This is a genomic window from Lelliottia sp. RWM.1, assembly GCF_016859735.1.
GTDB lineage: Bacteria > Pseudomonadota > Gammaproteobacteria > Enterobacterales > Enterobacteriaceae > Enterobacter.
Genome location: NZ_WLVC01000026.1, coordinates 1 through 57671, shown reverse-complemented (window position 1 = coordinate 57671; position 57671 = coordinate 1). Strand labels below are relative to the sequence as shown.

Below are 57671 nucleotides of genomic sequence, written 5' to 3'. Positions count from 1 at the left end.
GCGTGAGGAGAAACGGATCATTGTTCAAGTACTCGAACAGCAACAAGGCAACCGCACCCACAGCGCATTGATGCTGGGGATCAGTAGACGCGCCCTAATGTATAAGCTACAGGAATACGGGATCGACCCCGCAGATGGCTGATAGCCAAAATTGCTATGCAGAATTTTTCACAGTGCGCAAAATTCTGCATAGTCTCCCCCAAGAAACCCGTCACAACATAATAAAAATAAATCATTTATTTCAATTAGTTAATATAAAAACACTATCTTAATCAATCCTGGCATATCGCTTGCTATTCCCCAAACGTACCCAACATGGAGTATGCAAAAGGGAAACATAATGAAAACCAAACTGATTAACTTACAAGATGCCACCACTTTCTTTCGTGATGGCATGACTATTATGGTCGGAGGCTTTATGGGCGTAGGAACCCCGCCACGCCTCGTTGATGCCTTGCTACAATCTGGCGTTCGCGATCTGACGTTGATTGCCAATGATACCGCCTTTATCGATACCGGTATCGGCCCACTAATCGTCAATGGCCGGGTAAGCAAAGTCATCGCCTCGCACATTGGCACCAACCCTGAAACAGGCCGTCGCATGATTGCGGGTGAGATGGAGGTCCATCTGGTTCCGCAGGGCACGCTCATTGAGCAAATTCGCTGCGGTGGTTCAGGCCTTGGTGGTTTTCTGACCCCGACAGGCGTTGGCACCGTGGTGGCCGATGGCAAGCAAACCCTGCAACTTGAGGGGAAAACCTGGCTGCTCGAGCACCCGTTACGTGCAGATCTGGCACTGATCCGTGCGCACCGCAGTGACCGTTCAGGCAACCTTACCTATCAACTCAGCGCCCGCAATTTTAACCCGCTAATCGCCCTCGCTGCTGACATCACTTTAGCTGAACCTGATGAGCTGGTGGAAACAGGCGCACTTCAGCCTGACCACATTATCACCCCAGGCGCCGTTATCGACCATATCGTCATTCCACAGGAGAGCTAATCATGGATGCTAAACAACGTATTGCGCGCCGCGTAGCCCTCGAGCTTCGTGATGGCGATGTGGTCAATCTGGGGATTGGGCTGCCGACGATGGTCGCCAATTACTTACCGGAAGATATTCACATTATGCTGCAGTCCGAGAACGGTTTTTTGGGGCTAGGGCCGGTCACAACCACGCATCCCGATCTGGTGAATGCCGGTGGACAACCGTGCGGTATTTTACCCGGTGCAGCTATATTCGACAGCGCCATGTCCTTCGCGCTGATCCGTGGTGGCCACATTGATGCCTGTGTGCTCGGTGGCTTGCAGGTGGATGAGCAAGCTAACCTCGCCAACTGGGTTGTTCCAGGGAAAATGGTTCCTGGCATGGGAGGCGCGATGGATCTGGTGACCGGTGCCCGTAAAGTGATTATTGCCATGGAGCATTGCGCCAAAGACGGTTCGGCAAAAATCCTTCGTCACTGCACCATGCCGCTCACAGCGCAGCACGCAGTCCACCTGCTGGTCACTGAACTGGCCGTATTCCGCTTTATCGACGGAAAAATGTGGCTGACGGAAATCGTGGAAAACTGCGACATTGCCAGCCTACGCGAAAAAACCGAAGCCCAATTTGACATCGCGGCTAATCTAATCATCCAGCGGGGTGACCTATGATTGGCCGTATCTCGCGCTTTATGACGCGCTTCGTAAGCCGCTGGCTACCTGATCCGCTGATCTTCGCCATGCTATTGACGCTGATAACTTTTGGCGTTGCTCTCTGGCTAACCCCGCAAACGCCAGTCCGCATGGTGAGATTCTGGGGCGATGGTTTCTGGAATCTGCTGGCATTCGGGATGCAAATGGCACTAATCATCGTGACGGGGCATGCGTTGGCCAGTTCCGGTCCGGTGAAAAGTCTACTGCGTACCGCCGCCTCTGTCGCCAAAACACCGGCACAGGGCGTAATGCTGGTGACCTTCTTTGGTTCGGTAGCCTGTGTCATCAACTGGGGTTTTGGTCTGGTAGTTGGGGCCATGTTTGCCCGCGAAGTGGCACGACGGATCCCTGGTTCTGACTATCCACTGCTGATTGCCTGTGCCTATATCGGTTTCCTCACCTGGGGCGGCGGCTTCTCTGGTTCGATGCCGTTGTTGGCGGCGACACCAGGCAACCCGGTGGAACATATCGCAGGACTAATTCCTGTCGGCGATACCCTGTTTACCGGCTTCAATATCTTTATCACTCTGGCACTGATTGCGGTTATGCCGTTTATCACACGCCTGATGACGCCAAAACCCGCCGATGTGGTCTGCATTGACCCGAAATTGTTACTTGAAGAGGCCGATTTTCAGAAGCAACTTCCTGCTGACGCACCACCGTCTGAACGCCTTGAAGAGAGCAGGATCCTGACGCTCATCATTGGCGCTCTGGGCATTGCTTACCTGGGCATCTACTTCACGGAGAAAGGCTTCAATATCACCATCAATACCGTCAACCTGATGTTTATGATTGCCGGTCTTCTGCTACACAAAACACCCATGGCTTACATGCGCGCCATCAGCGCCGCAGCTCGAAGTACCTCTGGGATCCTGGTGCAATTCCCTTTCTACGCAGGGATCCAGTTGATGATGGAGCATTCCGGCCTTGGCGGACTCATCACTGAATTCTTCATTAATGTTGCCAACAAAGACACCTTCCCGTTGATGACCTTTTTTAGTTCCGCGCTGATCAACTTTGCCGTGCCGTCAGGCGGTGGTCATTGGGTGATTCAGGGGCCGTTCGTTCTGCCTGCCGCGCAGGCGCTCGGTGCCGACATTGGTAAATCCGTGATGGCTATCGCCTATGGCGAACAGTGGATGAACATGGCACAACCGTTCTGGGCGCTGCCTGCGCTGGCCATTGCCGGGCTTGGGGTACGTGACATCATGGGTTACTGCATCACCGCTTTGCTCTTCTCCGGCGTCATTTTTGTCATTGGATTGACCTTGTTCTGACAGCAATCACTTATTTTAAGGAACAGAAAAAATGAAAAACTGTGTCATTGTCAGCGCGACCCGCACCGCCATCGGCAACTTTAATGGCTCCCTGGCGTCTGTTAGTGCCGTCGATCTCGGCGCGACAGTCATCAGCGCCGCCCTGGAACGGGCGTGCCTCGATCCGAACCTGGTGGATGAAGTCATTATGGGTAACGTATTGCAGGCTGGGCTCGGGCAAAATCCGGCTCGCCAGGCTCTGTTAAAAAGCGGCATTGCCGAGACGGTCAGCGCCTTTACCGTCAACAAGGTTTGCGGCTCCGGTCTTAAAAGCGTGGCCCTGGCTGCGCAGGCCATCCAGGCAGGCGTGGCACAAGCCATCGTGGCTGGGGGCATGGAAAACATGAGCCAGGCACCGTATTTACTAGACGCCAAAGCCCGCTGGGGGTATCGTCTTGGAGATTCGAAACTCTCCGATGTTATCCTGCGCGATGGCCTGATCTGCGCCACCCACGGCTATCATATGGGGATCACGGCCGAAAACGTCGCCCGCGAATATGGTATAAGCCGGGAGATGCAGGACGAACTGGCCCTGCAGTCTCAACACAAAGCAGCAGCAGCCATCGCCTCAGGGGCCTTCCAGGCGGAAATTACCCCGGTTAACGTTACCACTCGCAAAAAGACTGTCCTCTTTGACCGTGATGAGTTTCCTAAAGTGGATTCAACTGCACAGGCTCTGGCAACACTGCGTCCGGCTTTTGACAAAGCCGGCACGGTCACCGCCGGAAATGCCTCCGGCATTAACGATGGGGCTGCGGCCCTTGTGGTTATGCTGGAGTCTGCAGCGCTGGCTGCCGGTTTACAGCCTCTCGCGCGGATCAAAGCTTATGCCAGCAGTGGTGTAGCCCCCTCACTGATGGGCATAGGACCAGTCCCTGCGACGCAAAAAGCCCTGCAGATGAGCGGGTTGCAACTGTCTGATATCGATCTGATCGAAGCCAACGAGGCTTTTGCCGCACAGTTTCTGGCTGTAGGCAAAAAGCTCGGTTTTGAGCCGCATAAGGTGAACGTCAACGGCGGGGCTATTGCGCTCGGGCATCCCGTAGGTGCCAGTGGAGCCCGTATCCTGGTAACGCTTCTGCATGCATTACAGGCACAGGACAAAACCCTGGGGCTGGCAACGTTATGCATTGGCGGCGGCCAGGGGATCGCCATGGTGGTAGAGAGAATGCGCTAAAAGAAAAGGGCCGGAAACCGGCCCTTTTTATGTCAGGAGACATTACTCGTCGGCATCATCTGCCGCATCATCGTCAGTATCGGCTTCCGGCACGATCTCATCATCGCCTTCCGCTACGCTACCATCGATGGAATCGAGCTCTTCGTCATCCACAGGTTCCGCAACACGCTGCAGACCCACCACGTTTTCATCTTCCGCTGTGCGGATGAGGATCACGCCCTGGGTGTTACGCCCTACCACGCTGATTTCAGAGACACGAGTACGCACCAGCGTACCGGCATCGGTAATCATCATGATCTGGTCACAATCATCTACCTGTACCGCGCCAACAACGGAACCGTTGCGCTCGGTCACTTTGATAGAGATAACGCCCTGCGTGCCACGAGACTTGGTTGGGTATTCGCCTTCAGCAGTACGTTTACCATAACCATTCTGCGTCACGGTCAGGATTGCACCTTCGCCACGCGGAATAATCAGGGAAACGACCTTGTCTTCACCCGCCAGTTTGATGCCACGTACACCTGTTGCAGTACGGCCCATCGCACGAACAGCGTTCTCTTTGAAGCGCACCACTTTACCGGCCGCAGAGAACAACATGACTTCATCCGTACCGGATGTCAGATCCACGCCAATCAGCTCATCACCGTCGTTCAGGTTGACGGCAATAATACCGGCTGAACGTGGACGGCTGAATTCGGTCAGTGCAGTTTTCTTCACTGTACCGCTGGCTGTCGCCATAAAGACGTTCACGCCTTCTTCGTACTCACGTACCGGCAGGATCGCGGTGATACGTTCGTTTGGTTCAAGCGGCAACAGGTTGACGATTGGACGGCCACGTGCGCCACGACTTGCTTCAGGAAGCTGATAAACCTTCATCCAGTACAGACGACCACGGCTGGAGAAGCAGAGGATCGTGTCATGGGTGTTTGCCACCAACAGGCGGTCAATAAAGTCTTCTTCTTTAATACGTGCTGCTGATTTGCCTTTACCACCACGACGTTGAGCTTCGTAGTCGGTCAGTGGCTGATACTTCACATAGCCCTGATGAGACAGGGTAACCACCACGTCTTCGCGGTTGATCAGATCTTCAATGTTGATATCAGAGCTATTCGCAGTGATTTCAGTGCGACGTTCATCACCAAACTGATCGCGGACCAGCTCCAGCTCTTCACGGATCACTTCCATCAGACGATCGGCACTGCCGAGGATATGCAGCAGTTCAGCAATCTGTTCCAGCAGCTCTTTGTACTCGTCGAGCAGTTTTTCATGCTCAAGGCCGGTCAGTTTCTGCAGACGCAGATCCAGAATGGCCTGGGCCTGCTGTTCAGTCAGGTAGTACTGACCATCACGCACGCCAAACTCTGGCTCCAGCCATTCCGGACGCGCCGCATCGTCGCCCGCACGTTCCAGCATCGCCGCAACGTTACCCAGTTCCCAAGGACGCGCAACGAGTCCAGCTTTCGCTTCTGCTGGCGTCGGTGCACGACGGATCAGCTCGATGATTGGGTCGATGTTTGCCAGTGCGACAGCCAGTGCTTCAAGGATATGAGCACGGTCACGCGCTTTGCGCAGCTCGAAAATAGTACGGCGAGTCACGACTTCGCGGCGGTGACGCACGAATGCACTCAGGATCTCTTTCAGGTTCATGATCTTCGGCTGACCATGGTGCAGTGCAACCATGTTGATACCGAAGGAGACCTGAAGTTGAGTCTGGGAGTACAGGTTGTTCAGTACAACCTCACCCACCGCGTCGCGTTTGATTTCGATGACGACACGCATCCCGTCTTTATCGGACTCATCACGCAGCGCGCTGATACCTTCAACACGTTTCTCTTTGACCAGCTCGGCGATTTTTTCAATCAGACGCGCTTTGTTCACCTGATAAGGGATTTCGTGAACAATGATGGTTTCACGGCCCGTTTTTGCATCGGCTTCCACTTCAGCGCGGGCGCGGATGTAAATTTTGCCGCGACCGGTACGGTAAGCTTCTTCGATGCCACGGCGACCATTAATGATAGCTGCCGTTGGGAAGTCCGGACCCGGAATGTGTTCCATCAGCCCTTCAATGCTGATGTCTTCATCGTCGATATAGGCCAGACAACCGTTGATCACTTCCGTGATGTTATGCGGTGGAATGTTGGTTGCCATACCTACGGCGATACCGGATGAACCGTTCACCAGAAGGTTAGGGATTTTCGTTGGCATAACGTCAGGAATTTTTTCCGTGCCGTCGTAGTTATCAACGAAATCAACCGTCTCTTTTTCCAGATCGGCCATCAGCTCGTGGGCGATTTTCGACATACGGATTTCCGTATAACGCATCGCCGCAGCGGAGTCGCCGTCGACAGAACCAAAGTTACCCTGGCCATCTACCAGCATGTAACGCAGCGAGAAAGGCTGCGCCATACGCACGATCGTGTCATAAACGGCGATATCACCGTGTGGGTGATATTTACCGATTACGTCACCAACGACACGGGCAGATTTTTTATAGGCTTTATTCCAGTCATTGCCCAATACGTTCATGGCGTATAGTACGCGACGGTGTACCGGCTTCAGGCCATCGCGGACGTCCGGCAGCGCACGGCCAACAATGACCGACATCGCATAGTCCAGATAGGAGCTCTTCAGCTCTTCCTCGATGTTAACCGGTGTAATTTCTCTCGCAAGGTCGCTCATCTAACCGCTATCCCTCTACTGTATCCCGGATTCAAAGGTCGCAAATTATAACACAACCGCTCTCAGACAGGTAAACCTGTATGCTTTATTCATGGGGATAGCCTGATATACTCCGAAGTCTTGCTAAATAAGGAGTAAAAGCACCCATGAATGCCGAAAAATCCCCGGTGACTCACAACGTTGATCATGAAGAGATCGCCAAATTTGAGGCGGTAGCGTCCCGTTGGTGGGATCTCGACGGTGAGTTTAAACCTCTGCACCGCATTAACCCACTGCGTCTTGGCTATATTGCGGAACGCTCTGGCGGTCTTTTCGGTAAAAAGATCCTCGACGTAGGCTGCGGTGGTGGCATTCTTGCAGAAAGCATGGCACGTGAAGGGGCGAGCGTTACCGGTCTGGACATGGGATTTGAACCGCTACAGGTGGCAAAACTCCACGCGCTGGAAAGCGGTATTCAGGTTGATTATGTACAAGAAACTGTCGAAGCGCATGCAGCAAAACACGCGCACCAGTATGACGTCGTCACCTGTATGGAAATGCTTGAACACGTACCCGATCCCCAGTCTGTCGTGCGTGCTTGCGCGAAGCTCGTTAAACCGGGTGGACAGGTGTTCTTCTCCACCATTAATCGTAACGGTAAAGCCTGGCTGATGGCCGTAGTCGGTGCAGAATACGTCCTGCGCATGGTCCCCAAAGGAACGCATGACGTGAAAAAATTCATCAAACCTGCTGAATTATTAAGCTGGGTCGACCAAACGTGGCTCAAAGAGCAGCACATCACAGGTCTGCATTACAATCCGTTAACCGATAAATTTAAGCTCGCACCCGGCGTGGATGTTAATTATATGTTGCACACAACTGCAAAAAACGACTAACGTCATCAACTATTCTTATAAAGATTGCGCGACATCATGTTGCGCAATTTTGACCTCTCGTTGAAGAAATCAGCACTCGATCAAATTTTCATTTTTTTTTATCGAATATTGACAATCCGTCCAGGCCTTACGGTACGTGGACTTAGCGTTTATTACGCTTCTGCAACCTCAATTTAACCTCAAAATCAACCCTTGTGCTGAAAAGATTCGATACTAGAATACTCACCATATAGCGTTTTTCTTATCGCAAACCCCCTACATGTAGTATTTATCCACAGAGTTAGTCACAAGACGGACCTGTGGATAAACGGGGGGATATTTTTTTATTTCACGGACAGGTAAAAACCCACATGAATCAGAGTCTGCTGGTGACAAAGCGCGACGGTACAACCGAGCGTATCAATCTGGACAAAATCCATCGAGTTCTCGACTGGGCAGCAGAAGGACTGAACAACGTATCTATTTCCCAGGTTGAACTGCGCTCCCATATCCAGTTTTACGACGGTATCAAAACGTCCGACATCCACGAAACCATCATCAAAGCAGCCGCAGACCTGATTTCTCGCGAAGCGCCAGATTATCAGTATCTCGCTGCGCGTCTGGCGATTTTCCACCTGCGTAAAAAAGCGTACGGTCAGTTCGAACCGCCAGCACTGTACGATCACGTGGTGAAAATGGTTGAGTTGGGCAAATACGACACGCATCTGCTGGAAGACTACACGGAAGAAGAGTTCGAGCAGATGAACGGGTTTATCGATCACTGGCGCGATATGAACTTCTCCTACGCCGCCGTGAAGCAACTCGAAGGCAAATACCTGGTTCAGAACCGTGTGACCGGCGAAATCTACGAGAGCGCACAGTTCCTGTATATTCTGGTTGCCGCCTGCCTGTTCTCTAATTATCCGCGTGAAACACGTCTGGAATACGTAAAACGTTTCTACGACGCAGTCTCTACGTTCAAGATTTCTCTGCCTACGCCAATTATGTCTGGCGTGCGCACACCAACCCGTCAGTTCAGCTCTTGCGTATTGATCGAGTGTGGTGACAGCCTGGATTCCATCAACGCCACCTCCAGCGCCATTGTGAAATATGTCTCTCAGCGTGCCGGTATCGGTATTAACGCGGGCCGTATTCGTGCTCTGGGTAGCCCAATTCGCGGTGGTGAAGCTTTCCACACCGGCTGTATCCCGTTCTACAAGCACTTCCAGACTGCGGTAAAATCCTGCTCTCAGGGCGGCGTGCGTGGTGGTGCTGCTACTCTGTTCTACCCGATGTGGCATCTGGAAGTCGAAAGCCTGCTGGTTCTGAAAAACAACCGTGGCGTTGAAGGTAACCGCGTGCGTCACATGGACTATGGTGTGCAGATCAACAAGCTGATGTACACCCGTCTGCTGAAAGGTGAAGAGATCACCCTGTTCAGCCCATCTGACGTCCCTGGCCTCTACGATGCGTTCTTCGCTGACCAGGATGAATTCGAACGTCTGTACACCAAATATGAGAAAGACGACAGCATCCGCAAGCAGCGCGTGAAAGCGGTAGACCTGTTCTCCCTGATGATGCAGGAACGTGCCTCTACCGGCCGTATCTACATTCAGAACGTTGACCACTGCAACACCCACAGCCCATTTGACCCGGTGGTTGCGCCAGTGCGTCAGTCTAACCTGTGCCTGGAAATCGCCCTGCCAACCAAACCGCTGAACGACGTTAACGACGAAAGCGGTGAAATCGCCCTGTGTACGCTGTCAGCGTTCAACCTGGGAGCGATCAAAAGCCTGGACGAGCTTGAAGAGCTGGCTGTGCTGGCAGTACGTGCACTGGATGCCCTGCTGGACTACCAGGATTACCCAATCCCGGCCGCAAAACGTGGCGCAATGGGCCGTCGTACCCTGGGTATTGGCGTGATCAACTTTGCCTACTGGCTGGCGAAAAACGGCAAGCGTTATTCTGATGGCAGTGCGAACAACCTGACGCACCAGACGTTTGAAGCAATTCAGTACTACCTGATGAAAGCCTCTAATGAGCTGGCAAAAGAGCAAGGCGCGTGTCCGTGGTTCAACGAAACCACCTATGCGAAAGGCATTCTGCCGATCGACACCTACAAAAAAGACCTGGACGCGATTGTCAGCGAACCGCTGCACCTCGACTGGGAAGGTCTGCGTGAGTCCATTAAAACTCACGGCCTGCGTAACTCTACGCTCTCTGCCCTGATGCCGTCCGAGACCTCTTCGCAGATCTCTAACGCCACCAACGGTATCGAGCCACCGCGCGGCCACGTCAGCATTAAAGCGTCAAAAGACGGCGTGTTGCGTCAGGTTGTTCCAGATTACGAAACGCTGGGTAACAACTACGAGTTGCTGTGGGAAATGCCAAACAACGACGGCTACCTGCAACTGGTGGGTATCATGCAGAAGTTTATCGATCAGTCGATCTCTGCTAACACCAACTACGACCCGACACGTTTCCCGTCCGGAAAAGTGCCAATGCAGCAATTGCTGAAAGACTTGCTCACTGCCTATAAATTTGGCGTTAAAACCCTGTACTATCACAACACCCGTGATGGTGCAGAAGATGCGCAAGACGATCTTGCTCCTTCTATCCAGGACGATGGCTGCGAAAGCGGCGCATGTAAGATCTAATGAAGGGCGGGGATATCCCCGCCTTTATTTCGTAAGACAGGACTCCCAACTCATGGCATACACCACCTTTTCACAGACGAAAAACGACCAGCTCAAAGAGCCGATGTTCTTCGGCCAGCCAGTCAACGTGGCACGCTACGATCAGCAAAAATATGACATCTTCGAAAAGCTGATTGAAAAGCAACTCTCCTTCTTCTGGCGTCCGGAAGAAGTGGATGTTTCCCGCGATCGTATTGATTTTCAGGCGTTGCCGGATCATGAAAAACATATTTTCATCAGTAATCTGAAGTATCAGACGCTGCTGGATTCCATTCAGGGTCGTAGCCCGAACGTGGCGTTGCTGCCGCTGATCTCCATCCCAGAGCTGGAAACCTGGGTTGAAACCTGGGCCTTCTCCGAGACGATCCATTCCCGCTCTTACACCCATATCATCCGCAACATCGTTAACGATCCGGCTGTGGTGTTTGACGATATCGTTACCAACGAGCAGATCCAAAAACGTGCCGAAGGGATTGCCCACTACTACGATGAGCTCATCGAGATGACCAGCTACTGGCATCTGCTGGGCGAAGGTACACACAATGTGAACGGCAAAACCGTTACCGTGAATCTGCGTGCGCTGAAAAAACAGCTGTACCTGTGCCTGATGAGCGTGAACGCGCTGGAAGCCATTCGCTTCTACGTGAGCTTCGCCTGCTCCTTCGCCTTTGCTGAACGCAAGCTGATGGAAGGGAATGCCAAAATCATTCGCCTCATCGCCCGCGATGAAGCCCTGCACCTGACTGGCACGCAGCACATACTGAACCTGCTGCGCAGCGGAACGGATGATCCAGAGATGGCGGAAATCGCAGAAGAGTGCAAACAGGACTGTTATGACCTGTTCGTGCTGGCGGCTCAGCAGGAGAAAGAGTGGGCAGATTACCTGTTCCGCGACGGCTCCATGATTGGCCTGAATAAAGACATTCTGTGCCAGTATGTTGAGTACATTACCAACATCCGCATGCAGGCTGTCGGTCTTGATCTGCCGTTCCAGACGCGCTCCAACCCGATTCCATGGATCAACACCTGGCTGGTGTCCGATAACGTGCAGGTTGCGCCGCAGGAAGTGGAAGTGAGTTCTTATCTTGTGGGTCAGATCGACGCGGAAGTTGATACTGACGACCTGAGCAACTTCCAGCTCTGATGACGCGCGTAACCCTTCGCCTTTCTGGCACAGAAGTGCTGTGTCAGGAAGAGCACCCTTCTCTGCTGGTGGCGCTTGAAGCGCATCAGGTTGAGGTAGAGTACCAGTGTCGTGCCGGGTATTGCGGCTCCTGCCGCTGCCGCCTGGTCGCAGGCCAGGTCGACTGGCTGACCGAACCGCTGGCCTTTATCAACGAAGGGGAAATTTTGCCCTGCTGCTGCCGGGCAAAAGGCGATATTGAGATCGAGATGTGATTGCCCTGGTTCCCTCTCCCCGTGGGAGAGGGTTAGCAGTTCGTAGGCCGGGTAAGGCGCAGCCGCCACCCGGCAATTTCAGCGTTTATCCTTCAAAAAACCTACCGCTTTATCCGGGAAATCCGTAAACAATCCGTCCACGCCCGCCTGGTTATACAACACGTCGTACAGTTGGTTCACGTCCGTCGCATACTCCGGTAGCTGGTCTGCACGCACCGTGTAAGGATGCACCTGCATCTTACTGGCATGTGCTTCTTTCACCATATCCGTCAGCTTCACGTGACCCGCCGTTGAGCCTTGTGCCACCAACATATGGTAATCCGGCCCAATACCGTCAGCGTACTGCGCAATCTGCTTCATCGCGCCCGGCGTAAACATCCAGTCGTAGTTGTAGTTCGCCCACTTCCCGTCAGGCTGTTTCTCCTGGGTTTCATTCCAGTCGGTATAGGCAATCAGCTGCACCAGGTTGAGGTTCATCCCCATCTTTGGTTCCAGCTCGGTTTTAATGCGCTTCAGTTCAGCGGCATCAAAACATTGCAGATAGACCTTGTCCTGCTTGCTGGTGTAGCCGTACTGTTTCAGCACTTCCAGCGTTTTCACCGCAATATCTTTCCCTTCCTGATGGTGGAACCACGGCGCTTTAATTTCCGGGTAAATACCGATATTTTTGCCCGTCGAGTGGTTCAGCCCCTGAACAAACTCAATCTCCTCTTCAAAGGTATGAATACGGAAATCAGATTTGCCCATCGGGAAACGTCCCGGATAGACCTGTACCGTCTTGCCGTTCTCAATCCCGAAGCCTTCGGTAAATTTCAGCGAACGGATCTCATCGAGCGTGAAATCAATGGCGTAGTAGCGGCCATCTTTACGGGCGCGGTCCGGGAAACGTTCTGCCACGTCCGTAACACGGTCAAGATAGTGGTCATGCAGGACAACCAGATGGTCGTCCTTCGTCATCACCAGATCCTGCTCCAGGTAATCGGCCCCTTGTGCATAAGCCATCGCTTTGGCCGGGAGCGTATGCTCTGGCAGATAGCCGCTCGCGCCACGATGGGCGATAACAATCTTTTCGGCGGCCAGTGCAGAACCCGTCATTAACCCCACCAGCAGCAGGCTCGTGGCGAATTGAGTTAATTTCATCACACACTCCTTATTGACGACGCGCGAGCATTTCGGCGTGGTGACGTTTCTCACCAAACATCACGATAATTAACAGCAGAACAGCCAGCACGCTGCCGCCAATCATCACCATAAAGCCACCATCCCAGCCGAAGAAGTCCACGGTATAACCCACGATGGCACTCGCCGCGACGGAACCACCGAGGTAGCCGAACAAGCCGGTAAAGCCTGCCGCCGTCCCTGCTGCTTTTTTCGGTGCAAGCTCCAGCGCATGCAGACCAATCAGCATGACCGGACCATAAATCAGGAAGCCGATCACAATCATACAAATCATATCAACGCCAGGGTTACCCGGCGGGTTGAGCCAGTAAACCACCGTCGCAATGGTCACCAGCGTCATAAAGAAGACACCCGTTGCACCACGATTGCCTTTAAACACCTTATCTGACATCCAGCCGCAAAGCAGCGTGCCAGGGATCCCTGCATATTCATACAGGAAGTAAGCCCAGGAGGATTTATCCAGCGCAAAATGCTTCACCTCTTTGAGATAGGTCGGTGACCAGTCGAGGATGCCGTAACGCAGCAGGTAGACAAAGACGTTCGCTATCGCGATATACCACAGCAATTTATTGGGCAGAACGTACTTCATGAAGATCTGCTTCGCCGTCAACTCTTCTTCATGTTGTTCGCTGTAATCGTCCGGGTAATCATTCTTGTACTCTTCAATAGGGGGCAATCCGCAGGACTGTGGCGTATCGCGCATCAGTGCAAAAGCAATAATCGCCACCAGAACCGCGCCAAAGGCAGGCATGTAAAGCGCGGCTTTCCAGTCGTTAAACCACGCCATTCCCAGCAGGAAAAGCAGTGGCGGGATACCGCCGCCCACGTTATGCGCGCAGTTCCACACCGAGACAATGCCACCACGCTCTTTCTGCGACCACCAGTGCACCATCGTACGCCCACACGGCGGCCACCCCATCCCCTGGAACCAGCCACATAAGAACAGCAGAACAAACATGATGGCAATGCTGGAGGTTGCCCACGGCACAAACCCCATAAACAACATGACCGCAGCCGCAAGAATCAACCCTGCCGGTAAAAATACACGCGGGTTCGAGCGGTCTGACACCGACCCCATAATGAATTTGGAAAAGCCATAAGCAATCGAGATCCCGGACAGCGCAAACCCCAGATCGCCGCGCGAAAAGCCCTGCTCAATCAGATAGGGCATAGCCAGGGTAAAGTTTTTGCGTACCAGATAGTAAGCCGCATATCCGAAGAAAATGCCCAGGAAGATTTGCCAGCGCAGGCGACGGTATAGCGGATCAATCTCTGCCTCTGGCAGACGCGCCCGATGCGGCGCAGGTTTGAAGATACTCAGCATGACAGCCTCCGTGGCCATAGATTGAATTTTCGGGGGTTTAACTGCCCCACGACTCCAGAGAGGCGGCGATGTTAAAAAATCACGGTGATTGTTACTGTGAATCAACGCACATATTGTTACAGAAATATGACAAAGTGCGCAAAAAGGCGCACGAAATCACGTTTCACTTTCGTATAACGCTCGATTATGTTCGAAATCAAACAAACCGTGCTATCCATGTGGCTAAATGGTAAAAAAACGAACACGAGGGAAGACAATGACAACTCACGATCCCCGCTATAGCGATGTGATTATCATTGGCGGTGGCGCTACCGGTGCAGGCATTGCACGAGATTGCGCGCTACGAGGCTTAAGCGTTACGCTTCTGGAACGTCACGACATTGCGACTGGCGCAACCGGACGCAATCATGGCCTGCTTCACAGCGGCGCACGATACGCGGTAACGGACAGCGAATCTGCCCGCGAGTGTATTGCTGAAAACCAGATCCTCAAACGCATTGCTCGTCATTGCATCGAACCAACCAACGGTCTGTTCATCACACTCCCGGAAGATAGCCTGGCCTTCCAGCACACGTTTATTACGGCCTGTCTCGCTGCCGGTATTGATGCCGAAGCTATCGATCCCGCTCTCGCCCGCCGCATTGAGCCCGCCGTCAACCCGGCACTCACAGGGGCAGTCAAAGTCCCCGACGGCACAGTTGATCCTTTTCGCCTGACTGCTGCCAATATGCTGGATGCCCGCGAACATGGCGCACGTATTCTCACAGGGCATGAGGTGACCGGGCTTATTCGCCAGGGTGATACTGTGTGTGGCGTTCGGGTCTTTGATCCGCAATACAAGGAACACAGCGAACTGTATGCCAGCGTGGTAGTGAATGCGGCGGGAATTTGGGGGCAACGTATTGCGGAATATGCGGATTTGTCGATCCGAATGTTCCCGGCCAAAGGGTCGCTGCTGATCCTCGACCACCGCATTAATAACCACGTGATCAACCGCTGCCGCAAGCCGTCTGATGCCGATATCCTGGTCCCTGGCGATACGATTTCCTTGATTGGGACCACCTCAACCCACGTTGACTACAGCGAGATCGACGTTAACCGGGTCACCGCCGAAGAGGTTGATATTTTGCTACGAGAAGGGGAAAAATTGGCCCCAATAATGGCGCAAGCCCGCATTCTCCGTGCCTACGCCGGTGTACGCCCACTGGTGGCCAGCGATAACGATCCCAGCGGGCGTAACGTCAGCCGGGGGATTGTGTTGTTAGACCACGCAGAGCGCGACGGGATGGAAGGCTTTATAACTATTACCGGCGGCAAACTGATGACCTACCGGCTGATGGCACAGTGGGCTACGGATGCCGTGTGCCGTAAGCTTGGCAATACTCAGCTGTGTATCACGGCGACGCAATCCCTTCCCGGCTCACAGCAATCCACAGAAAAAACGCTGCATAAAATCATCTCGCTTCCGGCGCCTTTGCGCGGCTCAGCCATCTACCGCCATGGCGACAGAACGCCGTCGTGGCTCGGTGAAGGGCGTCTCAGCCGCAGCCTGGTATGCGAGTGTGAAGCGGTTACCGCAGGCGAGGTGCAATACGCCGTAGAAAATCTGACGGTGAATAACCTGCTTGATTTGCGCCGCCGTACACGCGTGGGCATGGGGACCTGCCAGGGTGAACTGTGCGCATGTCGCGCTGCCGGGTTATTGCAGCGTTTTCATGTCTCCACCTCAACCCAGTCGCTGGATCAGCTCAGCGACTTTTTGAATGAACGCTGGAAAGGCGTGCAGCCCGTCGCCTGGGGAGATGCCCTGCGCGAAAGCGAGTTTACCCGCTGGGTATATCAGGGGCTGTGTGGTCTGGAAAAGGGGCAACACGATGAAATTTGATACTGTAATCATTGGCGGTGGACTGGCAGGTGTACTCTGCGGGCTGAAACTGACACAACACGGCCTGCGCTGCGCCATTATCAGCCGCGGTCAGAGCGCACTGCATTTTTCGTCTGGATCGCTGGATTTGCTGGGAGCCTTACCCGATGGCACGCCGGTACACGCCCCACTGGCGACCCTGAGTCAGCCCGATATTCTGCCATCAGAACATCCTTATAGCCTGATAGGCTCGCAACCTATCGCCCGTCTCGTCCATGAGGCAGAAGCGCTACTGGCAACCTGCGGGGCGCGGTTGCAAGGTAATGCTCACCATAATCATCAGCGCGTTACGCCACTTGGGACTCTGCGTTCAGCCTGGCTAAGCCCTGAGGAAGTCCCTGTTGCCCCTCTCACCGCTCAACGCATACTGGTTGTCGGCATCAGTGGTTTTCTGGATTTCCAGCCTCATCTGGCCACGGCTTCTCTTCGCCATCAGGGGATCAACGCAGATACAGCAGAAATAGAACTTCCTGAGCTTGACGTCCTGCGTGATAACGCCAGTGAGTTTCGGGCAGTGAATATTGCCCGGTTCCTGGATAACGAAGACAAATGGCCACTGCTCTTTGAGGCACTGAAACCGCTCAGCAATACCTGCGACAGCCTGTTTATGCCTGCCTGCTTTGGCTTAACCGATAACCGGCTCTGGCGCTGGCTTTCAGACCGTCTCCCCTGCAACGTGGGGTTACTGCCTACACTGCCGCCGTCTGTGCCCGGTATCCGCCTGCATAACCAGCTCCAGCGCCAGTTTATCGCCCAGGGTGGCATCTGGATGGCAGGTGACGAGGTAAAAAAAATCACCCTTACTGGCGGAGGCGTCAGCGAGGTCTGGACCCGAAATCATGACGATATCCCCTTGCGAACACGCTTTGCGGTGCTGGCGAGCGGCAGTTTCTTTAGCAACGGATTATTGAGCAGCCGCGACGGCATCCGGGAGGCCATTCTCGGGCTGGATGTGAGACAAAGCGCATCGCGCGCAGACTGGTATCAGAGTGACTTTTTCACCCCACAACCCTGGCAACAGTTTGGTGTGATCGTCGATAACAACCTGCACCCACAGTTATCTGGAGTATCGGTCGACAATCTCTACGCCATCGGATCGATTTTGGGTGGCTTTGATCCCATCGCTCAGGGCTGCGGCGGTGGTGTTTGTGCCATGTCGGCGCTGTATGTTGCAGAACAGATTTGCCATCGCGCAGAGGCAGAAAAATGAACGATACCCGCTTCGAAAGCTGCATTAAATGCACGATTTGTACCACTGCTTGCCCGGTGAGCAGCGTGAATCCGCGTTATCCTGGCCCAAAACAGGCTGGCCCCGACGGCGAGCGTCTGCGCCTGAAAGACGGAGCGTTGTACGATGAAGCGCTAAAATACTGCATCAACTGTAAACGTTGTGAAGTGGCCTGCCCTTCGGATGTCAAAATTGGCGACATCATCCAGCGTGCACGCGCACGTTACAGCACGCAAAAACCCACGCTGCGCGATGCCATTCTCAGCCATACCGATCTGATGGGAAGCGTCTCAACGCCCTTTGCACCGCTGGTCAATGCCGCCACGTCGCTCAAACCTGTGCGCCAGTTGCTCGATGTGGCGCTCAAAATCGATCACCATCGTAGTCTACCGAAATATTCCCTCGGTACATTCCGTCGCTGGTACAAATCAGTGGCGGCAGAACAGGCACAATATGCCGATCAGATCGCGTTTTTCCATGGTTGCTACGTGAATTACAACCACCCGCAGTTAGGGAAAGATCTGCTTAAGGTACTGAACGCCATGGGTACGGGCGTACAGTTGCTCAATAAAGAGAAGTGCTGTGGCGTACCGCTGATTGCGAACGGCTTTACAGCAAAAGCACGTAAACAGGCTCAACATAATGTCACATCACTTCGTGAGGCGATCGACGGGAAAGGCCTTCCGGTACTGGCCACATCATCCACCTGCACTTTTACACTGCGCGATGAGTATCCTCATCTGCTTGACGTGGATAACAGCGGCCTGCGCGAACATATCGAACTGGCGACACGCTATCTCTGGCGCAGACTGGATGCAGGAGAGACGCTCCCGCTGGGCCAGTTGCCGCTGAAAGTGGTTTATCACACACCCTGTCACATGGAAAAAATGGGATGGTCGCTGTATACCCTCGAACTACTGAGATTAATTCCTGGACTGGAGCTGACGATACTGGATTCACGCTGCTGTGGCATTGCGGGAACCTACGGCTTCAAAAGTGAAAACTACGCCACATCGCAAGCCATCGGTGCGCCGTTGTTCCGGCAAATTGAGGAGAGTGGCGCTGACCTGGTGGTCACCGATTGTGAAACCTGCAAATGGCAAATTGAGATGTCTACCAGCAAGCGCTGCGAACATCCAATCACGCTGCTGGCTAAGGCGCTGGGCTAATAGCTATTGCCGGGGTGATGCGACCCCGGCAAAGGTGTCATTCGATGAACAGCGACTCGACCACATTGATCCAGCCGTGTTCGCTGGCGACCTCTTTCCCGTTCAGCCAGCGACGCAGAATGTTCAGCGCCATCATGGCACACACTTCCTGACGTACAGCCAAACTGTGGCGGGTAATGCTCATTTTAACCCGCAAGGCATAGGTTCCTTCAGGCGTCGCCAGCGCAAAGTTAAGATGTTCATCATCAAGCCCACCCACAGCCAGCGCCAGGCCAGCAAAATGGTTGACTCTTCGCTCGGCCGCCCAGCGTGCAGTTTGCATCAGCGTCTCTTGCTGGAACGGCACAACTTCACTGGCCAGCAGTGGGGCTACAGCCCGTGAAAGCTGCAACGCCAGCACCCCTCCCGTAAACTGCTCGCTTAAGGTCAGACTCAACTGACGCGCCTGCAAGTGGCGCGAGATCTGCGCAGGCAAACCTTCTGTTCCTTCAAAGATCAGGCTTTCTCCCGCTACGCGTTGTACTTCTGGCCACAGGGCCAGCATAGCGTCTTTTTCGGTTGCCGGGCCTGTCAGTTTCAGCTCGATGATGGGCATTGAAGAGCGATACCCCATCGACACACCAGGCGGCAGCGGCAGAGGGTCAAGGCTTTGCGCCAGGTCGCTTTCGGAACGGCCAAATGTGGTGAGTCGTAAACAAAGAGGTGGTTCAGGCAAAGTAAACCGCTCGCGCAGACGCGGCAGGATCTGCTGCTCAACCATGACTTTAAATTCGGACGGCACGCCGGGGGTGAAAAACATCACACAGCGGTTCAGCGTGACGGCGAATCCGCAGGCCGTACCAACCGGATTATCGATGAACTCAGCACTGGCAGGAATTTCTGCCTGCTTGCGGTTGCTCGGGGCCATCACCCGGCCACGCTCAGCAAAGAACCGTTCCATCTGGGCCAGCCAGGCTTCGTGCAGAACCAGCCCTTCACCTTTCGCCGTCGCCGCAGCCAATGCGCTTAAATCATCACTGGTGGGGCCAAGTCCGCCATTTACGATCAGGACATCAGCATGTTCACTACGCTCACGCAAAATATTGACCAGCGACTCCAGGTTGTCACCCACGGTATTGCGGCGCGTTAACGGTAATCCCTGTTCAAAGAAAAAATCGGCTAACCAGGCGGCATTGGTATCGGTAATTTGTCCATGCAGCACTTCGTCGCCGGTGGATAACATCTCCACGTTAATCATTGTGTTCTCCCGCTTATATGGTCAAAACACTATAGCGCAATTGAATGTGGGGAGAAGAGAGAAACTGGCGCGACAGAACGCCGCGCCGAAGAGATCAGAAACCTGCGCTTACACCAACATACGGACCATCAGCCAGTGCGTTGTCACGATTACCATCTTTACCGGCGAGGTTCAGATAACGGTAACCCGCTTCAACAGTGATAGGACGCATAATCGTCCAGCGTGCTCCTGCGTTAGCTTCTTCATAGCTGTCGATACCGCTGGAGAGCGAATCAGGAGAGTAGTAGTACTCACCGAACAGGCCGAAGCTGTCGCCGATTTTCCATTGCAGACCGCCGCCAACAGCCGCCGCGTAGCCTTCATCACCGTTATTCGGATTGGTATAAATGCCTTTGCCACCAACCGTTGCCAGGAATGGCCCCAGTGGAATATTCAGACCCAGGCCGAGGCTAGCCGCATCACCGTCGTCATCGTTATGCGTCCAGTTACCTGTCATCGCCAGACCGGAGGTTTCCGTCCCCAGTCCAAAACCGAGGTTGGTGTAGTCCTTGCCTGCCTGACCGCTAAAAGAAATGGCGTTAGCCGCCGCTGAAACAAACATCAGGCCACCAAGACCCAGTAATGCCACTTTTTTCATTGTCGTGATCCCACACAATTTAATTAGAGATGCTCCAAAACCGCGAGATTTTAACCCGAGGCTCTCCGGGATCAAGCGCTCTGCGTGCGCCAGACAATAAGTTTGTAACGATTTGATACCACGGAAGATGTTGCTAGCCCTTCAGCGATGCATTCACCCACTGCTGCAATGCACGACGCGAAATCTTAATTCCCCCGTTTTTGAGTTCAGCAGGAAGGATCAACCAGTGAACAGGCTGCTGAAAACGCGCCAGTCTGTCATTTACCCAGACCGGGAATTGCGTAATGTCCGCACCGGGTTCGCACTCCACCACAGCAACGGGACGCTGCCCAAACTCAGCATCGTCCAGCGGGACAATAAACACCTGGCTTATCTGCGGATGCGTGGCAATAACACGCTCCAGTGTTTCTGGCTGGATCCCTTCTCCACCGCTGAAAAAGAGATTATCCATACGACCGAGGATCGTCAGCCGTCCGTCGTGAATTTCACCGCGATCGCGGGTGGCAAACCAGCCCTGCGCATTCACCAGTGGGAGCAGGACGCCATTTCGCCAGTAGCCTGCCGCCATGCTCTGTGCCCTTAGCCAGACTTCCCCTTCGACGACCCGCACATCCCTGCCTGGTAACGCGCAGCCCACATCTGGCTCGCCATCCGCCTCTTTTGCACACACCGTCGAGGCAAACTCAGTCAGACCATAGCCACACCAGGTGAGAATGCCCTGCTCTCGCGCCTTGAGCGTCAGTTCTACCGGGATCGCTGCGCCACCCAACAGCACGGCCTTTAGCACGATGGGGTGCGGCGTATTGAGCAACCGCCAAAGCTGCGTTGGAACCAGCGACGCGTGAGTACAACCCTGCAAAGCCTGCTCCAGCGGCTGCTTTTCGCGCACGGTCAGACGCGCACCGGCCTGCAGCCAGCGCCATAAAATACCCTGACCTGAAACGTGAAAGAGCGGCAGTGACAACAACCAGTCGTCCTCACCGCGATAGGACATCAGCGCCAGAACGCCTTTCGCACTGGCAAGATGGGCTGCACACGTGTGTACAGCGGCTTTTGGCAACCCGGTAGAGCCGGAAGTCAGCGTCATCGAGGCCAGGCGTTCCGGCTGCCATGCCACGCTGTAATGCCCCGGTTCTTCACGCATAACCAGCGCAGGCAGGCCGGCAAACGCCCCGTTCAGTACCAGCGAAAAACGCAATGTCATCTGAGGCAACAACACATCCAGGAGTGGATGCGGCAACTGCGGATTAACCGGTAAAACGCGCGCGCCACATTGCAGCAGAGCAAGCCACGCCAGTAGCGTTTGTGGATGGTTGTGGGCAAGCAGCATCACACCGTCACCCTCATTCACACCCTGCGAATGAAAACCGGTGGCAAGACGATCTACACGCTCACACAACTGCTGCCAGTTAAGCGACTCATCATCCAGGCGCAGCGCTGGCTGAGAGGCAAAATGCGCGCACCAGTGCCGCCACGGCCAGTCGGGAAAACTCATCGCAATGGCTCCAGCGCCTCAATACCCAGACATGGAAGCGAACTCCCCGGCCATTGACGAATGAGCTGCGCCTGCATCAGATTCAGCGTATCCAGCCCTGGTGTGGTATTTGGCGTTAACCAGGCGGCAATGCGCGCCAGCTGCGTCAGGCCAAGACTGGATTCAATGGATGAACTGATGACGGCCGTCAGACCGCAAGCGCGCGCAGAGAGGACCTGTTCGCGGATCTTTTCCAGGCTCCCCGTCAACGTTGGTTTGATGACCACCGCACTGACGCCCGGCTCAGCATCAAACCGGAAATCCGCTTCACGCAGGCTCTCGTCCCAGGCGATAGCAATTCCGGTTTCCTGGGCGAAAGCACGCGAATCATCACGGGTTTTACAGGGTTCTTCCAGAAACGCAATGCGGTTGCGCCAGGCCGGATTGACGTATTTCGCAAATTGCTGTGCTTTCAGCGGGGTCCATGCGCGGTTGGCATCCAGACGCAGGTGAAGATCAGGAGTCGCTTCCAGCAGCAGGTTTACCACCATCCCGTCACGAACGGCCTCATACAACCCGACTTTGATCTTCGCCACTTTCTCACCTGGCATGGCGGAAAGCAGTGCGAAGAGTTCATCCGGATCACCGGTACACAATGGCGCAGCATGATAATTCGCCTCAGCAGGCAAACTGCCGCTCAGTTCTGCCAGAGCGCAGCTGATCCCGAACGCTGCCGACGGGATATCGGGCAACGAAGGGTTGGCCCCATCTCGCCAGGCATCCACCCATGACATCAATGCCGTCTGAGCATCATCCATCGACTCCTGGCTGAACCCCGGAAGTGGCGAAATCTCGCCCCATCCATTCCGTTCGCCTTGCTGCAAATGAACGAAAAGCCCCTCACGGGTTTTTAACCGCCGTTCACGCAGCACCACGCCCGCGTCCATCGGTATCTGCCAGCGGTAAACCTGCGCGCCACGCATTATGGGTTCCGTTTGTATTTGCTGAAGTCTGGCTGGCGTTTTTCGTTAAACGCGTTGCGCCCTTCCTGACCTTCTTCGGTCATGTAGAACAGCATTGTGGCGTTACCGGCCAGCTCTTGCAGACCCGCCTGACCATCGCAGTCGGCATTCAGTGCAGCTTTCAGGCAGCGCAGTGCCATCGGGCTGTTTTGCAGCATTTCGCGACACCAGCGGACGGTCTCTTTTTCGAGGTCGGCAATAGGCACAACGGTGTTGACCAGGCCCATATCCAGCGCTTCTTTGGCATTGTACTGACGGCACAGGAACCAGATTTCGCGCGCTTTTTTCTGGCCGACAATACGCGCCATGTAGGATGCCCCCCAGCCGCCATCGAAGGAGCCGACTTTCGGGCCCGTCTGGCCAAAAATGGCGTTCTCAGCTGCGATAGTCAGGTCACACATCATATGGAGCACATGACCGCCACCGATGGAGAAACCTGCGACCATTGCGACAACCGGTTTCGGACAGGTGCGGATCTGGCGCTGGAAATCGAGCACGTTCAGGTGATGTGTACCCGCATCATCCTGGTATCCGCCGTAGTCGCCGCGGACTTTCTGATCGCCACCGGCGCAGAACGCTTTTTCACCTTCACCAGTCAGCACGATCACACCGATATTGTCGTCATAGCGCGCATCTGCCAGCGCCTGGATCATCTCTTTCACGGTCAGTGGACGGAAAGCGTTACGCACCTGCGGACGGTTGATGGTGATTTTAGCAATGCCGTCAGCGGATTTATGGTAGCGAATGTCGGTGTAACCTTCGGAGCAGTCTTGCCATTCAACCGGTGCATAGAGCATGTGTTCATCAGGATAGATCATTGAGAGTCCTTTATTCGAAGACGCAGTATCTGAGCCAGACTCGCGGCAACCGCGTCCGGGTTTTCCCGGTGGGCGTTGTGTCCGGCATTAGGGATCACATGGCATTCGGTGTTCAGTTCCGCCGCAATGGCTGCGAACTTTTCATCACGTTCACCATATAAATAGTAAAAAGGAAAATTGCGCGCGCTGAGCGGCATACGAAGATCGGGCTGGACAGCAAGCGAAGTGGCCAGGAGCATATCCGCCAGATGCATGCCGTGGTTCTGGCTACGCAGGGCGACCAGACCTGTGCGTTGGGCATCCGTCAGGGAGGCAAAAACGGGCTGGTGATACCAGTCGGTAAAAACCTTATCCAGCGGCTCGGAGCGAAAACGTGTCGCCCAGGCCATATCGGACCGGTATCTCGCCTCACGTTCATCAGGGTTCTGTAGACCAGGATGTCCGCCTTCAACGACCAGTCCGCGCAGCCCTGTTGGTTGCTGGCAGGCATGAAACATCGCAATGCGCCCGCCGAGAGAGTACCCCACCAGCCAGTAATTAAGTATGTTGTAACTAAGAAGGGTTCTGGTCAGCAAATCGTTGACCCCATCGAACCCGTTGACGGAAATACCCGCCGAACCGCCGTGTCCCGGCAGATCAAGATATAAACAGCGGTTATCGCTGAGCGGCTCTCCGACAGTCAGCCATTCGCGACAATCACCGGAAAAACCGTGCAAAAAAACAAGCCAGGGAACGCCTGGTTTTCCGGCCTGTTTCACACCTGCAAGGATCACAGTTGGCTTACCTGTGCCAGCAGATTTTGCAAACGCTGAGCGCCATCAGCGTCGTCCACCACCAGCTCGATAAGCGTTGCGCCCGGCTGTCGCCAGGCCTTGTTCAGCGCCGCGTCCAGTTCATCCCAGTTTTCAGGCCGCTGATACTTAAGGCTGAACATGGCCGCCGCATGCTCAAACTGCACGTTTTGCGGCATCAGATAGAAACGCTCACGTTCGCTTTGTGGCGTTGGCAGTAAGGAGAAGATCTGTCCACCATTGTTATTAACCACAATCAATACAAAAGGCGCGGATACCTGCCGCAATAACGCCAGCGCGTTGAGGTCGTACAGGGCAGATAAATCCCCCACGATCGCCAGCGTGGATTTAGCACTGGCACGTTGTACGCCCGCAGCCGTTGAGATCAATCCATCAATGCCACTTGCCCCCCGGTTACTGTAAACCGGGTATCCCGCAGGCAGCTTCGAGAACGCATCAATCAAACGTACGACCAGGCTGTTACCCACAAACAGCTGGCCCTGCTCAGGCAGATACTGATAAATCCGGTGCGCCAGTTCCGCTTCACCAAATCCTTCACACTGCTGTTGAGTGAGTTCCCATGCCCGGCCTGAAAGCGCGGGGATCGCCGTAGCCCAGGGTTTGCGTTTTTCTGCCGGATGCAATTCCAGCCAGGTTTCAATCTCGCTGACCAGACGACGCCCACGATGATGAGCCGGGTCAAGCCGGCCTTCCAGCGGGTCCACCAGCCAGTACTCTTCGGGTGTGCATGTCGCCTGCCACTGAAGAACCCGTTTCCCCGTCAGACTGGAGCCAATCTGTACCACAATTTGCGCCTGCGCGAGTTCAGTCACGGCTTTTGCATTCCCCAGCCAGAGGTCGGCACAGGGGAGCGGTTGTCCGGTTTGCGAGAGTACATCACCGATCAGCGGCCAGCCGAGCATTTGCGCCCATTCAGCCACGCGTTTACCTTCTGAGGCACTCATTCTCCCGGCAACGACGACACCGCGCTTTTGTCGCCAGAAGAACCAGTCGCGCTGCTTTGCACTTTCCAGATGGGTTTGCGCGCGTAGCCACGGCGTTTCACTGTGCCACCAGTCACCAAGCGACTGCTGCCACTCAAGCCCGGTATCGTCCAGTTCACCGTATAACGGCTCGGCAAACGGGCAATTAATATGTAATGCCCCGCTGCGTTGCGAGGCCATTGCCTGATCGAGAGTCGACACCAGCCAGCTTGCCGGAATATCCTGCGTCGGACGAGGTAAAGAGAGGGTCTTCGACGGATGAGAAGCAAATATTCCCGGCTGGCGAATAGCCTGATTTGCCCCACAGTCGATCAGTTCTGGCGGGCGATCGGCGGTCAACAGAACCAGTTTTTCACCGGTCAACCCGGCTTCAATCAGTGCCGGATAGAGATTCGCCACCGCCGTACCCGACGTAACAATCACTGCGACGGGCGCTTGGCTGACTTTCGCCAGCCCCAGGGCCAGATGGCCTAATCCACGCTCATCAAAATGGGTGTGATGAATAAATGCCCGGTTTTCAGCCGCCGCAAGCGTAAGCGGAGTTGAACGGGAGCCCGGTGCAATACACACGTGCCTGACGCCATGGCGAGTCAGGGCTTCAAGGATCACCGCCGCCCAGCGTCGGTTAAAAGAACTTACTGACATGATATTGTCCGGTATCAATAATGTGACACAGTATAAATAATAGGAAAAGATAGAATTTTGATATGAATCGGGAATGTGCGACTCAGTCTTAATCCCTAAGGAGCAGAGTGCGCAACCCTGCGGCTTTATTTTCTATCTCCAGCCACTCCTGTTCAGGGTCAGAGCCACTGACAATCCCGGCGCCTGCATACAGCCGTAATGAAGCGTCGTTGATACGGGCCGAGCGTAGCGCCACGCAAAACTCACTCTGCTCCAGCGATAAATATCCGGCAGATCCGGCATACCACTCTCTGTCGAACGGTTCATTGTTTTGAATAAAATCGCGGGCGGCCTGTCGCGGCAAACCGGCAACCGCAGCAGTCGGTTGCAACACATGCAGGTATTGAGCATCATCCGCTTGTTTTAGTGCTGCCCAGATACAACGGCGCAAATGCTGCACTTTGCGCAGACGAACAATTTGCGCGGGCAGCACTTCCAGCGTCTGTGTATGGTGCTGCAGGCGCTGACAGATATCCTCGACCACCAGCATATTCTCCCGTTGATTCTTATCATCATTCATCAACCATGAGCCTAACTGCTGCGCCTGTTTATCATCAGTGTGGCTGGCTACCGTACCTGCCAACGCCTCTGTTCGTAAAAGCGTACCGCGCCGACGCCACAGGCGCTCAGGCGTGGAACCGAGAAAGGCATTGTTGGCATCAAATACCATGCAGAAATGATAGCAATGTAGATTCAGTGCCCGGCTGGCCGCCATCAATGAAACGGCATTAACCGATTGATTAAATTGCAGATCAGTCGCTCTGGCAAGAACAACTTTTTCAAATGCGCCACGGGAGATGGTCGCCGTTGCGTGGCGGACAAGACGCAACCATTCTGGCCTTGCAGGCAGTTGCGTCTCGCTGAGTACCTGGGCTGCAAGCGCGTCAATTGGCCTGGCGTCAGACAATGTTTGCAAAAAGTCCTGTGCACGCCGGGCATCATCCTGGAGTGACTGCTCACTCCATAACTGCAGACGTAGCGTGGCGATCCCGGCATGGCGCAGCCATAGCAAACGCGGTAAAAATAAACTGCCCTGCTCTGGATTAAACGCATTCAGTCCGCAAATACGGGTGTCGTCACTCGTACCAGAGATGTGCAAAAACTGCCAGGCAGACGCCAGAGAAGAAAAGTGCATGACAGCACCCAGCGCCGCGAGCTCTTCATCGCCACTACGCTGTTGCCAGTAGAATTGAGGATAGCAAACCTGAGCACCCAGCCAGGCCAGCGGATCGAAAGCATCGTTTAACGGGAAAGAGACGTCGAAATGGCGTAAACCGGGTGTAGCCGGAATATCTTGCGCAAGCTGGTTACGCAGACGTTCCAGCGCAATGGAAATCGAATGCACGCGAACCTCTCCCTGTTAAAACCTCGCATTATACGGGGTACTGACGATAAATAGCAGTACCCACGTATAGGGAGTGGTTAACCGTTTAAAGCAGTGTTAACGACGGGCTAGCAGCAACCCCAGCACCAACCCTACGGCAGCACCCGCGCCAATGCCTTGCCAGGGTTTTTCGTGCACATAGTCATCGGCACGGTAAACCGCTCTTTTTGCACGGTAGTAAGTGGTATCAGAAGCCTGACTGACGCGATTTTTGACTTCATGCAACGCCTTCTCTGCACGTGCTTTCAGTTCAATGTATTTTTGATCGGCGGGATCGCCTGAAGAACGTAACACCTCTTCCAGCGTTTCGCTCAGCAGAGCCAGATCGTCATCAATACGGGTATCCCAGGATTGAAAAGACATATTTTTCTCCATGTTAGTACACCAGTTCGCTAACTATAGACAACGACACCCCATCACGCCTGCTTCACTTCACGCGCCATCCCGATATGTGGAATGCCATCTTCATCGTACACATCGGTTACGGGAGCAAACCCAAAGTGGGCATAGAAGGACTGAAGATGAGCCTGGGCCCCCAGGTATAATGCCTTGTCTGGCCACTGTTTTTCACATGATGCCAGCGTTTGCTCCATCAGCCGATAACCGAGTTTTTCACCACGGACCTGGCCGCTGACAATGACACGCCCAATCACGACCGGCTCAAAATCATCGTCACTTTTCAGAATCCTCGCATACGCCACCAGCTCATCATCCTTCCAGCCGAGGATATGCCTGTTCTCCCTCACCAGATCATCACCATCGATGTCCTGATACGGGCAGGTTTGTTCAACCACAAACACTTCACAGCGTAATTTCAGTAAGGCGTACAGCGAATGAATATTCAGCTCACTATGGTGTAAATCTTGCCACTGGATCATGTCAGACTCCTTATTAGGGTTCATCACGTTATACTAAACACTTTCTCATTCGGCAAAGAGCCAGACTGCGTTATGGAACTGATTTTTCTGGGTACGTCCGCCGGCGTGCCAACACGATCACGAAATGTGACCGCCATTCTGCTGGATTTGCAGCACCCGACCCGTAGTGGGCTGTGGTTGTTTGATTGTGGCGAAGGCACGCAGCACCAGTTGCTCCGTACCGCCTATCATCCCGGCAAACTGGATAAAATTTTTATTACGCATTTGCACGGTGATCATCTGTTTGGCTTGCCCGGCCTGCTGTGCAGCCGTTCGATGGCGGGCATTGCTAACCCTGTCACAATCTACGGCCCGGCGGGTATACGCGAGTTTGTCGAAACCACTCTGCGTTTGAGCGGTTCCTGGACCGATTATCCCCTGGAAGTGGTTGAAATTAACGAAGGGCTGGTGTGTGAAGATGCGCTTTATACCGTCACAGCACAGCAGCTTAACCATCCTGTTGAGTGCTATGGTTATCGCATTGAAGAACAGGATAAGCCAGGCACACTGGATGCTGCTGCATTGATTGCCGATGGCGTGAAACCAGGGCCGCTATTCCAGCGCCTGAAGCAAGGTGAAACCATAACGCTGGAGGATGGCCGTCGCATCAGCGGTCTGGATTATCTGTCTGCCCCTCAGCCAGGCAAAAAACTGGCTATTTTTGGCGACACAGCACCTTGTCCTTCAGCCCTGACGCTGGCACAAGGCGTGGATCTGATGGTACATGAAGCCACGCTCGAAGCCGCGATGGAAGAAAAAGCGAATAGTCGTGGCCACAGCTCTACACGCCAGGCAGCCAGCCTTGCCCGCGAAGCTAACGTCAGGAAACTGATGATCACGCATGTCAGCTCACGCTACGATGCTCAGGGCTGTGCAGGCCTGCTGGCCGAGTGCCGTGAGGTGTTTTCCCAATCAGAGCTCGCCGAAGATTTCACTCAGGTCAGCGTTTAACCCTTCACTTTTCCCTCAGGATGCCGATAACGATTAAAAGGCCAGCATTTCACTTGAGGGTAAAATGGATAATTTCCAGAAAGATATTGATGACAGGGCGAATCTGACCCTGTCGAATCGTTTTGAGCTGTTACTGTTCCGTCTCGGCACGTCACTCAATGAAAACAAATCCGAGCTGTTCGGCATTAACGTTTTTAAGCTGCGCGAAATTGTACCTATGCCAGAGTTCACCAAACCTGCTGGCATGAAGTCGCCGTTGATGGGAATGGTGAATATTCGCGATCAGGTGATCCCGGTCATTGACCTGGCGGCAGTAGCGGGCTGTAAACCAACGACCAGGCTGAACATTCTGTTGATCACTGAATACGCCCGTAGCGTACAGGCATTTGCCGTAGAGTCTGTTGAAAACATCATGCGTCTGGACTGGAAACAGGTTCACGCAGCGGAAACCGCCGTCAGCGGCCGCTACATCACCAGCATTGCCTGCCTTGATGAAAAGACCGATACCAACGATCTGGCGATGGTGCTGGATGTTGAACAAATCCTGTATGACATCACCCCGGCGAACCACGATCTGCACGCCACCAACCTGAAAACGACCAAATTCAATATCAAGTCCGGTGCGGTCGCCATTGTTGCGGAAGACTCTAAAGTCGCCCGCTCGATGCTGGAAAAAGGGTTACAGGCAATGGAAATCCCCGCGCAACTGCATATCACAGGCAAAGAAGCATGGGAGAAAATTGGTGTTCTGGCTGCCCAGGCACAGGCGGAAGGTGTACCAATCACTGACAAGATTGCGCTGGTGTTAACTGACCTGGAAATGCCGGAGATGGATGGTTTTACGCTGACGCGCAAAATCAAGACCGATCCGTTCCTCAAGGATATTCCTGTGGTGATCCACTCCTCACTTTCTGGCAATGCCAACGAAGATCACATTCGTAAGGTAAAAGCAGATGGGTATGTGGCGAAATTCGAGCTGAACGAGCTGTCATCCGTCATTGAGGAAGTGCTGGAGCGTTCGGTGAAGAAAATAGAGGGACCGTTGATTAGCAGGAAGCAGTTGGCTTAGGTTCGGCGTAGGCGGGTGTCATCACCCCCTCTCCTCTCAGGGGAGAGGACGCAAACCATAAAAAAACCCGCCGAGGCGGGTTTTTTGTTTTTAGCTTGCTTACATCAGCGGCATCGCATGCTGCACGATGGTGATAAGCGGCTGTGGGTAAATGCCGAAGATCAGCACCAGCAGCGCGGAAATCAGTACCACAATACCACCCGCACTGTATTGCCAGTTGGTTGGTGCATCACGGTTGAGTTGCTGAGGTGCACTCAGGTACAGACTCACCGCCACACGCAGGTAGTAGTACAAACCAATCGCGGAGCCAATAACCACGCCCGCAGTCAACCACCACAGACCCGCATTCACACCAACGGCCAGCACGTAGAATTTACCGATAAAGCCCAGCGTCATCGGAATACCGGCCAAAGACAGCATCATCACCGTCATCACCGCAGACAGAATCGGACGATGCCAGAACAGGCCACGGTAGGAGAACAGAGAGTCCGCATCCGGACCACGGTAAGGGCTGGACATCAGACTTACCACACCGAACGCACCAAGGCTGCTGAACAGATAACCGGCCAGATAAACGCCCACCGCTTCCATTGACATCTCACCGCTTTGCAGCGCAATCAGTGCCACCAGCAGGTAGCCCAGATGAGAGATAGAGGAGTAGCCCAGCAGACGTTTGATGTTGGTCTGGCTCAGCGCCATCAGGTTACCGAAGATGATGGAAACGAACGCGATAATGCCAAGCACAACACGAACCGCTTCGCTATCGCCCACTGGCGCGTACAGGAACAGACGCATTACCACACCGAAGATAGCAATTTTGCTTGCTGTCGCCAGGAAGGTAGAGACCGGAGCCGGAGCCCCCTGGTATACGTCTGGCGTCCACAGGTGGAACGGAACCAGAGAGAGTTTAAAGCCGAGGCCAACAATCATCATGCCCAGACCAGCCAACAGCAGCGGCTCATGCAGCATACCGTCGCCGAGGCTCTTGCCAAGCGCCACGAAAGAGAGGTTACCGGACTGAGCGTAAATCAGCGCAATACCAAACAGCAGGAACGATGAGGCCGCCGCTGACAGGATGGTGTATTTGATGCTTGCTTCCAGAGAACGCTTCTGACGGAAGGCGTAACCAATCAGGCCGAACAGCGGCAGAGAGATTAGCTCAATACCGAGGAACAGGGCCGCCAGGTGGTTCGCGTTTGCCAACAGAATGCCACCCAGAGCAGCAATCAGAACCAGCAGGTAAAACTCTTCTTTATTGTCGTTGTAACCTTCAAGCCACGGATATGCAAAGGTACAGGTTGACAGGCTCGCCAGCAAAACCAGACCGGTATAAAGCATGGCATAGCCGTCAACACGCATCAGAGGCGTGACATCCATCGCGCCCGCCTGGCCAACAAACCAGAGGGAAACTAGCGCGGCGTTCAAACCCAGAACCGACAGCGTCGCATTCAGGAAGTGATTGCGTCGCCACGCAATGGAGAGCATCACAACCACCACCGTCAATCCGACGATCAGCAGCGGTAGCAGCGCGATCAGTTGTTGTGGAGTTATTGTCATGGCGAATTACGGCCTTGTAGTAGAAACGGAATTAACAAACCACTGCTGGATATTCCCCATCGCGGAGTGCGAGGTATCCAGAATCGGCTGCGGGAAGAAGCCCAACAGCACCAGCAGTACGACCAGCAGCAAGATGATGAACAGCTCACGCAGCGACATCCCCGGCAGTTCTTGTGCAGCAATTTCGCTCTTCGCTTTACCGAAGTAGGCACGGTGCAGCATCGCCAGCGAGTACACTGACGCGAACACCAGACCAAAGGTGGAAATCACGGTAATCACCGGAACCACTTTGAAGCTGCCGAACAGAATCATAAATTCGCCGACGAAGTTACCGGTTCCCGGCATACCTAAAGTCGCCACTGCGAAGAACATGGACAGCGCAGGCAACCATTTCATTTTGCCCCACAGTCCACCCATCATACGCATATCACGGGTGTGCAGACGTTCGTACAGCTGACCACACAGAATAAAGAGACCTGCTGCGGACAGACCGTGCGCAATCATCTGAATCACCGCGCCCTGGTACGCCAGTTGGCTGCCGGTGTAGATCGCAATCAGCACGAAGCCCATATGGGAAACGGAGGTGTACGCAATCAAACGTTTGATGTCGTACTGGGTGAAGGCCATCCATGCACCGTAGAAGATACCGATCACACCGAGCCACATGGCAATCGGCGCAAACTCAGCGGAGGCGTTCGGGAACAACGGCAGTGCGAAGCGCAGCAGACCGTAGGCAGCGGTTTTCAGCAAAATCCCTGCGAGGTCAACAGAACCTGCGGTTGGCGCCTGGGAGTGCGCATCCGGCAGCCAGCCATGCAGCGGAACCACGGGCATTTTCACCGCAAAAGCAATGAAGAAGCCCAGCATCAGCAGATATTCAACACCGTGAGACATCGGCGTTTTCAGCAGTTGTTCGTAGTTGAATGTCCAGACACCGGTCGCATTGTAGTGCACGAACACCAGCGCCAGGATAGCAATCAACATCACCAGACCACTCGCCTGGGTATAGATGAAGAACTTGGTCGCCGCCGTGATACGCGTTTTACCGTCGGATGCTTTATGGCCCCACAGCGCGATCAGGAAGTACATCGGAACCAGCATCATCTCCCAGAAGAAGAAGAACAGGAACATGTCGATGGCCAGGAACACGCCGATGACGCCACCCAGGATCCACATCAGGTTCAGGTGGAAGAAGCCCTGGTATTTTTCGATTTCTCGCCAGGAACACAACACCGCCAGAACGCCGAGAAGACCGGTCAGCACGACCATCAGCAGCGACAGACCATCAATCGCCAGATGGATCGTAATACCAAAGCGTGGGATCCACGGCAGGATAAATTCAGACTGCCACTGAGGGATACCCGCAGATTGGGTCAGAGAATAACCTCCCTGCATCCACAGTTGCAGGCCAAGCGCGAGCGTCAATCCCATAGTAATCAGCGCAATCCAGCGCGGCATCTTCACGCCAAAGCGTTCAGTCTGCCAGCACAGGAAGCCGCCGATGAAGGGAATTAATATTAGCCAGGGTAGTAACATGGCGATTTACATTCCTTTTTAAGGCCCCCAGCAGGGGCCTGATTTTCAACGAATTCGAATAAAATTCACTTTACGATCAACGCAAGACCATCAGCAGCGCCAGCACGACAACCGCACCGATGCTCATGGAGGCCACATACCAGCGCAGATACCCATTCTCACTCAGCAACAGGCCTTTACCTGCAAAGCGAGAAAGGATGGCCGGGATGTTCATCATCGCGTTCATCGGATCGCGTTTCAGCAGCCACGCAATGCCCAGGAACGGTTTAACGAAGACTTTGTCGTACAGCCAGTCGAAGCCCCACGCGTTGTACCACCATGTGCCCAGCAAGCGGCCTGGCGCACTGTTGGCAACCGCGGTGACCAGAGTACGTTTGCCCAGCCACAGCCATGCTGCAATCAGAATGCCCGCGATAGCGACCACACCAGAGGTGATTTCAAGCGTCAGAACGCGACCGTGCTCAAGCTCGGTTGTTGCCGGCAGTACGCCCTGCAACGGTGGCACAATCATCGCGCCAACGAAGGTAGACAGTACCAGCAGCACAATCAGCGGCAGATGGTGAGTAATCCCCTTCCCTGCATGAGCGTGAATTTGTTCTTTACCGTGGAATACAATGAAAATCATACGGAAGGTATACAGAGAGGTCATGAATGCACCGACCAGACCTGCAACCATCAGATTGATATGACCATTCGCCATGGCCCCTGCAAGGATTTCGTCCTTACTGAAGAAGCCTGCCGTGATCAGCGGCAGTGCCGCCAGCGCTGCGCCCCCCACCAGGAAGCAGAGATAAACCAGCGGAATGGACTTACGCAGACCGCCCATTTTGAAGATATTCTGCTCGTGGTGACAGGCCAGAATCACGGAACCCGATGACAGGAACAGCAGCGCTTTAAAGAACGCATGCGTCATCAGGTGGAAAATCGCCGCATCCCATGCCTGAACACCCAGCGCCAGGAACATATAACCAATCTGGCTCATGGTGGAGTAAGCGAGAACACGTTTGATGTCGGTCTGAACCAGCGCAGCGAAGCCCGCCAACACCAGCGTGACCGCACCCACGATGCCGACCAGATGCAGAATTTCCGGGGTCATCAGGAACAGACCATGGGTACGGGCAATCAGATAGACACCCGCAGTAACCATGGTGGCTGCGTGGATCAGCGCCGAGACAGGTGTTGGACCAGCCATTGCATCAGCAAGCCATGTCTGCAATGGCAGCTGCGCGGATTTACCGACAGCACCACCCAGCAGCATCAGCGTTGCCCACATGAGCATATTATTGCCTGCTTCGAAGTGCGCCGGAGCCAGTTCCACCATTTCGCGGAAGTTCAGCGTACCCAGTTCGTTGTAGAGAATGAACAGTGCGAAGGCGAGGAAGACGTCACCCACGCGGGTCACGACGAACGCTTTCATCGCCGCTGCGCCATTCTTCGGATCGGTGTAGTAGAAACCGATCAGCAGGTAAGAGCAGAGACCCACGCCTTCCCAGCCGAGATACATCAGCAGCAGGTTATCAGCCAGCACCAGAACAACCATGCTGGCGATAAACAGGTTGGTATAAGCGAAGAAGCGGGAGTACCCCTCTTCACCGCGCATATACCAGGACGCGAACATGTGGATCAGGAAGCCAACACCGGTAACCACGGAGAGCATGGTCAGAGACAGACCATCCAGCACCAGGTTGAAACCGATGTTGAAATCGCCGACCGACATCCAGGTCCACAGCGGCACGCTGAACGCCTGCCTGCCGTTGTTAAAGAAGTCGATACCCGCGTACGCTGTCACCAGCGCCGCCAAACCGATAGAGCCAATACCAACAGTTGCGGACAGATTCTCAGACCAACGGCCACGAGAAAATGCCAACAGCACGAAGCCAATCAGCGGAAAAATAATGGTTAAGGCAAGCATGTTCATCCACGCAACTCACTTACTGAATCGATGTTCAGGTTCTGGCGGCGACGATGGAGCTGTAGCAACAGCGCCAGGCCAATACTCGCTTCCGCAGCCGCAAGGCTGATGGCGAGGATATACATCACCTGACCATCGGTCTGGCCCCAGTAGCTACCCGCGACCACAAAGGCCAGCGCGGAGGCGTTGATCATGATTTCCAGCCCAATCAGCATAAACAGCAGGTTGCGACGGATAACCAGACCGGTCAGACCCAGAACGAATAAAATCGCAGCGAGGATCAGTCCATGTGTTAAGGGGATCATGCGCGCTCCTCCGTTTTTCTTTTCGCGCGGTCATCTGTGCGGTTGCTCAGCACTTCGCCCACACGCTCTTCACGGCCCACGTGGAAGGCAACAACCAAGCCTGCCAGCAGCAGCATCGAGGCCAGCTCAACCGCCAGGACGTATGGACCAAACAGTGAGATACCCACTTCTTTGGCGCTGATTGGTGTGCCATCGATACCCTGGTCGTTTACCCCCAAAATGGCGTAAACAATCACGACCAGCATGATTGCCGACAGAATCGCCGGTCCAATCCAGACTTGCGGCTTCAGCCACTGACGTTCCTGCTCAATTTCGGAGCCGCCCAGATTCAGCATCATGACCACGAAGACGAACAGAACCATAATGGCGCCAGCGTAGACGATAATTTCCAGTGCACCCGCGAAGTGTGCGCCCAGCGCAAAGAACACCCCGGAAATGGCCAGCAGCGAAATGATTAAGTAAAGCAACGCGTGCACCGGATTGGTGTGCGTAATCACTCGCAACGTAGCCAGGATGGCGATAAGGCCACAGATATAAAAAGCGAATTCCATTGCCCTCTCCTTACGGTAACAGGCTCTTGACGTCGATAGGCTTAGCTTCGTTCTCTGCTTCGCCTTTATCTTTGCCGTCGATTGCCATACCCGCCATCCGGTAGAAGTTATATTCCGGGTATTTGCCCGGACCGGAAATCAGCAGATCCTCTTTTTCGTACACCAGATCCTGACGCTTATACTCACCCAGTTCGAAGTCTGGAGTCAGCTGAATCGCCGTGGTTGGGCACGCTTCTTCACACAGGCCGCAGAAAATGCAGCGCGAGAAGTTGATGCGGAAGAATTCCGGATACCAGCGGCCATCTACCGTCTCTGCTTTTTGCAGAGAGATACAGCCTACCGGGCACGCTACCGCACACAGGTTACAGGCAACGCAGCGCTCCGCACCGTCCGGATCGCGCGTCAGCACAATACGGCCACGGTAGCGCGGCGGAAGATATACCGGTTCTTCCGGGTACATCTGGGTTTCGCGTTTGGCAAACGCGTGTAGGCCGATCATCCAGATACTGCGGATCTGGGTCCCGGCGCCTACCAATAGTTCTTTTAAGGTCATGGTCTATAGCCCCTTATGGCTGCTGCCAGAGAATGACAGCCGCCGTTACCAGCAAGTTGACGAGCGTTAACGGCAGGCAAACTTTCCAGCCGAAGGACATTACCTGGTCATAACGTGGACGGGGTAATGACGCGCGAATCAAAATAAACATCATCATGAAGAACGCGGTTTTCAGCGCGAACCAGATGAACGGCGGTAAGAACGGGCCATGCCAGCCACCAAAGAACAGCGTTACCATCAACGCGGAAATGGTGACAATACCAATGTACTCGCCCACGAAGAACAGACCGAATTTCATCCCGGAGTATTCAATGTGGTAACCGTCGGCCAGTTCCTGTTCGGCTTCTGGCTGGTCAAACGGGTGACGGTGACACACTGCCACCCCCGCAATTGCAAAGGTTACAAAACCAAAGAACTGCGGGATAACGTTCCAGATGTCGGCCTGGTTGTTGACGATGTCAGTCATGTTAAATGAACCGGCCTGCGCCACTACGCCCATCAGGGAAAGACCCAGGAACACTTCGTAGCTGAGCGTCTGCGCGGAAGCACGCATCGCACCCAGCAGGGAGTATTTGTTGTTACTGGACCAACCGGCAAACAGTACCGCGTAGACCGCGAGGCCTGCCATCATCAGGAAGAACAGAATGCCGATGTTCAGGTCAGCCACAACCCAGGTCGGGCTGACAGGAACGATAGCAAACGCCAGCAGCAGCGAGGTGAAGGCGATCATTGGAGCAAGCGTAAAGATGACGCGATCCGAGAAACGTGGGATCCAGTCCTCTTTAAAGAACATCTTGATCATGTCCGCAACCAGCTGGAGTGAACCACCCCAGCCCACGCGGTTAGGTCCGTAACGGTTCTGGAACAGACCGAGCAGACGACGTTCGCCAAAGCTCATGAACGCGCCACAGGTGACAACCACCAGCAGAATGACCACCGCCTTGAGAATGCTAATCAGAATGTCGATGAGATCCGGCGTTAACCAACTCATGCTTGTGCCTCCTGCAGATTATCCAGACGTGCGCCCGCCAGCACCGGAGCGATGCCCGGCATACCCATCGGCAGACCCACCTGACCCGCACTCAGAGCATCAGAAATGATCAGCGGCAAGCTGATTGTCTGACCTTCAACACTAAAGGAGATGTTCGATCCCGCATTCACGCCAAGCTTCGCGGCATCTGCCGCATTAAGCTTGATATAAGGCTTCGGCATACGCTGCTGGAAGACTGGAGAACGCTGGGACATCTCGTCACTACCAAACAGATGGTAGTACGGCGCGATACGCCAGTTGCCTTCCTGCGCTTCGAAGCTCGCCGGAACAGCAGTGAAATACTCCAACCCGGCGTCGGTCGCTTCGATCAGGCGGACACCCGGATCGCCATGACGTAAGGAGCCACCCACCTCAGCCTGGAATTTGTTCCATGCCTGCGGGGAGTTCCAGCCCGGAGCCCATGCAAATGGAACCTGTGAGCGAGGTGCTGACGGCTGGTTGTTCCCTTCCATCGAGAAGGCGAACATCGTGTCTTTATCCTGCGGCTGACGAGGTTCATGCACGCTGATGTTCGCACGCATTGCGGTACGACCACTGTAACGATGCGGTTCACGCGCCAGTTTCTGACCGCGAATGCGGAAGGTTGCGTCAGGCGCAGCATCTTTAATGCCAGCCAGTTGAGGCAGTTTCTCTACCACCGCGTCGATAACGTGGTCGAGTTGTGTCCAGTCCACCTCACGGCTCTGCACAGTGCTGTGCAGGGAGTGAAGCCAGCGCCAGCTTTCAAGCATCACGGTGTTGCTGTCGTAGTACGCTGGGTCATAAACCTGGAAGAAACGCTGGGCGCGGCCTTCGTTGTTGATAACCGTACCGTCGCTTTCTGCAAAACTTGCCGCAGAGAGCACCAGATGCGCTTTATCCATGATGGCCGTACGCTGATGGTCGATAACCATCACCAATGGTGCTTTAGAGAGCGCGGCGTCAACGCGTGCTGCAGAAGCATGACGATGCAGGTCGTTTTCCAGCACCACAACGGCGTCAGCAGAACCGGATTCCAGTTCACTTAACGCAGCTTCCAGAGAACCACCGCCAATCATACCCAGACCGATGCTGTTCACCGCGCGGGCAATCATGGTTACGCCAACATCCGCACCGCGACCTTTCAGGGCTTTAGCAACGTTTGCTGCCGCCTGAACGATCTCAGTGCTTCCTGCGTTTGTACCGGAAACGATCAGAGGTTTCTTCGCACCCGCCAGAGCCTGCACGATCACGTCGATCTTATTTTGCAAGTCACGATCCAGTCCTTCAACGGCTGGCGCGCTGTTATCCAGCGCATGTGCTATCGCAAAACCAAGGCGCGCCTGATCTTCAACCGGTGCGCAGTAAGTCCACGCAGCGATATCGTCCAGACGGGTGTTGTCGACGTTGGTCACAAACAGGGGATGCTTCGCGCGCTGGCCGATATTGAGGATCGCCGCAATCTGCCAGTCAGCTACTTTCTGTGCTGCTGCCATTTCACGGGCTTTCCCTTTCACTGCCTGACGAACTGCCAGAGCCGCGCGAGCGCCGGTCTGAGTCAGATCTTCACCCAGCACCAGGACCGCATCATAAGATTCAATTTCGCGCAGTGCTGGGGTATGAATACCGCCTTCACGCAGCACTTTCAGTACCAGTTGCAGACGTTCCTGCTCGCCCTGAGCGATACCGGTATAGAAGTTTTCTGCCCCAACCAGTTCACGCAGCGCGAAGTTGCTTTCGATGCTGGCGCGCGGGGAGCCAATACCGATCACCTTCTTAGACTGGCGCAGAATGTCTGCCGCGCCTTGCATCGCCTGTTCAGCGTTCAGGGTGATCAGGTCATCGCCACGGCGTTGAACCGGCTGACGCGGACGGTCTTTCAGGTTCACATAGCCATAGCCGAAACGGCCGCGGTCACACAGGAAGTAGTGGTTAACCGTACCGTTATACCGGTTTTCAATACGACGCAGTTCGCCGTAACGCTCACCGGGACTGGTGTTACAGCCAAGGGAACACTGCTGGCAGATGCTTGGTGCAAACTGCATGTCCCATTTACGGTTGTAACGCTCGGAGTGCGTTTTATCGGTGAATACGCCGGTCGGGCAGATTTCTACCAGGTTACCGGAGAATTCGCTTTCAAGCACTCCGTCTTCCGGACGACCGAAGTAGACGTTGTCATGTGCGCCATACACGCCCAGATCCTGACCGTCTGCATAATCTTTGTAGTAACGCACGCAGCGGTAGCAGGCGATGCAGCGGTTCATTTCGTGAGAGATGAACGGCCCCAGATCCTGGTTACGGTGAGTACGCTTGGTAAAGCGATAGCGACGGAAGCTGTGACCTGTCATCACGGTCATATCCTGAAGATGGCAGTTACCGCCCTCTTCACAGACCGGACAATCGTGTGGGTGGTTAGTCATTAACCATTCCACAACGCTTTCACGGAACTGTTTTGCTTCTTCGTCATCAATAGAGATAAACGTGCCTTCGGTGGCTGGTGTCATACAGGACATGACCAGGCGACCACGCGTGTCTTCCGCGTTTTGATATTGCTTCACCGCACACTGGCGGCAAGCACCGACGCTGCCCAGCGCCGGATGCCAGCAAAAATACGGAATATCGAGGCCAAGAGACAGACAAGCTTCTAGCAGGTTGTCCGCCCCGTTGACTTCGTATTCTTTGCCGTCTACATGAATCGTAGCCATTAGCATGCTTCCAGTTGGCTCAGATTAGCTCTGAGCGTTAATCAAAATTCTGTCTTTACCAGCGCGCTTTCAGCAGGTTCGGCTGAATACCATTGATAGAATGGGTATTGCTGAACGGCTGCTTGATGCCTGCTTCGAATTCGTCGCGGAAATATTTAATCGCGCTTTGCAGCGGCTCAACTGCACCGGGTGCGTGGGCACAGAAGGTTTTGCCTGGACCTAAGAATCGACACAGTTGCTCAAGTGTCTCGATATCGCCAGGCTGACCTTCGCCACGTTCGATAGCACGCAGGATCTTCACGCTCCACGGCAGACCATCACGGCACGGTGTACACCAGCCGCAGGACTCACGGGCGAAGAACTCTTCCAGGTTACGCACCAGCGATACCATGCCAATCTCGTGGTCGACGGCCATCGCCAGCGCCGTACCCAAACGGCTCCCTGCTTTACCAATGCTTTCGAATTCCATTGGCAGATCAAGGTGGGCTTCGGTCAGGAAGTCAGTTCCCGCCCCACCCGGTTGCCAGGCTTTGAATTTCAGCCCATCACGCATGCCCCCAGCATAATCTTCAAGAATCTCACGTGCGGTTGTACCGAACGGCAGTTCCCAGACGCCAGGGTTCTTCACACGACCGGAGAAGCCCATCAGTTTGGTTCCGGCATCTTTGCTTGAAGAGATGCCCTGATACCACTCCACGCCATTTGCGAGAATGGCCGGAACGTTACACAGGGTTTCGACGTTGTTTACACAGGTCGGTTTACCCCATACGCCGGAACTTGCCGGGAACGGTGGCTTGGAACGTGGGTTCGCACGGCGACCTTCGAGGGAGTTAATCAGCGCGGTTTCTTCACCGCAGATGTAACGCCCAGCCCCGGTGTGCACAAACAGTTCAAAGTCAAAACCCGTACCCAGAATATTTTTACCTAACAGACCGGCTTCGGTGGCTTCGGCAATGGCACGACGCAGATTTTCTGCGGCTTCGATATACTCACCGCGCAGGAAAATGTAGCCACGATACGCTTTCAACGCGAACGCAGAGATCAGCATGCCTTCAACCAACAGGTATGGCAGTTGCTCCATTAACAGACGGTCTTTATAGGTTCCCGGCTCCATTTCATCGGCGTTACACAGCAGGTAACGGATGTTCATGGATTCGTCTTTCGGCATCAGGCTCCACTTCAAACCGGTGGAGAAGCCCGCACCGCCTCGCCCTTTCAGGCCAGCGTCTTTAACGACGTTAACGATCTCATCAGGCGCCATCCCGGAGAGAGCTTTACGCGCACCGGCATAACCATTTTTGCTCTGATATTCATCAAGCCATACTGGCTGCTTGTCATCACGCAGACGCCAGGTCAGCGGATGAGTCTCAGCAGTACGAATTACCGTTTTCATTTGTACTGCTCCAGCAGGTCAGGAATGGCTTCCGGCGTCAGATGGCTGTGAGTGTCCTCATCAATCATCATGGTCGGCCCCTTGTCGCAGTTACCCAGGCAGCAGGTTGGCAGCAGAGTAAAACGACCGTCAAACGTGGTTTGGCCAGGTTTGATATCGAGTTTCTTCTCAATCGCAGCCTGAATGCCCTGATAACCGGTGATGTGGCAAACAACGCTGTCACAATAGCGGATCACATGGCGACCAACCGGTTGGCGGAAAATTTGGCTGTAGAACGTGGCGACACCTTCCACATCGCTTGCCGGGATACCCAGCACGCTGGCAATCTCATAGATTGCGCCATCCGGAACCCAACCACGCTGTTTCTGAACGATTTTCAGCGCCTCAATGGACGCTGCACGCGGGTCTTCGTAGTGATGCATTTCGTGCTCAATGGCTGCACGTTCTGCCGCACTCAGCTCAAAAGCCTCGGTTTGTGGTTGTTGATTTTCGTGCATAATTAGCGGTCCACATCTGACATAACAAAATCGATACTACCCAGATACACAATCAGGTCGGAGACCAGACTGCCGCGGATAGCGGCCGGGATCTGCTGCAGGTGCGCATAGCTCGGAGTACGGATACGCGTACGGTAGCTCATGGTGCTGCCATCACTGGTCAGGTAGTAACTGTTAATACCCTTCGTCGCTTCAATCATCTGGAAGGATTCGTTGGCCGGCATAACCGGACCCCATGAAACCTGCAGGAAGTGTGTGATCAGGGTTTCGATATGTTGCAGCGTGCGCTCTTTCGGTGGCGGCGTCGTCAGCGGATGATCGGCTTTGAACGGGCCTTCCGGCATGTTGTTGAGGCACTGCTCAAGGATGCGCAGACTCTGGCGCAACTCTTCCACTTTCAGCATCACGCGGGTATAGCAGTCGGAAACACCGCCGCCAACCGGGACTTCAAAGTCGAAGTTTTCGTAGCCAGAGTAAGGACGGGCTTTACGCACGTCGAAATCAATACCCGTCGCACGCAGGCCAGCACCCGTTGTCCCCCACTCCAGCGCCTCTTTCGCGCCGTAAGCGGCAACCCCCTGAGAACGGCCTTTCAGAATGGTGTTACGCAGTGCTGCTTTTTCGTAAGAGGCCAGACGTTTTGGCATCCAGTCAAGGAACTCACGCAGCAGACGATCCCAGCCGCGTGGCAGGTCATGCGCAACACCACCGATACGGAACCAGGCCGGGTGCATACGGAAACCGGTAATTGCTTCAACCAGATCGTAGATTTTCTGACGATCGGTAAAAGCGAAGAAGACCGGGGTCATTGCACCAACGTCCTGAATGAACGTGGAGATGTAGAGAAGGTGACTGTTGATACGGAACAGTTCAGACAGCATCACGCGAATCACGTTAACGCGATCCGGTGTCACGATACCGGCCAGTTTCTCGACGGCCAGCACGTATGGCATTTCGTTTACGCAACCGCCCAGGTACTCAATACGGTCGGTGTACGGAATGTAACTGTGCCAGGATTGACGCTCACCCATCTTCTCAGCACCACGGTGGTGGTAACCAATATCAGGCACGCAGTCGACAATCTCTTCACCATCAAGCTGGAGAATAATACGGAATGCACCGTGTGCAGATGGGTGGTTCGGGCCGAGGTTAAGGAACATGAAGTCCTCGTTTTCGGTCCCACGTTTCATGCCCCAGTCTTCCGGCTTAAAGGTCAGCGCTTCCATCTCCAGATCCTGTTTGGCTTTAGTCAGCTCAAACGGATCGAATTCGGTAGCGCGCGCCGGGTAATCTTTGCGCAGCGGGTGGCCGGTCCAGGTCTGCGGCATCATGATGCGCGTCAGATGTGGGTGGCCGTCGAAGGTCATACCGAACATTTCCCAGGTTTCACGCTCATACCAGTTAGCGTTCGGGAAAAGTTTGGTGATCGTCGGCAGATGCATGTCGTTTTCAGACAATGCCACCTTGAGCATGATATCCGTATTACGGTCTATTGAGATCAGGTGGTAGAAAACGGAAAAGTCCGCAGCAGGGAGACCCTGGCGGTGCGTACGCAGACGTTCATCCATGCCGTGTAAGTCAAACAGCATGACGTAAGGTTTTGGCAATTTCTTTAAGAAATCGACCACTTCCAGTAATTGCTCACGCTTCACCCAAACAACGGGTACACCGGTGCGGGTGGCCTGAACAGTAAAGGCATCCGGCCCAAAACGGTTGCGCAGTTCGCCAATGACGGGGTCATCAAGATGGTCCCGGGTCTGCCATGCGGCTTCTTGCGCGGTTAAGTCGGTCATATTGTTCACCATTGCAAATGGTCTGTGGTGACTGTCGGGCGTAGCTTCGCGCTATTTGAATAGTGATATGCGAAGGTTATCTCCACCGCCCACAGGCGCACATTAAATTTCGTCAGGCGTACGCAGGTTGGTTACTGCTATACGTTCGCCGCGTTTACGCTCACGCTCGGACTGCATGTTGGCGCGATATACACCCTGATCGCCAACCACCCAGGAGAGTGGACGACGTTCTTTACCGATCGACTCCTGCAGCAGCATCAGCGCCTGCATGTAAGCCTCCGGACGCGGCGGGCAGCCTGGGATATAAACGTCCACCGGGATGAATTTATCGACGCCCTGCACGACAGAGTAAATGTCGTACATGCCACCGGAGTTTGCACAAGCGCCCATGGAGATAACCCATTTCGGCTCAAGCATCTGGTCGTAAAGACGTTGAATAACGGGCGCCATTTTGGTGAAACATGTTCCAGCTACCACCATCAGGTCTGCCTGACGCGGTGAAGCACGCAGCACTTCTGCCCCAAAACGCGCAACGTCATGCACCGCAGTGAATGACGTCACCATTTCAACGTAGCAGCAAGAAAGGCCAAAGTTGTAAGGCCAGATGGAGTTCTTACGACCCCAGTTGACCATATCGTGCATGGCGTGTTCGAGCTTACCCATGTACACGCTTTTGTTGACTTCTTGCTCCAGGGGGTCGGTTACGATCTCCTGTTTTTGCAGGGGGTAACGGTCATTCTCACCGTTAGGATCTATGCGGGTGAGCGTATAATCCATCTTATTGCCTCGCTGTTACTGCTGACGATTAGAGATACTGTTTTCCGGGTTGATGTGTTCACGGCGTGAACGCACAGGTGTCCAGTCCAGCGCGCCGATACGCACCAGATAAACCAGACCGGCCAGTAGCACTAAAATGAAAATTGCGGCCTCGACAAAGCCTACCCAACCACTTTCGCGGATGGAGGTTGACCATGCGAAAAGGTAAAGCGCTTCCACGTCAAAGATGACGAAGAACATGGCCACCAGATAGAACTTGGCAGACAGGCGTAAGCGAGCAGAACCCACTGAATCAATACCTGATTCAAAAGGTGTATTTTTGTGCCTTGCGCGGGCACGACCGCCCAGGAACCAGCCGCCGACGAGCATCAGGCAGCACAGACCAATGGCTACAATAAGAAAGATTGCGAATGCCCAGTGATGAGCGATGACTTCTGTGGATGTTGACATACTCATTGCTTACTCATCAAAAGTGATATCTACAACACTGCTCTTGCTGGCAGATGGACATCACATCGATTCATGGGGAGGAACAAAATAACCTTACACTAACTGTCAGAAATGAGACATAGACAGCAAAATGATGTGGTTTTTTACTCCTTTCTATAACCTTTTGTCAACTTTAACAAAGGTTTCTTCACATTAAATTACATCGAGCGATTCTCATTAACATTTCATGCCCTTTAACCCTGGTGGGTTGATGACTTTACGTCAACTGCATGCTGTTGAATCGTGTCCGTTTTGAAGTAAAAGTAATATTACCCTCCTATTTTGACAGGATTTGCCGCTGATTCCTCCCCCCAAATGGGAGTATTTTCTTGATCTGAGACACGCTTTTGTTAATTCAATCAAAAAAACGGCAACATATTTGCTGGTTTTTTAACATGACCGAATCAGTATGAAGATTGAATGTTAAAATGATTATTTTTTAAACAAACAGCCATATTGCATTGATAATTAAAAGATATTCAAATCACCTTCAGGATAAGAGTTACTTTTTTTGTCAAAAAAAAACCACTCCGCAGTAAAATTGCGCGAGTGGTTCTTTTTTACACTTACATTTTGTTACGAGAATTTTAGGTGGTTGATCACTCAAAGTCCCCTTCAACCACCAGCGAATCCCCCCCCTCTTCAGGAGTAACATTCTCGTATTGCCACGGATTATGGTAGTTCTCCATTGCCTCAAACACGACCTTCGCCAGTTCATTGTTACTGGAGGCATTGTGGCAAAGCAGATACTCCGTATCCGGAAGCGCTGGCAGACCGTCTGTTTTACCCAGGACACGGAGATCCGGGCTCATCATCTCTACTGGCCTCGCGGTTACACCAAGACCCGCTTTCACCGCCGCGCGTACGGCAGGCAACGTCGACGCAACGTAAGCCAGACGCCACGGTATATTGGCCTCATTCAGTGCAGCAAGCACCATATCGCGGAACGGGCTTGGATCATCCAGCAAGACCAAAGGAATCGGCTCACCTTTTTGCAACACATATTCGGCTGCGCAATACCAATGCGTTGGCGATGTCCGCAGCGTCAGACAATTAAATTGTCCAGGACGATGCGTTGTTACCACCAAATCAACTTCATTCTCTTTCAGCATATCAACCATAAAGGCATTACGTTTTACACTGACATCCAGAGCAAGCTTCGGATAAACCGAACTAATTCGATTGAGAAGGAACGGTAATATTGTATCGGCTGATTCATCAGATGCCCCTAACGTTAACACTCCCTGAAGATTGCTAAACATTAAGGACATACATGCTTCGTCATTAAAACGAAGTATTTTTCTGGCATAACCCAGAAGCTGAATACCATGTTCCGTTAAGAGTTTATTACGCCCATGGCGCGCAAAAAGCTCTTTGCCAACCAGTTGCTCCAGCCTCTGCATTTGTTGGCTGACGGCGGACTGGGTACGGCAAACGGCAGCAGCAGCTGCTGCAAAAGTGTTGAGATCGGCGACCGCAACAAACGTTCTCAGCAGATCGAGGTCGAGATTCATTATCGGACGATTTGCATTTATCATATCTATTCACTTACAGGTTGCTCGTGCGGAGCTGCCCGGGTTGAAGCTGTGTGTAACAGTTTAGCAATTCCTTCTGAAGGATTTCCCTCGCATCCCGGCCCGGCAGACTGCCTGACAGATAGTTATTGTCCCGCTGTATATCAACAGTCAGAAAGCACGTTTCATGACGTTATTTTTATTATCTTAAAGATTCAGGATATTTAGATGTTTGCAGGCTAATGTAAATTCCATTAAAGAAAAGAACATCCTTCCTGCCATCTTTATCGCAGCGCTGTCAATGTAGCAAGATGTTGCTTCTACACACCAGCCAGAGATAACTCTAACAATAACAATCAACTAATCAAAAAAAGCAGATTAAGATATACAAAAAACAGGTATCTCTCATCTCCCTTCCCGAAAGACATCTTAACCCAAATCCATTTTATTTATAAGTATTATTGCAATATTCAGGATTTAAATGTGTTGATAACTGGATAAACTCACTTTATTAAAATTAACGAAATTTGTGATTTCATCGTTAATAATAAATAAAGTTTAATTTAGATTAAGATTATTCATTAATAATGCTTAACATTATTTTTACATGCGCAACGTTTAGCTCAGGTTATCTATTACAGAGACCGGTTAAACAGAATTCAGATTTTACGAAAAGTCACTGGCAGCAACTGTCGCATTTCAGACCATCACTACAATATCGATTTATTTTTACCAGAGCATAGTTTCTTAAAAATAGAAATATACAGCATAAAATATTAACATTATAAAATTTAGTGACATTTTAAAAAAGCAAATTCGCCTGCAAATAGCAAAATAGATCCCAAAGATTTTCGCGCATTGGACAAAATCTTCTACTGCACACCCTTCAAAATGTGCCGAGGTGGGAGTACATTGTTCCGTGCTGACTTCCACGGCAGGGAGTGGCAATAATAGCGAAAAAGGTTAAAGGTTCATGTCCCCTATCGAAAAATCCAGCAAACTAGATAACGTCTGTTATGACATCCGCGGCCCGGTTCTTAAAGAGGCCAAGCGCCTGGAAGAAGAAGGCAACAAGGTTCTAAAACTCAATATTGGTAACCCCGCGCCGTTTGGTTTTGAAGCGCCGGATGAGATCCTGGTTGACGTGATCCGCAACCTCCCTACCGCGCAGGGGTACTGCGATTCCAAAGGACTCTATTCCGCACGCAAAGCTATTATGCAGCATTATCAGGCTCGTGGAATGCGTGATGTCACCGTCGAAGATATCTATATTGGCAACGGTGTTTCCGAACTTATCGTGCAGGCCATGCAGGCGCTGCTCAACAGCGGCGACGAAATGTTAGTTCCTGCGCCCGACTATCCACTGTGGACCGCTGCCGTGTCGCTTTCCAGCGGGAAAGCCGTGCACTATCTGTGTGACGAGTCATCCGACTGGTTCCCGGATCTCGATGATATTCGAGCAAAAATCACACCGCGCACACGCGGTATCGTGATTATCAACCCGAACAACCCAACCGGCGCGGTTTATTCTAAAGAATTGCTGATGGAGATCGTGGAGATCGCCCGCCAGCACAACCTGATCATCTTTGCCGATGAAATCTACGACAAGATCCTGTATGACGCGGCTCAGCACCACTCTATTGCCGCGCTAGCACCTGATTTGCTGACCATAACCTTCAACGGCCTGTCAAAAACCTATCGTGTTGCTGGTTTCCGTCAGGGATGGATGGTACTAAACGGGCCAAAAAAACATGCCAAAGGGTATATCGAAGGCCTGGAAATGCTCGCCTCTATGCGTCTTTGCGCAAACGTCCCGGCGCAGCATGCTATTCAGACCGCGCTGGGTGGGTATCAGAGCATCAGCGAATTTATCGTCCCCGGTGGTCGTTTGTATGAGCAACGTAACCGTGCATGGGAATTGATTAATGATATTCCTGGTGTCTCCTGCGTGAAGCCAAACGGTGCGCTATATATGTTCCCGAAAATTGACGCGAAACGCTTCAATATTCATGATGATCAGAAAATGGTCCTCGATTTCCTGCTTCAGGAAAAAGTGCTGCTGGTTCAGGGAACTGCATTTAACTGGCCGTGGCCAGATCACGTACGCATTGTCACCCTACCACGGGAAGATGATCTGGAAATGGCGATTAATCGTTTTGGTCGCTTCCTCTCTGGATATCATCAGTAATCTTAATATCAGGCTACTTCGGTAGCCTGATTTGCATCTTGCCTCCCCTCCCCGCACAATGAAGTCTGTCGCAGTGAAGACAAAAGGTAACCTATGAGTCAGAGCCATTTCTTTGCCCATCTATCCCGTCTTAAACTCATCAACCGCTGGCCGCTAATGCGTAACGTGCGTACAGAAAACGTGTCGGAGCACAGTCTTCAGGTGGCTATGGTGGCCCATGCACTGGCCGCAATCAAAAACCGTAAATTTAACGGACAGGTCAACGCAGAACGCATTGCCCTGCTGGCGATGTATCATGATGCTTCTGAAGTACTGACTGGTGATTTACCTACTCCGGTGAAATATTTCAACTCGCAAATTGCCCAGGAATATAAAGCGATTGAAAAAATCGCGCAGCAGAAACTCATCGACATGGTTCCTGAAGAATTACGCGATATTTTTGAACCGCTTATTGATGAACACAGCTATACGGAAGATGAAAAATCACTGGTCAAGCAAGCAGATGCTCTGTGTGCCTACCTGAAATGTCTGGAAGAGCTCTCGGCCGGGAATAACGAATTTTTGCTGGCCAAAAGCCGACTGGAAAAGACTCTGGAAGCACGTCGCAGTGATGAGATGGATTATTTTATGCAGGTCTTTGTGCCAAGCTTTCATTTATCGCTGGATGAGATCAGCCAGGATTCTCCACTTTAGCTTTTCGCCCAGCAGCGCTGCGCTTGCTGGGCCTACAAAACTGAATCGCGGGCCGGGTCAGACGCCGCCGCCCGGGCACATTCTCAGAACGGGAATAGCACCGGAATCAGCACCACGCACACCAGCATGACCAGTATCGTAAAAGGCACGCCTATCTTCACAAAGTCGCTGAATTTATAGTTTCCCGGCCCCAGCACGAGTGTGTTAACCGGTGACGAAACGGGCGTCATAAAGGCCGCCGATGCCGCCATCGCAACCATCATCGCAAACGGATAAGGCGAGACCTCCATCGATTTTGCCATTGCCAGCGCTATCGGGGCCATTAATACGGCAGTCGCGGTATTCGAGATAAATAGCCCAATCGACGCACACATGACAAACAAACACACCATCATCATATATGGTCCATAGCCGCCACCGACATCCATCAATCCTTTGACAACCAGATCAACGCCGCCCGTCTTTTGCAATGCCAGTGCAAAAGGCATCATCCCAACGATGAGAATAATACTCGGCCAGTGAATCGCTTTATAGGCGCTCTCCGCGTCAATACAGCGGAATTTTCCCATCAGCAGGCACGCTATAATTGCCGCTACAGGGTTGGGGATCTCATCAGTTAGCATCAGAGCAACCATCAGCACCAGGCAAAAAATAGCATGAGGAGCCTGACTGTGTGCGGGTGAGGCATCACTCTCTTCAACCGGCATATTGAGCACCACGAAGTCGCGCCCTTTTTGCCCAAGCTGGCTGATCAGCTTCCAGTTTCCTACCACCAGGAAAATATCCCCCAGCAGGAGAGGCTCATCCACTACCGCGCCTTCCATTGCCACGCCATCGCGCTTCAGGCCAACAACATTAAGACCATAACGAGTGCGGAATCCCATTTCACGAACCGTTTTGCCCAGTAGCTCCGATTCCGGAATGAGCGAAACTTCAGCCATCCCTACATCCAGCGCCTGGTCAGAGAAATATTCACCGCGCAGCACCATCGGCTCAAGCAGTTGTTCACTGCAAAACTCGCGCAGGTCAACATCTGCTGTCGACATATCAATCAGAAGGACATCACGCGCCCGAAATTCAGAAACGCCGTTAACATTCACGATCACCCGACGAAACCGACGCCACCGTTCAACGCCAATCACGTTCGCACCGTAACGCTCGCGTAATTTCAGGTCATCCAGCCGCTGGCCTACCATCGGTGAACCCGGTCGAATCGCTAAACGACTTGCCCGCCCCGTCAGGCGGTACTCTTTGATCAGATCGCGGAATGTGCGTCGTTTCCAGCCATCTTTGGACTTGTCCTGCTTTTCCCCCTTCAGGGCAAAGCGGGTCAACAACATATAAAGGACACCCAGAACCAGAATCACCAGCCCAAGCGGCGTTACGCTGAAAAAGCTGAACCCCTGCAAACCTTCTCGCAGGAGTTCACTGTTTACAACGAGGTTTGGCGGTGTTGCCACCAGCGTCATCATGCCGCTGATGAGACCGGCAAAACTCAACGGCATCATCAGGCGTGAAGGCGATGTCTGCATACGCATCGAGACGCTAAGCACCACCGGAATGAAGATGGCAACGACGCCCGTGGAACTCATAAATGCGCCGAGGCCAGCCACGGTCACCATCAGGTAGACCAGCATTTTGGTTTCGCTATTACCCGCAACTTTAACCAGCCAGGCCCCCATAATCGTTGCCACACCAGTGCGCACCAGGCCGTCGCCGATAATAAACAGGGCGGCAATCAGAATGACGTTGGGATCGCTAAAACCAGAAAACGCCTCAGAAAGTGAGAGAGTGCCGCTCAGAACAAACGCGACAATAACAAACAAGGCAACGGCATCCATGCGTACCTTGCCAGTAGCAAAGAGAATGATGGCGATTAACAGCAGGCTTAAGACCCAAATCAGTTCACCGTTCACAACATATCCTTGTCAGAGAGAGGAGAAAGGATTCTGCCATAAAAAGGCCCCATCAGTGTGGGGCTATATCATAGGATTATTTATTCAGCGAGACAGTGACACACCCATCTGCTGACTTAGAAACGGAAAGAACCGTCAATGTGTCGAGCACGAAATCCGCTTCATCCAGACGTGGGGAATCCGCAGGTACGTTCACAGCGATGACATGACTCCCGGCGTTTAACCCTGCCAGAACCCCTGCCGCCGCATCTTCGACTACGACACAGTCCGCGGGTGCAAGCCCCAGCAGTTCTGCTCCCAGTAAAAAGGCATCTGGCTCAGGTTTGCCCCGCGTGACACGCTCCGCAGTGATAAACACTTCTGGCTTCGGTAAGCCCGCCGCTTTATGACGCGCGTGCGCGACAGGAACAGAACCGGAAGTGACGATCGCCCACGGGATCTGCGCTTCATTTAAATGCTCAAGGAGCTCAAGAGCACCCGGCAACGCCGTGATCCCATCAGTGTCCGTGGCTTCAATCTGCTCCAGGTATTTGAACTCAGCCTGAATCTCTTCCTCGGTTTTTCCCGCTAAGAAATGCCGTAAAGACGTAATGGCCTGTTTGCCATGGATAAAATTCAGTACTTCCTGATGGTCGATGCCATGCCTGTCGGCCCAGTGACACCACGAACGCTCAACAACCGGCAGCGAATCCACCAGCGTACCGTCCAGATCAAACAGAAAACCTTTACACTTCACACGCACCTCCCTCAGGCATTAATAATTTGTTGAATTTCGTTGCTGCTCAAATGGTACTGGCGTGGGCAGGAGTGCCATACACTTAACATTCGCTGATATTTCTCCCACATCGGCGTTTGGGCATTAAACCCGTGCGTACCGGCATCAAAGTGGGTATAGCGCCCTTCGGTATTGACCATGAAACGCACATAACTCAGGTAGCGTGCCTCCGTCGCGGCATCAAAGCCGAGGAAAGTCACACGACGCTCATCAATGGTCTGTGCATCTTTAAGATTGGTCCATGACACATGTAGCGCGTGGTACATCTCCATGATGTCGATAACCGTACGGCAGGTTTCTTCTTTCAGTTCACCAAATTCACGGTCCAGCTCGCGCATTTGCAAACCGAAACCGCGTTCGACGATCGTCTGCAAGCGGCTGTAGCGCTCAGCGTTATCGGGATCAAGCATAGTCATCATTTTGTACTGGTTTGACAAAATCAGACGTTGAGCATGGGTCATTTCCATCTTGCGACTCCTGTAGCGCATTGCACTTGAAAAAAAAGACACGGTAACGGTTTGTTACTGTGCCTTCTTTTATTCATCGTTTCGATGATCAATCACAAATCATCGAGGAATGTTTTATCAAGTTGTTTAAATGCTCGCTTGAGGGTATCGGCTAATGCCTGGTAATCCGGCTTACCTTCTACCGGAGCCAATGCCTGCCCTGCCTCCTCAAGTTTTCCACGCACTTCGTAAAACCAGTGTAAAATAGTAGGCGGTAGCGGCGTCACTGAACGTTTACCTAACCACCATAGTCCCTGCATGGGCAAACTGAGCGCAAACAACGCGGTGGCCACAGCGGGACCAAGTTGGCCGCCTAACGCAATTTGCCAGCACAGCGTAAAGACGGCGACCGGTGGCATAAAGCGTATCGCATACCGCGTGGCGCGAATGACGCGGTTTTCAACAAACATAGGCGCAAGGCGCTTTTCCATGGGCCACGTCTTTGCGTAATGCTGGCCCCGACGAAACAGGCTAAAGAAGCTCACGGAGGGGATCTCAGGTGTCGACATGGCTGTACCTCAACTTCACATATAAAAATTAAAATTTTCGTGCAAAACCACAACAAGCTATGACAACGTTCAAAATATTTTGTCATCGCTACCCAGTATCGGGTATTCTGTGCCAGCCTCATAGGCCTTAGACGAGAATCGTTAACTCGTCAAATTATCGCATATTATGCCATTGTCTGAAAATTGTTCAAAATGGCATAAAATCATATGGATTTCTTCCATCATGCCAGAATGTTCTTCTGACATGATGTTAATCATAAATGTCTGAGTCATCTTGCGTTACGCTTCACGACTCACTGACGTTTTTTTAGCCACGTATCAATAATAGGTACTTCCATGTCGAGTAAGTTAGTACTGGTTCTGAACTGCGGTAGCTCCTCACTGAAATTCGCCATCATCGATGCGCTTAACGGTGACGAGTACCTCTCTGGTTTGGCCGAATGTTTCCATCTCCCAGAAGCACGTATCAAGTGGAAAATTGACGGCAGCAAACAAGAAGCGGCTTTAGGTGCAGGCGCCGCTCACAGTGAAGCGCTGAACTTTATCGTTAACACTATTCTGGCACAAAAACCAGAACTGTCTGCTCAGCTGACTGCGATTGGTCACCGTATCGTCCATGGCGGCGAAAAATACACCAGTTCCGTGGTGATCGACGAATCTGTTATTCAGGGCATCAAAGATTCTGCCTCTTTCGCACCGCTGCATAACCCAGCACACCTGATCGGTATCGCTGAAGCGCTGAAATCCTTCCCACAGCTGAAAGACAAAAACGTGGCCGTGTTCGATACCGCGTTCCATCAGACTATGCCGGAAGAATCCTACCTCTACGCCCTGCCGTACAGCCTGTACAAAGAGCATGGCGTACGTCGTTATGGCGCACACGGTACGAGCCACTTCTATGTGACTCAGGAAGCGGCAAAAGTACTGAACAAACCGGTTGAAGAACTGAACATCATTACTTGCCACCTGGGCAACGGTGGTTCTGTTTCTGCTATTCGTAACGGTAAATGTGTTGATACCTCCATGGGTCTGACCCCACTGGAAGGTCTGGTAATGGGTACGCGCTCTGGTGATATCGACCCGGCGATTATCTTCCACCTGCACGACACCCTGGGCATGAGCGTTGATCAAATCAACAAAATGCTGACCAAAGAGTCTGGCCTTCTGGGTCTGACCGAAGTCACCAGCGACTGCCGTTATGTTGAAGACAACTACACCGACAAAGCTGACGCTAAACGTGCAATGGACGTTTACTGCCACCGCCTGGCGAAATACATCGGTTCTTACACTGCACTGATGGAAGGTCGTCTGGATGCAGTAATCTTTACTGGTGGTATCGGTGAGAACGCCGCAATGGTCCGTGAACTGTCCCTGGGTAAACTGGGTGTTCTGGGCTTCGAAGTGGATCACGAACGTAACCTGGCTGCCCGTTTCGGTAAGTCTGGCTTCATCAATAAAGAAGGCACTCGCCCGGCTCTGGTTATTCCAACCAACGAAGAGCTGGTCATCGCGCAAGACGCGAACCGCCTGACTGCCTGATTCCACACCGCCAGCAATGCTGGCGGTGCTGTTTTGTATCCCGCCCAAATCTGGCGGTAACGAAAAAGAGGATAACCCGTGTCCCGTATTATTATGCTGATCCCTACCGGAACCAGCGTCGGTCTGACCAGCGTCAGCCTTGGCGTGATCCGTGCTATGGAACGCAAAGGCGTTCGTCTGAGCGTCTTTAAACCTATCGCCCAGCCTCGTGCCGGTGGCGATGCACCAGACCAGACTACCGCCATTGTACGTGCCAACTCCAATCTGCCAGCGGCTGAACCGTTGAAGATGAGCCACGTTGAGTCTCTGCTGTCCAGCAACCAGAAAGACGTGTTGATGGAAGAGATCATTGCCAACTATCACGCGAATACCCAGGACGCGGAAGTGGTGCTGGTTGAAGGTCTGGTTCCGACGCGCAAACACCAGTTTGCTCAGTCTCTGAACTTCGAAATCGCCAAAACACTGAATGCGGAAATCGTCTTCGTGATGTCCCAGGGTACTGATACTCCGGAACAACTGAAAGAACGCATCGAACTGACCCGCAGCAGCTTTGGTGGCGCGAAAAACAGCAGCATCACTGGCGTTATCGTTAACAAACTGAACGCCCCTGTTGATGAACAAGGCCGTACTCGCCCTGACCTGTCTGAAATCTTCGATGACTCGTCTAAAGCGAAAGTGGTCAAAGTGGATCCGGCTAAACTGCAGGACTCCAGCCCACTGCCAGTACTGGGCGCTGTGCCATGGAGCTTCGACCTGATTGCTACCCGTGCAATCGACATGGCGCGTCACCTGAATGCGACCGTCGTTAACGAAGGCGACATCAACACCCGTCGCGTGAAGTCTGTTACCTTCTGTGCACGTAGCATTCCGCACATGCTGGAACACTTCCGCGCAGGCTCCCTGCTGGTGACCTCTGCTGACCGCCCTGACGTGCTGGTTGCAGCGTGCCTGGCCGCAATGAATGGCGTTGAAATTGGCGCGATCCTGCTGACCGGTGCATACGAGATGGACCCACGCGTGAGCAAGCTGTGTGAACGTGCATTCGCGACTGGCCTGCCGGTATTCATGGTGAACACCAACACCTGGCAGACCTCCCTGAGCCTGCAGAGCTTCAACCTGGAAGTTCCGGTTGATGACCATGAGCGTATCGAGAAAGTTCAGGAATACGTTGCAAGCTACATTAATGCTGACTGGGTTGAATCCCTGACTGCGACCTCCGAGCGTAGCCGTCGCCTGTCTCCGCCAGCCTTCCGTTATCAGCTGACTGAACTGGCGCGCAAAGCGGGCAAACGCGTTGTTCTGCCAGAAGGCGACGAACCACGTACCGTTAAAGCGGCAGCTATCTGTGCAGAGCGTGGCATCGCCACCTGTGTGCTGCTGGGTAATCCAGATGAAATCACCCGTGTTGCTGCATCTCAGGGCGTTGAACTGGGTGCGGGTATCGAGATCGTTGATCCAGAAGTCGTTCGCGAAAGCTATGTTGCGCGTCTGGTTGAGTTGCGTAAGAGCAAGGGCATGACCGAAGCCGTTGCCCGCGAACAGCTGGAAGACAATGTGGTACTGGGTACGCTGATGCTGGAACAGGACGAAGTTGATGGTCTGGTTTCTGGTGCTGTTCACACCACCGCAAACACCATTCGTCCACCGTTGCAGCTGATCAAAACTGCACCGGGTAGCTCTCTCGTTTCTTCCGTGTTCTTCATGCTGTTGCCTGAACAGGTTTACGTTTACGGCGACTGTGCGATTAACCCGGATCCAACAGCAGAGCAGCTGGCCGAAATCGCCATCCAGTCAGCAGATTCCGCGATTGCCTTCGGCATCGAACCGCGCGTGGCAATGCTCTCCTACTCTACCGGCACATCAGGTGCGGGTAGCGATGTAGAGAAAGTCCGCGAAGCGACGCGTCTGGCACAGGAAAAACGTCCTGACCTGATGATCGACGGTCCGTTGCAGTACGACGCCGCGGTTATGGCTGATGTAGCGAAATCTAAAGCGCCGAACTCTCCGGTTGCAGGTCGCGCTACCGTGTTCATCTTCCCGGATCTGAACACTGGTAACACCACCTATAAAGCCGTACAGCGTTCTGCTGACCTGATCTCCATCGGGCCAATGCTGCAAGGTATGCGCAAACCTGTGAACGACCTGTCTCGTGGCGCGCTGGTAGACGATATCGTCTACACCATCGCACTGACTGCGATCCAGTCCTCACAGCAGCAGTAATTTTTGACTGTACGAAAAAGGCGACCTGATGGTTAATGCCGATCAGTTAAGGATCGATTGACCGATCCGGTGGCTGGTGTAAAAAGGGTTCCATGTTCATGATGGAG

The 57671-nt window shown here is 53.3% G+C and carries 49 protein-coding genes (1 of these 49 running past the window's edge); 18 read left to right on the top strand and 31 right to left on the bottom strand.

Annotated elements, in window-relative coordinates; translation table 11 throughout:
* From atoC to GF617_RS17425, 5 genes are all read left to right on the top strand, one after another.
* Positions 1-142: the 3' portion of an acetoacetate metabolism transcriptional regulator AtoC gene (atoC, locus tag GF617_RS17445; RefSeq protein ID WP_203452178.1), read on the top strand. It extends 1244 nt beyond the left edge of the window; 142 of the gene's 1386 nt are visible here — the last part of the coding sequence; the start codon falls outside the window, past its left edge; it ends in the stop codon at positions 140-142.
* Between the two features lie 198 nt (positions 143-340).
* Positions 341-1000 carry an acetate CoA-transferase subunit alpha gene (atoD, locus tag GF617_RS17440; protein ID WP_203452177.1) on the top strand — a complete coding sequence of 220 codons (660 nt, stop codon included), beginning with the start codon at positions 341-343 and terminating at the stop codon, positions 998-1000.
* A 2-nt stretch (positions 1001-1002) separates the two neighbouring features.
* Complete coding sequence (locus GF617_RS17435) at positions 1003-1653, top strand: 3-oxoacid CoA-transferase subunit B (protein WP_181620193.1); 651 nt, start codon at positions 1003-1005, stop codon at positions 1651-1653.
* The gene (locus GF617_RS17430) at positions 1650-2972 is read left to right on the top strand and encodes a TIGR00366 family protein (protein ID WP_203452176.1); all 1323 of its coding nucleotides are present in this window, start codon (positions 1650-1652) and stop codon (positions 2970-2972) included. The genes GF617_RS17435 and GF617_RS17430 overlap by 4 nt, the downstream gene beginning before the upstream one ends.
* Positions 2973-3003: 31 nt before the next feature.
* Complete coding sequence (locus tag GF617_RS17425) at positions 3004-4188, top strand: acetyl-CoA C-acetyltransferase (protein WP_203452175.1); 1185 nt, start codon at positions 3004-3006, stop codon at positions 4186-4188.
* Between the two features lie 42 nt (positions 4189-4230).
* Here GF617_RS17425 and gyrA read toward each other — a convergent pair whose 3' ends face one another.
* A complete protein-coding gene (gene gyrA, locus GF617_RS17420) occupies positions 4231-6867 on the bottom strand; it encodes a DNA topoisomerase (ATP-hydrolyzing) subunit A (RefSeq protein ID WP_203452174.1) in 2637 nt (878 codons plus the stop codon).
* A gap of 146 nt (positions 6868-7013) precedes the next feature.
* On the opposite strand from gyrA, the gene ubiG reads away from it, so the two are divergent.
* From ubiG to yfaE, 4 genes are all read left to right on the top strand, one after another.
* The gene (ubiG, locus tag GF617_RS17415) at positions 7014-7742 is read left to right on the top strand and encodes a bifunctional 2-polyprenyl-6-hydroxyphenol methylase/3-demethylubiquinol 3-O-methyltransferase UbiG (protein WP_181620197.1); all 729 of its coding nucleotides are present in this window, start codon (positions 7014-7016) and stop codon (positions 7740-7742) included.
* 350 nt (positions 7743-8092) lie between these two features.
* Positions 8093-10378 (top strand): class 1a ribonucleoside-diphosphate reductase subunit alpha, encoded by a 2286-nt coding sequence (gene nrdA, locus GF617_RS17410; RefSeq protein ID WP_203452173.1) that lies wholly within the window; start codon positions 8093-8095, stop codon positions 10376-10378.
* A gap of 52 nt (positions 10379-10430) precedes the next feature.
* The gene (nrdB, locus tag GF617_RS17405; RefSeq protein WP_203452172.1) at positions 10431-11561 is read left to right on the top strand and encodes a class Ia ribonucleoside-diphosphate reductase subunit beta; all 1131 of its coding nucleotides are present in this window, start codon (positions 10431-10433) and stop codon (positions 11559-11561) included.
* A complete protein-coding gene (gene yfaE / locus GF617_RS17400; RefSeq protein ID WP_014071081.1) occupies positions 11561-11815 on the top strand; it encodes a class I ribonucleotide reductase maintenance protein YfaE in 255 nt (84 codons plus the stop codon). The genes nrdB and yfaE overlap by 1 nt, the downstream gene beginning before the upstream one ends.
* Before the next feature lie 78 nt (positions 11816-11893).
* Here yfaE and glpQ read toward each other — a convergent pair whose 3' ends face one another.
* Together glpQ and glpT are read right to left on the bottom strand one after the other, a co-directional pair.
* Positions 11894-12955, bottom strand: a complete 1062-nt coding sequence (glpQ, locus tag GF617_RS17395; protein ID WP_203452171.1) for a glycerophosphodiester phosphodiesterase — start codon at positions 12953-12955, stop codon at positions 11894-11896.
* Positions 12956-12965: 10 nt separating this feature from the next.
* Positions 12966-14318: a glycerol-3-phosphate transporter gene (gene glpT / locus GF617_RS17390; protein ID WP_181620201.1), complete on the bottom strand. Its 1353-nt coding sequence runs from the start codon at positions 14316-14318 to the stop codon at positions 12966-12968.
* A gap of 256 nt (positions 14319-14574) precedes the next feature.
* On the opposite strand from glpT, the gene glpA reads away from it, so the two are divergent.
* The 3 genes from glpA to glpC are packed head-to-tail and all read left to right on the top strand — an operon-like array spanning position 14575 to position 18639.
* A complete protein-coding gene (gene glpA, locus GF617_RS17385; protein WP_203452170.1) occupies positions 14575-16203 on the top strand; it encodes an anaerobic glycerol-3-phosphate dehydrogenase subunit A in 1629 nt (542 codons plus the stop codon).
* Complete coding sequence (glpB, locus tag GF617_RS17380) at positions 16193-17452, top strand: glycerol-3-phosphate dehydrogenase subunit GlpB (RefSeq protein ID WP_203452169.1); 1260 nt, start codon at positions 16193-16195, stop codon at positions 17450-17452. Before glpA ends, glpB begins: the two co-directional genes overlap by 11 nt.
* The gene (glpC, locus tag GF617_RS17375; protein WP_203452168.1) at positions 17449-18639 is read left to right on the top strand and encodes an anaerobic glycerol-3-phosphate dehydrogenase subunit GlpC; all 1191 of its coding nucleotides are present in this window, start codon (positions 17449-17451) and stop codon (positions 18637-18639) included. The genes glpB and glpC overlap by 4 nt, the downstream gene beginning before the upstream one ends.
* Before the next feature lie 37 nt (positions 18640-18676).
* Here the strand turns inward: glpC and GF617_RS17370 are convergent, their stop codons facing one another.
* From GF617_RS17370 to GF617_RS17325, 10 genes are all read right to left on the bottom strand, one after another.
* Positions 18677-19876 (bottom strand): nicotinamide mononucleotide deamidase-related protein YfaY, encoded by a 1200-nt coding sequence (locus tag GF617_RS17370; protein ID WP_203452167.1) that lies wholly within the window; start codon positions 19874-19876, stop codon positions 18677-18679.
* Positions 19877-19970: 94 nt separating this feature from the next.
* Entirely contained in the window at positions 19971-20513 is a 543-nt protein-coding gene (locus tag GF617_RS17365) for a YfaZ family outer membrane protein (RefSeq protein WP_181620206.1), read from the bottom strand.
* 133 nt (positions 20514-20646) lie between these two features.
* A complete protein-coding gene (menE, locus tag GF617_RS17360) occupies positions 20647-22008 on the bottom strand; it encodes an o-succinylbenzoate--CoA ligase (RefSeq protein WP_203452166.1) in 1362 nt (453 codons plus the stop codon).
* Complete coding sequence (gene menC, locus GF617_RS17355; RefSeq protein ID WP_203452165.1) at positions 22005-22970, bottom strand: o-succinylbenzoate synthase; 966 nt, start codon at positions 22968-22970, stop codon at positions 22005-22007. The genes menE and menC overlap by 4 nt, the downstream gene beginning before the upstream one ends.
* Positions 22970-23827, bottom strand: coding sequence for a 1,4-dihydroxy-2-naphthoyl-CoA synthase (gene menB, locus GF617_RS17350; RefSeq protein WP_181620209.1), 858 nt, complete (start codon positions 23825-23827; stop codon positions 22970-22972). The genes menC and menB overlap by 1 nt, the downstream gene beginning before the upstream one ends.
* Positions 23824-24600: a 2-succinyl-6-hydroxy-2,4-cyclohexadiene-1-carboxylate synthase gene (menH, locus tag GF617_RS17345; protein ID WP_203452164.1), complete on the bottom strand. Its 777-nt coding sequence runs from the start codon at positions 24598-24600 to the stop codon at positions 23824-23826. Before menH ends, menB begins: the two co-directional genes overlap by 4 nt.
* Entirely contained in the window at positions 24597-26267 is a 1671-nt protein-coding gene (gene menD, locus GF617_RS17340; RefSeq protein ID WP_203452163.1) for a 2-succinyl-5-enolpyruvyl-6-hydroxy-3-cyclohexene-1-carboxylic-acid synthase, read from the bottom strand. The genes menH and menD overlap by 4 nt, the downstream gene beginning before the upstream one ends.
* Positions 26268-26355: 88 nt before the next feature.
* A complete protein-coding gene (gene menF, locus GF617_RS17335; RefSeq protein WP_203452162.1) occupies positions 26356-27651 on the bottom strand; it encodes an isochorismate synthase MenF in 1296 nt (431 codons plus the stop codon).
* 96 nt (positions 27652-27747) lie between these two features.
* Positions 27748-28053 (bottom strand): stress response protein ElaB, encoded by a 306-nt coding sequence (gene elaB, locus GF617_RS17330; RefSeq protein WP_181620213.1) that lies wholly within the window; start codon positions 28051-28053, stop codon positions 27748-27750.
* A 53-nt stretch (positions 28054-28106) separates the two neighbouring features.
* Positions 28107-28568: a GNAT family N-acetyltransferase gene (locus GF617_RS17325; protein WP_203452161.1), complete on the bottom strand. Its 462-nt coding sequence runs from the start codon at positions 28566-28568 to the stop codon at positions 28107-28109.
* A gap of 72 nt (positions 28569-28640) precedes the next feature.
* Between GF617_RS17325 and rnz the strand changes: the two genes are divergently transcribed.
* Together rnz and GF617_RS17315 are read left to right on the top strand one after the other, a co-directional pair.
* Positions 28641-29558 carry a ribonuclease Z gene (gene rnz / locus GF617_RS17320; RefSeq protein ID WP_181620215.1) on the top strand — a complete coding sequence of 306 codons (918 nt, stop codon included), beginning with the start codon at positions 28641-28643 and terminating at the stop codon, positions 29556-29558.
* Positions 29559-29622: 64 nt separating this feature from the next.
* Positions 29623-30627 (top strand): chemotaxis protein, encoded by a 1005-nt coding sequence (locus GF617_RS17315; RefSeq protein WP_203452160.1) that lies wholly within the window; start codon positions 29623-29625, stop codon positions 30625-30627.
* Between the two features lie 99 nt (positions 30628-30726).
* On the opposite strand, the gene nuoN is transcribed toward GF617_RS17315, so the two are convergent.
* The 14 genes from nuoN to lrhA form a co-directional block, all read right to left on the bottom strand.
* A complete protein-coding gene (gene nuoN, locus GF617_RS17310) occupies positions 30727-32184 on the bottom strand; it encodes an NADH-quinone oxidoreductase subunit NuoN (protein ID WP_203452159.1) in 1458 nt (485 codons plus the stop codon).
* 6 nt (positions 32185-32190) lie between these two features.
* Complete coding sequence (gene nuoM / locus GF617_RS17305; protein ID WP_181620218.1) at positions 32191-33720, bottom strand: NADH-quinone oxidoreductase subunit M; 1530 nt, start codon at positions 33718-33720, stop codon at positions 32191-32193.
* Positions 33721-33796: 76 nt separating this feature from the next.
* Positions 33797-35638, bottom strand: coding sequence for an NADH-quinone oxidoreductase subunit L (nuoL, locus tag GF617_RS17300; RefSeq protein ID WP_181620219.1), 1842 nt, complete (start codon positions 35636-35638; stop codon positions 33797-33799).
* The gene (gene nuoK / locus GF617_RS17295; RefSeq protein ID WP_003861496.1) at positions 35635-35937 is read right to left on the bottom strand and encodes an NADH-quinone oxidoreductase subunit NuoK; all 303 of its coding nucleotides are present in this window, start codon (positions 35935-35937) and stop codon (positions 35635-35637) included. The genes nuoL and nuoK overlap by 4 nt, the downstream gene beginning before the upstream one ends.
* Entirely contained in the window at positions 35934-36488 is a 555-nt protein-coding gene (nuoJ, locus tag GF617_RS17290; protein ID WP_203452158.1) for an NADH-quinone oxidoreductase subunit J, read from the bottom strand. The genes nuoK and nuoJ overlap by 4 nt, the downstream gene beginning before the upstream one ends.
* Positions 36489-36498: 10 nt before the next feature.
* A complete protein-coding gene (gene nuoI / locus GF617_RS17285; protein ID WP_181620221.1) occupies positions 36499-37041 on the bottom strand; it encodes an NADH-quinone oxidoreductase subunit NuoI in 543 nt (180 codons plus the stop codon).
* A gap of 13 nt (positions 37042-37054) precedes the next feature.
* The gene (gene nuoH, locus GF617_RS17280) at positions 37055-38032 is read right to left on the bottom strand and encodes an NADH-quinone oxidoreductase subunit NuoH (protein ID WP_181620222.1); all 978 of its coding nucleotides are present in this window, start codon (positions 38030-38032) and stop codon (positions 37055-37057) included.
* On the bottom strand, positions 38029-40755 hold the full coding sequence (gene nuoG, locus GF617_RS17275) for an NADH-quinone oxidoreductase subunit NuoG (RefSeq protein WP_203452157.1): 2727 nt from the start codon (positions 40753-40755) through the stop codon (positions 38029-38031). The genes nuoH and nuoG overlap by 4 nt, the downstream gene beginning before the upstream one ends.
* 55 nt (positions 40756-40810) lie before the next feature.
* Complete coding sequence (gene nuoF, locus GF617_RS17270) at positions 40811-42148, bottom strand: NADH-quinone oxidoreductase subunit NuoF (protein WP_203452156.1); 1338 nt, start codon at positions 42146-42148, stop codon at positions 40811-40813.
* Positions 42145-42645: an NADH-quinone oxidoreductase subunit NuoE gene (gene nuoE / locus GF617_RS17265; protein ID WP_181620225.1), complete on the bottom strand. Its 501-nt coding sequence runs from the start codon at positions 42643-42645 to the stop codon at positions 42145-42147. Before nuoE ends, nuoF begins: the two co-directional genes overlap by 4 nt.
* Before the next feature lie 2 nt (positions 42646-42647).
* A complete protein-coding gene (gene nuoC, locus GF617_RS17260) occupies positions 42648-44450 on the bottom strand; it encodes an NADH-quinone oxidoreductase subunit C/D (RefSeq protein ID WP_181620226.1) in 1803 nt (600 codons plus the stop codon).
* Between the two features lie 90 nt (positions 44451-44540).
* On the bottom strand, positions 44541-45215 hold the full coding sequence (gene nuoB, locus GF617_RS17255; RefSeq protein WP_003861482.1) for an NADH-quinone oxidoreductase subunit NuoB: 675 nt from the start codon (positions 45213-45215) through the stop codon (positions 44541-44543).
* Between the two features lie 15 nt (positions 45216-45230).
* Complete coding sequence (gene nuoA, locus GF617_RS17250) at positions 45231-45671, bottom strand: NADH-quinone oxidoreductase subunit NuoA (RefSeq protein WP_014071109.1); 441 nt, start codon at positions 45669-45671, stop codon at positions 45231-45233.
* Between the two features lie 632 nt (positions 45672-46303).
* Positions 46304-47242: a transcriptional regulator LrhA gene (gene lrhA / locus GF617_RS17245; RefSeq protein ID WP_181620227.1), complete on the bottom strand. Its 939-nt coding sequence runs from the start codon at positions 47240-47242 to the stop codon at positions 46304-46306.
* 949 nt (positions 47243-48191) lie between these two features.
* On the opposite strand from lrhA, the gene alaA reads away from it, so the two are divergent.
* Positions 48192-49406, top strand: coding sequence for an alanine transaminase AlaA (gene alaA, locus GF617_RS17240; protein ID WP_203452155.1), 1215 nt, complete (start codon positions 48192-48194; stop codon positions 49404-49406).
* Positions 49407-49499: 93 nt separating this feature from the next.
* Positions 49500-50099 (top strand): 5'-deoxynucleotidase, encoded by a 600-nt coding sequence (gene yfbR, locus GF617_RS17235; RefSeq protein ID WP_203452154.1) that lies wholly within the window; start codon positions 49500-49502, stop codon positions 50097-50099.
* Between the two features lie 83 nt (positions 50100-50182).
* Here the strand turns inward: yfbR and GF617_RS17230 are convergent, their stop codons facing one another.
* From GF617_RS17230 to yfbV, 4 genes are all read right to left on the bottom strand, one after another.
* On the bottom strand, positions 50183-52015 hold the full coding sequence (locus GF617_RS17230; RefSeq protein ID WP_203452153.1) for an SLC13 family permease: 1833 nt from the start codon (positions 52013-52015) through the stop codon (positions 50183-50185).
* A gap of 76 nt (positions 52016-52091) precedes the next feature.
* Positions 52092-52751, bottom strand: a complete 660-nt coding sequence (locus tag GF617_RS17225; protein ID WP_181620231.1) for a sugar phosphatase — start codon at positions 52749-52751, stop codon at positions 52092-52094.
* Between the two features lie 11 nt (positions 52752-52762).
* Positions 52763-53257, bottom strand: coding sequence for a YfbU family protein (locus GF617_RS17220; RefSeq protein WP_181620232.1), 495 nt, complete (start codon positions 53255-53257; stop codon positions 52763-52765).
* 92 nt (positions 53258-53349) lie between these two features.
* Positions 53350-53805 (bottom strand): terminus macrodomain insulation protein YfbV, encoded by a 456-nt coding sequence (yfbV, locus tag GF617_RS17215; RefSeq protein WP_203452152.1) that lies wholly within the window; start codon positions 53803-53805, stop codon positions 53350-53352.
* Positions 53806-54141: 336 nt separating this feature from the next.
* Here yfbV and ackA point away from each other — a divergent pair, with 336 nt between their 5' ends.
* Together ackA and pta are read left to right on the top strand one after the other, a co-directional pair.
* Positions 54142-55344 carry an acetate kinase gene (ackA, locus tag GF617_RS17210; RefSeq protein ID WP_181620234.1) on the top strand — a complete coding sequence of 401 codons (1203 nt, stop codon included), beginning with the start codon at positions 54142-54144 and terminating at the stop codon, positions 55342-55344.
* Between the two features lie 78 nt (positions 55345-55422).
* Complete coding sequence (gene pta, locus GF617_RS17205) at positions 55423-57564, top strand: phosphate acetyltransferase (protein ID WP_203452151.1); 2142 nt, start codon at positions 55423-55425, stop codon at positions 57562-57564.
* Positions 57565-57671 lie beyond the last annotated feature (107 nt).

Coding starts and splice junctions, on each gene's coding strand:
- atoD (WP_203452177.1), top strand. CDS start 341: ATGAAAACCAAACTGATTAACTTACAAGATGCCACCACTTTCTTTCGT.
- GF617_RS17435 (WP_181620193.1), top strand. CDS start 1,003: ATGGATGCTAAACAACGTATTGCGCGCCGCGTAGCCCTCGAGCTTCGT.
- GF617_RS17430 (WP_203452176.1), top strand. CDS start 1,650: ATGATTGGCCGTATCTCGCGCTTTATGACGCGCTTCGTAAGCCGCTGG.
- GF617_RS17425 (WP_203452175.1), top strand. CDS start 3,004: ATGAAAAACTGTGTCATTGTCAGCGCGACCCGCACCGCCATCGGCAAC.
- gyrA (WP_203452174.1), bottom strand. CDS start 6,867: ATGAGCGACCTTGCGAGAGAAATTACACCGGTTAACATCGAGGAAGAG.
- ubiG (WP_181620197.1), top strand. CDS start 7,014: ATGAATGCCGAAAAATCCCCGGTGACTCACAACGTTGATCATGAAGAG.
- nrdA (WP_203452173.1), top strand. CDS start 8,093: ATGAATCAGAGTCTGCTGGTGACAAAGCGCGACGGTACAACCGAGCGT.
- nrdB (WP_203452172.1), top strand. CDS start 10,431: ATGGCATACACCACCTTTTCACAGACGAAAAACGACCAGCTCAAAGAG.
- yfaE (WP_014071081.1), top strand. CDS start 11,561: ATGACGCGCGTAACCCTTCGCCTTTCTGGCACAGAAGTGCTGTGTCAG.
- glpQ (WP_203452171.1), bottom strand. CDS start 12,955: ATGAAATTAACTCAATTCGCCACGAGCCTGCTGCTGGTGGGGTTAATG.
- glpT (WP_181620201.1), bottom strand. CDS start 14,318: ATGCTGAGTATCTTCAAACCTGCGCCGCATCGGGCGCGTCTGCCAGAG.
- glpA (WP_203452170.1), top strand. CDS start 14,575: ATGACAACTCACGATCCCCGCTATAGCGATGTGATTATCATTGGCGGT.
- glpB (WP_203452169.1), top strand. CDS start 16,193: ATGAAATTTGATACTGTAATCATTGGCGGTGGACTGGCAGGTGTACTC.
- glpC (WP_203452168.1), top strand. CDS start 17,449: ATGAACGATACCCGCTTCGAAAGCTGCATTAAATGCACGATTTGTACC.
- GF617_RS17370 (WP_203452167.1), bottom strand. CDS start 19,876: ATGATTAACGTGGAGATGTTATCCACCGGCGACGAAGTGCTGCATGGA.
- GF617_RS17365 (WP_181620206.1), bottom strand. CDS start 20,513: ATGAAAAAAGTGGCATTACTGGGTCTTGGTGGCCTGATGTTTGTTTCA.
- menE (WP_203452166.1), bottom strand. CDS start 22,008: ATGAGTTTTCCCGACTGGCCGTGGCGGCACTGGTGCGCGCATTTTGCC.
- menC (WP_203452165.1), bottom strand. CDS start 22,970: ATGCGTGGCGCGCAGGTTTACCGCTGGCAGATACCGATGGACGCGGGC.
- menB (WP_181620209.1), bottom strand. CDS start 23,827: ATGATCTATCCTGATGAACACATGCTCTATGCACCGGTTGAATGGCAA.
- menD (WP_203452163.1), bottom strand. CDS start 26,267: ATGTCAGTAAGTTCTTTTAACCGACGCTGGGCGGCGGTGATCCTTGAA.
- elaB (WP_181620213.1), bottom strand. CDS start 28,053: ATGTCTTTTCAATCCTGGGATACCCGTATTGATGACGATCTGGCTCTG.
- GF617_RS17325 (WP_203452161.1), bottom strand. CDS start 28,568: ATGATCCAGTGGCAAGATTTACACCATAGTGAGCTGAATATTCATTCG.
- rnz (WP_181620215.1), top strand. CDS start 28,641: ATGGAACTGATTTTTCTGGGTACGTCCGCCGGCGTGCCAACACGATCA.
- GF617_RS17315 (WP_203452160.1), top strand. CDS start 29,623: ATGGATAATTTCCAGAAAGATATTGATGACAGGGCGAATCTGACCCTG.
- nuoN (WP_203452159.1), bottom strand. CDS start 32,184: ATGACAATAACTCCACAACAACTGATCGCGCTGCTACCGCTGCTGATC.
- nuoM (WP_181620218.1), bottom strand. CDS start 33,720: ATGTTACTACCCTGGCTAATATTAATTCCCTTCATCGGCGGCTTCCTG.
- nuoL (WP_181620219.1), bottom strand. CDS start 35,638: ATGAACATGCTTGCCTTAACCATTATTTTTCCGCTGATTGGCTTCGTG.
- nuoK (WP_003861496.1), bottom strand. CDS start 35,937: ATGATCCCCTTAACACATGGACTGATCCTCGCTGCGATTTTATTCGTT.
- nuoJ (WP_203452158.1), bottom strand. CDS start 36,488: ATGGAATTCGCTTTTTATATCTGTGGCCTTATCGCCATCCTGGCTACG.
- nuoI (WP_181620221.1), bottom strand. CDS start 37,041: ATGACCTTAAAAGAACTATTGGTAGGCGCCGGGACCCAGATCCGCAGT.
- nuoH (WP_181620222.1), bottom strand. CDS start 38,032: ATGAGTTGGTTAACGCCGGATCTCATCGACATTCTGATTAGCATTCTC.
- nuoG (WP_203452157.1), bottom strand. CDS start 40,755: ATGGCTACGATTCATGTAGACGGCAAAGAATACGAAGTCAACGGGGCG.
- nuoF (WP_203452156.1), bottom strand. CDS start 42,148: ATGAAAACGGTAATTCGTACTGCTGAGACTCATCCGCTGACCTGGCGT.
- nuoE (WP_181620225.1), bottom strand. CDS start 42,645: ATGCACGAAAATCAACAACCACAAACCGAGGCTTTTGAGCTGAGTGCG.
- nuoC (WP_181620226.1), bottom strand. CDS start 44,450: ATGGTGAACAATATGACCGACTTAACCGCGCAAGAAGCCGCATGGCAG.
- nuoB (WP_003861482.1), bottom strand. CDS start 45,215: ATGGATTATACGCTCACCCGCATAGATCCTAACGGTGAGAATGACCGT.
- nuoA (WP_014071109.1), bottom strand. CDS start 45,671: ATGAGTATGTCAACATCCACAGAAGTCATCGCTCATCACTGGGCATTC.
- lrhA (WP_181620227.1), bottom strand. CDS start 47,242: ATGATAAATGCAAATCGTCCGATAATGAATCTCGACCTCGATCTGCTG.
- alaA (WP_203452155.1), top strand. CDS start 48,192: ATGTCCCCTATCGAAAAATCCAGCAAACTAGATAACGTCTGTTATGAC.
- yfbR (WP_203452154.1), top strand. CDS start 49,500: ATGAGTCAGAGCCATTTCTTTGCCCATCTATCCCGTCTTAAACTCATC.
- GF617_RS17220 (WP_181620232.1), bottom strand. CDS start 53,257: ATGGAAATGACCCATGCTCAACGTCTGATTTTGTCAAACCAGTACAAA.
- yfbV (WP_203452152.1), bottom strand. CDS start 53,805: ATGTCGACACCTGAGATCCCCTCCGTGAGCTTCTTTAGCCTGTTTCGT.
- ackA (WP_181620234.1), top strand. CDS start 54,142: ATGTCGAGTAAGTTAGTACTGGTTCTGAACTGCGGTAGCTCCTCACTG.